The following is a 49413-nucleotide window of genomic DNA, read 5'->3' on the forward strand; positions in this document are numbered from 1 at the left end:
TAAGCAATCTGCCTAACTGGTTATGACTAAATTTTCAGTTGTATCTTTCTCTACCAACACTAAATGTCGAAGAGCCAGAAAACATCGGTTTAGAATTTTAAGAAACGGCGCATTGATAAGACAGAACCAAGTGAACCGATCACGATCCCAATCAGTGCCATCACACCGCAAACTTGTAATAGAAACATATTTGGTGCAATTAAACTGTAATTTGAACGCAGTAAGGATGGATTGACCATTGCATAAACTTGGTGGTAGCCGAAGTACATTAATGCAATCGGAACGATCGAACCTAAGAGTCCGATCCAGCCGCCTTCAAGGAAGAATGGCCAACGAATGTAGCCGTTTTTCGCCCCCACCAGACGCATGATCTGAATTTCTCTTTGACGAGACAAAATCGTGATCCGAATCGTATTAGAGATCAGGAACATTGCCACAAAAATCAATAAGACAGCAGCAGCTAAGCCCCAAGTCCGCACAGCAGCAGACAATTCAAAGATTCGGTCAGAAGAATCTCCGCCGTAATCGGCTTTGAAAACATTTGGCAATTCGCCAGCTTGCTCAGCGATCTCTGTCGTATACTCTGGATCTGTTGCACTGACGACAAACACGTTATACAGCGGATTGCTGTCGCCTTCGAACAAGTTCCATGAATCCCCCATTGCATCTTGGATCTTCTGCAATTCTTCGTCTCGGCTAGAAAATTTCACTTCTGAAACGTTCGGCAGATCATTTAAGGACTGTTCCAAAGCATCCATGTCTTCTTGTTCCGTACCAATATCAACGAAAACCGAAACGTCCACATTCTCGCGAATGTCTTCGGCTAGTTTTGTTGCATTTAAGATTACACCTAGAAAAATACCGACTAATGTCAGTGTGATCGTTACCGCACTCAATGACGCAATAGTCATCCAGCCGTTACGCTTTAAACTTTTGATACTCTCCAGGAGATGACGGAAAAATGTTCTAATCATCGTAACCATATTCTCCTTCCGCTTGGTCGCGAATAATGCGGCCATTTTCAATCGCGATCACGCGATGACGAATCGTATTTACGATCGTACTATTATGGGTCGCCATAACGACCGTTGTTCCTTGGGCATTGATCCGATCCAGCAGCTTCATGATTTCCCATGAGTTTTCAGGATCTAGATTCCCCGTTGGTTCATCCGCAATCAATACTTTCGGCGTATTTACGATGGCACGAGCGATCGACACCCGCTGTTGTTCCCCACCGGAAAGCTCACTTGGAAATACCCGCACCTTATGTTTCAGGCCGACCAAGTCTAACACTTCCATCACCCGTTTTTTGATATCACGAGGTTTGCGGCCGATAACTTGCATTGCATAAGCAACATTTTCAAAGACCGTTTTCCGTGGTAAAAGTTTATAATCCTGAAAGACCACGCCGATTTCTCGACGCATCAATGGGATCTCGCGGTTTTTCATGCCGACCAAATCATATCCTGCGACATTCAAAACGCCTTTGGTTGCTTTTTCTTCCCGATACATCAATTTGATAAAGGTTGATTTACCGGCACCCGATGGGCCCACGACATAAACAAACTCTCCTTGATCAATTGAAATCGAAAGGTTACGGATAGCAGTCGTACCATTAGAGTACTTTTTCATTATATCTTTCATTTCTATCATACAGCTATCTCTCCATCTCAAATTTTCATTCTGGCTTATTATAGCATGAATATATTTCACCTTGCTTGCAACAGATTACAATTATGTTTCAATCTGTTTAAGTCACACAAGGTTATTTTTGATTCAGTTTCAGCTTCAAATACGCGTCGATAAAGCCATCCAAATCGCCATCCATGACTGCCTGTACATTCCCAGTTTCGAAATTCGTTCGGTGATCTTTGACCATCGAATAGGGATGGAAGACATAAGAACGGATTTGCGAGCCCCAACCAATTTCTAACTGCTCGCCTCGCAAGGCTGCTGCCTCTTGCTCTTTCTTTTCCACTTCTAATTGATACAGCTTGGCTTTCAACATCCCCATCGCTTGCTCACGGTTTTTCAATTGTGAGCGCTGGGCTTGGCTAGCAACGACCGTTCCTGTCGGAATATGGGTGATCCGCACAGCAGATTCGGTTTTGTTGATGTGCTGTCCACCCGCACCACTTGCGCGGTACGTATCGATTTTCAAATCATCTGAGTTGATTTCCACATCGATCGCCCCATCTAATTCTGGCATCACATCCACCGAGCAAAATGACGTGTGCCGTCTCTTGGCTGAATCAAAAGGTGAGATCCGAACTAAACGATGAACGCCTTTTTCCGATTTCAAATACCCATAGGCGTTGTGGCCTTTTACAAGTAAAGTGACACTTTTGATCCCCGCTTCATCACCAGCTTGATAGTCGAGGGTCTCTACTTGATACCCGTGTTGTTCGCAAAAACGAGTATACATCCGTAACAGCATGCTGCCCCAGTCTTGTGATTCGGTACCGCCTGCACCAGGATGAAGCTCGATGATGGCGTTATTTCGATCATAGGGTTCATCTAACAGCATCGACAATTCATAAGACGCCATTTTCTCGTTTAGCTTCGTGATCCGTGCTTCAAGTTCTGCTTCCATTTCTAGGTCTGCTTCTTCTTGAATCATTTCCAACATCACTTCCAGCTCTTCCAATTCTTCTGCTAACTGATTGAACTGATCGTAGGTCTCTTTGTTGGCATTGTTTGCGTTAATGACTTGTTGAGCTTTTTCTGAGTCATCCCAAAAGGTGGGATCTGCCATTTGGTGTTCCGCTTCCGCAATGTCCTCTTCTAACTGATCTAAGTCAAAGAGACCCCCTAAAACTGATTATTTTTTCATTCATCTGGGTCAATTGATTCCGAATATCTGCGATTTCCATTAAAATTCCTTCTTTCTTTTTTTCTTACAAACGAAAGTAGACTGGACAAAAACGTCTGCCAGCCTACTCTCAACTTTTTCAAAACGTGTTACATATTTTTCCCGTGGCAATTCTTGAATTTTTTCCCGCTGCCGCATGGACAAGGATCGTTACGACCAACGTTTTTGAAACTTGGTGCTTGGGCAGCAGGTGCTTCTTCTACCCCTTGTGCTTCCCCTTGAGCAACTTGTTCCCGTTGAACGTTTTGACGAATCTCTGCCTTCATAAAGAGACGAGTTACTTCATATTCGATCGCTCCAACCATGTTCTCAAACATATTGAATCCTTCTGTTTGGTACTCAACTAATGGATTGTTTTGTCCATAAGCCCGTAACCCAACCGATTGACGCAGCTGATCCATAGCATCGATGTGGTCGGTCCACTTCGTATCGACAACTCGTAGGATGACGACTTTTTCAAATTCCAGTAATTGTTCTGGACTATTAAGTTGTGCTTTCTTTTGTTCAAAGACTTCTTCTGCCCGTTGGTTTAGGTAGTCTTTGATCTCTTGAGCTGATTTGCCCTTGATGTCCTCGATACTGATAGTATCTTCATGAACAAGTGCATTCGCCGCAAAATCAACGATTCCTTCGTAGTTCCAATTGCTTTCTTCTAATTGCGTATGACTGTCGACGACTCGGCTGATGGAACGTTTCACCATATTCATTAATTGTGGTGAAAGATCCGTTTCTTCCATGATCACTTCTTGACGTTGTCCGTAAATAACTTCCCGCTGTTCTCGCATCACGTCATCGTATTGCAAGACATTTTTCCGAGTGTCGTAGTTATTGCCTTCCACTCGTCGTTGGGCAGATTCTACTTGTTTTGAAAGCATCTTGCTTTGGATCACGGCGTCGCCTTCATCGATCTTCATCCGATCCAAGAACACTTTGATTCGTTCAGAACCAAAACGCTTCATTAAATCATCTTCTAACGACAAGTAAAATTGCGACATCCCTGGATCTCCTTGACGTCCCGCACGTCCCCGCAACTGATTATCGATCCGTCGGGATTCATGACGCTCAGTACCGATAACTGCCAAGCCGCCTAGTTCTGCAACACCAAGACCTAACTTGATATCCGTTCCCCGACCAGCCATATTGGTCGCGATCGTTACAGCACCTTTTTGTCCCGCATTCAAAATGATTTCTGCTTCTTTAAAGTGATTCTTGGCATTCAATACTTCATGAGGAACTTTCTCACGATCAAGCATCGATGACAGTAATTCAGAAGTCTCAACAGCGACCGTCCCTACAAGCACGGGTTGTCCTTTGCGGTGACGCTCTTTGATGTCTTGAACGACTGCTTGGAATTTGCTCGTAAGCGTTGGATAAAGCAAGTCCGCACGATCATCCCGTAAGATTGGTTTGTTTGTAGGAATCTGAATGACTTGCATGTTATAGATTTCTCGAAACTCTTCTTCTTCCGTTTTCGCTGTACCAGTCATCCCAGACAGTTTTTTGTACATCCGAAAGTAGTTCTGGAATGTGATCGTCGCCATCGTTTTGGTTTCATCTTCGATTTCGACACTTTCTTTCGCTTCGATCGCTTGATGGAGCCCATCAGAATATCGGCGACCATCCATGATCCGACCTGTAAATTGGTCAACGATCATTACTTTTCCATCTTGCACGACATAATCGATATCGCGAATCATAATGTAATTCGCTCGTAGTGCTTGATCCAAGTGATGGGTCAATGCCGTGTTTTCAATATCATACAAGTTTTCTAAGCCGAAGGTCTCTTCCGCTTTTTCGATCCCACGTTCTGTCAAACCGATCGTTTTTGATTGGATATCGATTTTGTAGTCTTCTTCTTCCGTCAAGCGTTTGACAAAATTGTCGACCCGATTGTATAGCGCAGTTGATTTTTCTGCTTGTCCTGAAATGATCAACGGTGTTCTCGCTTCATCGATCAAGATCGAATCGACCTCATCGACGATGGCATAGTTTAATGGACGCTGTACCATTTGATGACGGTAAACCACCATGTTGTCCCGCAAATAGTCAAACCCTAATTCATTGTTTGTACTATAAGTGATGTCACAAGCATATGCCGCACGTTTTTCTTCTGCTGATTTTGAGTTAATGTTCAAGCCGACCGTCAACCCTAAAAAGTTGTACAGCTCCCCCATCTCAGTCGAGTCACGAGTTGCCAAGTATTCATTGACAGTTACGACGTGGACACCTTGACCGCTCAAAGCATTCAAATAAACAGGTAATGTCGCCGTCAAGGTTTTCCCTTCACCCGTACGCATCTCTGGGATATTCCCATCATGCAAGACGATCCCACCCATTAATTGGACGTGGTAAGGATAAAGGCCCAAAACGCGTTTTGCAGCTTCACGTACTACTGCAAAGGCTTCAGGTAATAATTTATCCAAAGTCTCTCCCTCTTGGAAACGACGACGAAATTCATCGGTTTTCCCGCGTAATTGTTCATCAGATAAAGCGGCCATTTCATCCGCATGTGATTCAACTTGATTCGCAATATGGTCAAGACGTTTTAATTCTTTTTTGTCGTTTTCGATTAATTTTCTAAAAAAATTGGCCATACCTTAATAATTCTCCTTTTACTTCTGCATTATCCTAGCTGGAAACTCTCCTAACTATTTTAGCACTAGTTCACCATAAATGAAATATTTTTCGATAGAACTATCGCATCAATCTTGCGTGATAAACGGATTCTTAACCTTTTTTCACAGATTTTAAAGAAACGCGGAAAAAAAAACACGCAACAAGCCATTGATCGGCGCTGAAAGTCCAGCACACGCCCAAACGTCTTGTTGCGAAGGTTTGCAAATTATGCCGTTTTAAAACGGGTTTTTAAGAAAGCTAAGAAGAGCATCAGTAGCATGCCTAAAGACTGAATCCCGATCATCAAGACGATATCAGCGCCAATAAATCCTGCCAACATCGCAACGAGAGAGCCTGCCCCCAGTGCATTTAAAATCACGTTCGTACTTTCTTTGAAGCTGCCGATTGTCGATAGTCGTGATTTTTTCGTCAACCAGAGGAAAAACGCTGCGCCTATGACTAGAATACTATTCATTGCCACCAATAAAAATGCCACTGTGATCGTCTGACTGAAGAAAATCGCCGTCTCGTTGTTGCGATAGAAGCCGTCTTCGATTGCTTTTTGAAACGAAGCCGCATCATCTACTTGATCAGGTGCCATTTCCGCCGTGTAACGCATTTCATAGTGATAAGTTTGTCCATCGATTTCTTCTTTGATGGTCCAGTCTGTTTCCCGAAAATTGATGGCGTATTTCGCTTTTTCAAGAGCCGCTTCTGAAAGCGCAACGCCTATGATCCCCGCTTCTGTTTGGGAAAAGACTTGTGACTCATCCGCTAAAAGTTTGCCATCTTCCAGCTGCAGCTCACTGTATTTTGCTGCCGTTTCTGCCGTCACGAGTGTTTTTGCATGGGGAAAAAATGCCGCAAAGGCTTGATCCGTTTGCTTGCTGATCATTAAGGTCAAGGGGATCATCAGCAAGGACATCAAGAAAACATAGACGAACACTTGCTGCCAGCGATTTAATTTTTTACGCCATGCATAGACTTTTGTTGGAGAAAAAATGGCCCCAAAGTACGTTAAGGGAAATCGTTGTTCAGACATCCTATCATTCCTATCCTTTTGTTCCGCCAGAGGTCAAACCTGAAACAAAGTATTTTTGTAAGAAGAAAAACAGTGCAGCGATCGGTACGGCGATCAAAATCGCCCCTGCCGCAAAGAGTGCGACCCGTTGGTTACGGGCATCATTGATAAAGGTTTGCAGCCCGACTGCGACGGTCAAACGCTCTTGTGAGCGAAGCAAGAATCGCGCCAGCAAGAATTCGCCGAATGGTCCCATAAAGGCCCACAATGCTTGGACGGCAACCATTGGTTTTACGAGGGGCAAAACGATTTGCCAAAAGATACGAAAATGCCCTGCACCATCAAGTTTTGCTGATTCATCCAAGTCGATGGGTACCGTATCAAAGTACCCCTTCATCAGCCAAGTATTCATCGGAATCCCACCACCGATATAAATCAGTGTCAAGAACCAGAAGCTATCTAGACCGTTTGCTAATAAGCCCATAACATAAAAAGCGGTCAACGCCGACATTGTCGGTACCATTTGAACGATCAAGAACACCATCAGACTACTTTTACGACCAGCAAAACGGTAACGACTGTAAGTATACCCTGCTAACGTTACGATCATTACTTGAATGATCATCGTCGAAACGGCCACGATCAAGGTGTTTTTATACCATGTCAAATACGGGGTTTCATTGAATAAACGTCGAAAGTTGTTCAATGTCCAATCCGCATCAAAATCTAAGCGAAAAGCGATCATGTTCCCTGCCTTGAAGGCTGAGGTTGCGGTAATCAACAAGGGATAGATGATAATGATCGATAACGCGATCATAAACAAGTAGGTAAATAATTTGCTGAAAGAAAACTTCTTCTTTTTCATCCTCAATCCTCCATATTAAATGCATTCGTCTTTTTAAACACCAGTAATGAAATGGAGATCACCACAAAGGAAATGATCAAGGTCAATGCAGAAGCAATCGAATATTGTGGTGAGCCGCCGGTCGTCAGTTTGTAGATCCATGAAATCAAAATATCTGTCGATCCAGCATTTCCGCCTAAACTCCCTGGTCCACCTTCGTTAAATAGATAGATCATCGAGAAGTTATTAAAGTTCCCTGTATATTGCGTAACGAAGGTTGGGGCTGCTACCAAAAAGATTGCCGGCAGCGTAATGTTCCGAAAACGCTGCAACGCATTGGCTCCATCCATTTTTGCTGCTTCATACAAATCTTCGGAAATGGATTGTAAAATCCCCGAAACCATTACATAGATGTAAGGAAACCCTAACCAACCCTGAATCAAAATAATCGCCGTTTTCGTCCAAAACGGATCAGTCTTCCAAGCAATGTTCCCAATATCCACAAAAGGCAGATTGTTCAATAGCGGGATCACCTGCGTATTGATCGCTCCTGCGGTATCATTAAACATATTTGAAAAACTCATGATTGTGATAAACGCTGGCACCGCCCAAGGAAGCAAGAAAATCACCCCAAAGACGCGACGAAACTTCACAAATTTTTGGTTGGCAACAACTGCTGTCAGTATGCCGAGTGTAATTTGCAAGGTGGTTGCTAAAACGGTCCAAATCACCGTCCAACTGAATACTTTTACAAAGGTGTCGCGGTAAGAACTTAAGGTGAAGATATTCGTGAAATTCGAAAAACCGATCCAGTCGATTAAGTTTGCTGGCGGAATGTGTCGAAAATCATAGTTGGTAAATGCCATAAAGAGCGTCACCATTACTGGAAAAATAATTGCTACGATCATTACCAAGTAGGCAGGGATCGTCAGTAAGTACGCGAACCCATCTTCGTATAATTTTTTGAAAAATTCTTTTCTCGTAACAGCTACCGGGAAGCCCTTTTCAATGCTTTGCCGAACCTGATAAGCATCTTTGATATTTAAAACCCAAAAGATAACGAAAATAACGGTAACGATGACCTGCAGTGTTCCTTCAATCAACAAGAACAAAGAGTTGTCTTCCATCGGTACTGATCCGAGTGTGACAAAGTTATAAAGTGCTTGTCCACCAAACAAAAGCATTTCGACCAGAAAAATCAGAAAGGCTGCAAAAAAGAGACCCGCTTTGAATTTCTGACCATTTTTGAATTGTCCCCCACCAGGGATGATTGAAAGAAGCGCTGTCTGCATGGCTTGTGAATTCGTCCTCATATGTATCCTCCTTAAAATCGAAAGTCTGCCAAGCGGCCGACGATCGATAGAAAACAATCTCGTCAAGCAATTTCTTGCGTGCTACGTTGCAAGGAATCCTTTTGACAAACATCCTCTATAGAATCGTCGACATGAATGACAGACCGTAATCGGCTAATTATTAGTATTTCTGCTCAATCGCTTCTTCGATTGTTTTGGCAGCATTATCCGCTGCTTCTTGAGGAGTCATATTGCCTGAACCTGCATCAAACAGCATGTTTTCAGCCCCTACCCAAACCTCAGACATTTCAGGGATATTTGGCATTGGTTGTGAAACACTGTATTGCTCAATCACTGCTTTTGCTACTGGATCATCAGAAGCAGCGACTGTTTCTTGAGCCATAATGTTCGCTGGAATATCATGACGCATGTCATACAATTTCTCTTGATTGGCTTCGTTGGTCAAATACTCGACAAATTGTTGAGAAACGTCTTTGTTTTGTGAGTAGTTAGATACCACCCACGCTTTTCCGCCGCCAAATGTTTCATAGTCGTTGCCGTTGTTTAGCGTTGGGATTTTCGCTACTCCATAGTTGATGCCTGCTTCTTCAAAGCCGTTCACGCCCCATGGTCCATAAATGATAGCTGCTGTTTTGCCTTGATTGAAGTAATCCAACATCAAGTTTTCGTTGGCTGATACATCAAGCATTCCTTGCGGCCAAACATTTTGGAACCAATCAGTTGCATACGTGATTGCTTCAACAGAACCTTCATTGTTCAGCCCTAGATCAGATGGATCTGTTCCTTCATCACCAAAGACATACCCGCCATGCCCCGCTAATAGACCATACGTATAATAAAAGTCCGTCCAACGAGCTAAGAAACCAACATTGTCATCGCCTTCTGCAAAACGATCATCTTTTGCTAGTTCTTCTAAATCAGAAAAAGTTGCTGGTGCTTCATCGATCAAGTCTTTGTTGTAGAACATGACAACCGCTTCGATCATTGCTGGTGCGCCATAGATCTTATCATCGATGGTCACTTGTTGCTTGTCTGTATCGCTGTACCGTCCATCATCTGGCAAAGTCATTTCTGCCAAATGCCCTTGGGAGCCTACTTGACCCACACGGTCATAAGGAGACATCGTAACATCTGGGCCTTTCCCAGCAGGACCGTCTAGTTGAAGCGCATCCATTTGATCGAACATGTCCATTTCCACAACGTTGATGGTGACATCATTTTCAGATTCAAAGTCAGATTTCACTTCATTGATATAATCAATATAGTCTGCGCCTACAGAGACCGTGATCGTTTTTTCATCGCTACCTGAACCTGCATCTGCATTACTACCATCGGTACTACCGCCGTTGCCGCCACATGCTGCAAGCGCTAACAACGCACTTCCTGAAACTAATCCTAGAGCTGCCTTTTTCCAATTCACTTTCATCCTGTTTACCTCCTGCAATTTGTAACTCTATTATGCAACCGGTTTCTTAAAATGGCAAACATTTTCTAAATGTTAGCGATAACAAAAATTGAAAAAGCCTTTAAATTAAGATATTTAGGAATTGAGAAGAAATTGCGCAACCATTTGCTTAATTTTTCACCTTGTGGATTCACGAACCACGAGTTGCGGTAAAAAGCGCTGTTGTCGCAGGCTCGTATCGTTCTGTTCAATTTTTTGAATCAGTAATTCACCACAAGCTTCGCCCATCTCAACGATGGCTTGCTTCATAGTCGTCAACTTGGGTGAGCTGACCTGATCCAGGAATACCCCATCGTAGCCGACAATCCCAAAATCCTTTGGTATCTGCGCGCCAATCGACTGCAAGCCTTGATTGATGCCTAGTGCCAAACGATCCGTCGCACAAATAAAACAAGTATTTTCCGCAAATTGCTCCTTCTGTGCTGTGATAAAGGTGCGGGCTGCGGAAGAACGGTTCTCAAAACGATGGATTTTTGGTGCTTGTCCTGTTTTTGTGACTGTATCTATGTACCCTTTTTCTCGGCTTTTCGTAAATGCTTCTTCCAACTCTAAACCAATATAGACCAAGTGTTGATAGCCAGTATCGAGGGCGTGTTTACAAGCAGAAACGATCCCTTGGTAGTTGTCACTATCAACAAAGCTGAATCCAGCTTCATTTTCACCAAATAGAACGACGGGTTTCTTTAAATTTTTTATCCAGTCCATATCCTTTTGGCGAAATCCCGTAATGATACAACCATCTGCTGGGCCACGATCCACCCCATCCGTCGTAACCAGCTGCAACGAATAATGCGCTTTGCCGATGGAACGAGCGATCCCCACTAATAAATTCATATAGTATGGCTCCGTCGTGTCCATCTCCTCTAAGATATACACTTTGATGATATGGGAACGCTTGGAAACTAATGATTTGGCAGCAATATTCGGTTGATAATCCAGTTCTAGCATTGCTTGATGAACGAGCTGCTTTAGCTCTTCGGTCACTTTATCTGGATGGTTGATCACTCGAGAAACGGTCATTGCGGAAACATTTGCTTTTTTGGCGACATCTGCTAACGTAGTCATGATTCACTCTCCCTGTATTATTTCATCTATAGTATAACACAATAAAACAAAAGAGAAACAAAGCCAACTTTTATATAGAAAGATTTCTTGCTTCATTCCAAAAGATAAAAAAACAGAGCAGCTTCTCAGCTACTCTGTCAAAAAAGACTTTTTTTGGGGTGTCGCCAAAAGGATCCCACACGTGTTAATCCGTTTCGATCAACCCGTATTTACCATCTTTCCGACGATACACAATGCTCGTTCCATTCGTTTCCGCATCTTCAAAGATAAAGAAGTTGTGTCCAAGCATGTTCATTTGTAAAACAGCTTCTTCACTATCCATTGGTTTTAAAGACAAACGTTTTGTACGTACGATGTCTAAATCAGAACCATTGGTTTCTTCATCGTTTGCTTCAGTTGTGAACAAATCACCATCTGTTGGCGGAACCAACGCTGTCTCACGAGATTTGCGATTGATTTTTGTTTTGAATTTGCGGATTTGGCGTTCCAATTTGTCAACAACCAAATCGATACTAGCATATAGATCAGGTGAAGTTTCTTCCGCACGTAGAACTAGGAATGGTAAAGGAATCGTTACTTCTACTTTTGCAGTTTTTTCTGTATAAACTTTCAAATTAACGTGTGCTGTTGCTTCTGGCACATCATTAAAATAACGTTCTAATTTACCTACTTTTTTCTCGACGTAATCACGGATCGCTTCTGTTACCTCGATATTTTCGCCACGCACATTATATCTAAACATAAAAATTACCCCTTTCGTCTACCAGTAAAGAAGGAAAAGGACCACTCTTTTCTTCTTCTTAACTCTATTATATCGAACTCTTGGTCATTTGCCTAGTAAATCGAACAATTTTCTTTAAGCGTTTTCAAAACAACGTTTCAACGAGCAATAGAAAAAGAACGAATCGACTGGGGGCCAAAGGACTGCAATGCTTCAGCTGCATGATATAACGTTCTACCGGTAGTATACACATCATCGATCAACAATAATTTTTTCCCTTTGATTTCACACGCTACATCTGGCTTCACTGCAAAGGGTTGCGCCTCTACTAATCGTTGCCTGCGAGAACGTTGTGCCTGTGGTGCGGTATCAACAACTTTCTCCAGTAACTCTTGAAATCTGACTCCGGCGGCTTCCAGCACAGCGGTGACTTGATTAAACCCTCGCTGTTGGTAACGCTCTGCCGATAGTGGGATGGGAATCAAACACTCATAGTCAAACCTGTTGAGTTTCTGTTTGATCACAGGCGCAAACGTCCCCCGCAACTGATAGTTTCCCATCAATTTGTATTCGTGAAGCCAATCCTTCATTCCTTGATCGTAAGCAAATAGCGCTCGGTGCTGCAATTGTATCATGGGACACGTTTCTTCCCAATAGAGACAATCGCTGCAAAACTCAGTTTCTTTTTTTCCACACGAAGGGCAGCAGGTTCGCCAATCGATCACTGAAAACTGTTGGGCACATTGCGGGCACAATTCATTTTCTGGGATACGCCAAGGAGCCAACACCTCAATGATCGTTCGTTCTCTAGGAAAAGTCCTTTTACACCAACTACACACCATCGGTCAGCCAGCTTTTTGCCAATTGGTTCATTTCCTTGATTTCGTTGAGTGCTTTTCGGATCGCTTCCGTCATTTGGTCGTAGAAAAAAATGACCTCCCCTTCCGTATAGGCCCCTTTACGATCGACACGACCAGCAATTTGCACGAGCGCCGATTTTGTAAAGACTGGATGATTAGCACCCAATACGATGACTGAGACGTTTTCAAACGTCACCCCACGCTCTAAAATCATCGTTGTAAACAACACCTTGTAAATCTGTCGACGAGCAGACGCTACTTTTTCGCTCCGTTTTTGATCTTGCGACGAAACGCTAGTCAAAGACCATGACGTGCCTTGTCGGCGGACAGCCGCTTCTACTTCCTTCATCAGCGCAATGCTTGGACAAAACACCAAGACAAAGTTTTTTTGAAGCAGCCGCTGCAACTGCTGCAGCAATGGTCGCAGCCAACGTTTTCTGCGATAAGCCTGCGCCCAGTGACTATAATGAACAGGTTTTGGAACGATCAATGGACGCTGATGAAACCGCAGCGGCATTCTCAAGACAGCGAATTTTCCACGAATTTCTTGCAGCAGTCGTTCTGAAGGCGTCGCACTTAAATAGATCAGACACCCGTTTTTGGCTAAGGCATTGTATAATCCGTAACGCAGCTGCGCATCGCCCTCGTAGGGAAATGCATCTACCTCATCCACCACGATCAGTTGAAAGCTCCGATAAAAATGCAGTAGCTGATGGGTGGTGGCAATAAGGATGTTTGTGTAGCGATAAGGCTCTTCTGATTTTCCATAAAGGAGCAAGCTTTCCTCTTGTGGAAATGCTTGCTGAATCCGCGGAAACAATTCACGACAAACATCGATCCGAGGTGAGACGATCGCCACTCGACCACCTTCTTGCCGAACGTAGCGGATCGTTTCAAAGATCATTTCGGTCTTCCCTGAACCCGTGACCGACCAAACAAGCGAGGATCGCTTTTGTCGACAATTAGACACCAATTGCTGGGAAATTTTTTGCTGAAACTGCGTCAATGCTCCTGGCCAGACGATGTGGTGATCAATGGCTGGACTATCCGTAGGTTGAATCACCAGTCGCCCATTTGATGTGATCCGACCATAGCGAATACAGGTTGGACAGTAATAGCTGCCTATCGGTAATTGCACCGACGGCTTGCGGTGGGAAGAACCGCATCGCTGACAAACGATTCTCTGCCCCTGCTCGAGCATTGCCGGTCGAGAATCAAAGGGTTTTCCTACATTCATTGTTTCATCTAAAACAAAAAATTGTCTTCCATTTTGATTGGTCATAACATACACCTCAGTTTTAAGTACGCAAAAAAATCGGTTCAAGTACTTTTTGAAAAGTACTTGAACCGATTACAGATTTCTTGTTTGCTTCAACAGCAGGTCTTGCTTATTCGCCGATCAATGTCAAAGCTTGATCTAAGACTTTTTCGCCGTTCATCATGCCGTAATCTGCCATGTTGATTACTTCTAAAGGAATTCCTTTTGGCGCTAGACGTTTCTCAAAATCGCCTTTCATGAAACGAACTTGTGGTCCTAATAATAAAACATTTACGTCTTTGCTTTCTAAATGTTGATCTGCTTCTGAAGCGGAAACTGCAAAAATATCTGCTTCTAATCCTTTTGCTTCAGCTGCTTTTTGCATTTTTGTTACTAATAAGCTTGTACTCATTCCTGCAGAACAAACTAACATAATTGTTTTTTTCGCCATATCGAACACTCCTTGAATTTTAAGAATAAGATAACATTTCCTATCTCTAGTATAGAACAAGTTTGAAATTTGTCAACGCTTTCTATCCAGCAGCCAGTTTGATTTTACTAAACGGTTAAAAACGACATACTCTTTTTTTAAATTGACGAGGACTACCTCATAGCCGGCATTCAGCCACGCATAGGCCCCGTTTTCAGGATGTCGGTAATCATTTGCCCACCAATCCGTACTCGTGCGGGCACTTTTGGGCAAGCCAGATGCTGGGAAAAGAAATTCATCAAACTGGGTAAAGGTTAACGTAATTTGTGAACCGCCGTTGTTTTTTAAATAGTGAGTGATCGTATCGTACTTTTTGCGTCTACCCAAAGCAACTGCCTCCTCTTTTTCAGGTCTGTGTTGGTGCCTTTTTCTTTCTTCTATTTGTAACTTTCCTTCCGATTGCCTATACTAGAAACATAAAGGAGGCGATCGTACGCGTGACTTATCGAACGATCCGACAAGATGGAGAAACGGAAATAGAAATCAAAAAATCGCGTTTCATCTGTTCGTTAAAACGAATCCAATCAGAAGATGAAGCCAAAGCGTTTATACAAGCCCTCAAAAAAGAACATTGGAAGGCGAATCATCATTGCAGCGCCTATGTATTGGGTGAAAACCATGAGATCCAACGCAGCAGTGATGATGGTGAACCTAGCGGCACCGCTGGAGTACCGATTTTAGAAGTATTGAAGAAAAATGACTTGATCAATATGGTCGCTGTCGTTACCCGCTACTTCGGTGGAACGAAACTTGGCGCTGGCGGATTGATCCGCGCTTATTCCAGTTCAGCTTCCGCTGGCATCAAGGCGGTGGGAATCGTCGAAGGCGTTTTGCATCAAGAGCTTGCATTGACCATTGATTATCCCCTTTTAGGTAAGCTGCAAAACTATTTAGAACTGCAGAACATCTACGTAAAAGACATTGCTTATACCGAGAAAATCGTTGTTACCTTAATGATTCCTGAAGCAACGCTTGCCGACCAAGAAGCCGCTCTGATTGATTTGCTGCAAGGGCAAGTGCAGCTAAACAAAGGCAAGACCGAATATGTAGAGCGCCTCATCGAGGAGCCAACCGAGTAACTATGCAGGACAAGCACCTGTCAGGTTTGCTCTTTTCCTCAAAGCACGGACTCTAATGCCGCTTGCTGCAGCGAATGCAGAAACGCCCAATCGTTGAAAAACCGAATTGACCGATGCGGAGCAACAGCACGTATGCTCGCAGTGTCCTTTCGGCTTTTTCGCGTCTTTTTTGTTTCCAGCCGTCCCAGGCAGCTTATTTTTCCATATAAAATTCGAAACGATTGCCGACATATTGGGTGCGCACATATTCAAATGGTTGTCCATCTTCAAATGAAGTGATTTGCCGCATACGTAAAATCGCATCGCCGCGTTTGATTTGTAAGTAATCAGCAATTTGCTCGGAAGCGACCATAGCTGAGATCGTTTGCGAAGCGCCGCCAATTTTCCGCTGTCCTTTTTCTTCCAACACTTTATAGAGGGAAGAGATGATCTCCTCCTTGCTAAAGTCATGAATAAACTTTTCAGGGATACTCGCTACTTCAAAACAGATCGGCACATCATCCGCATACCGAATCCGCTCCATCCGTAAAATCGTTTCGTGTCCTTCTAATTGCAGCTTTTCCATCTCACTGGAGCTAGGTGCCGTCAAGAAATAAGCGACCGCTTTGCTGGAAGGCTTACGACCAAGAGAATTCATAATTTCGGTAAAACTCGTCGTGCCCGTCATTTTCTCTTGTACTTTTTGGCGAGCCACATAAGTGCCAGAACCGATTTTGCGCTCAAGAATTCCCTCATCCGCTAAGGTTTGGATCGCTTGCCGCAACGTCATGCGACTCACGCCGAATTGTTTTGACAACTCCCGTTCTGAAGGCAGACGATCCCCGATTTTGTATGTATTGTTTTCGATATTGGCTTTGATTTGATCATGAATCTGGATATAAACAGGTAATTTTTCCACCACTACACATTCCTCCGTTCCCCTCCTATTATAACTGGTATATACCTAAATAGCTAATAAAAAAAGCAAAAACTGCTCAGTTTTTCTCAATTTGTGCGAACTCTTTCCCCATTTTATAGGCAGAAAAAGAAGTTATCACAAATTGTCCAAACAAGAGCAGTCTCTTTGCTTTTAAATTGGTTCGGTCGCTGGCTTGAGAATTTATTCAGCCAACGCTTTATTGGCAGTGGCCATCAGCAAGCGAATGCGATTCAATTGATTGACGATCGAAACACCTGGATCGTAATCAATCGCTGCAATGTTCGCCTGTGGGTACTGGCGACGCAGCTCTTTCATGACGCCTTTTCCTACTACATGGTTAGGCAGACAGCCAAATGGTTGCAGACAAATGATATTGTTGACATTATTTTCCAACAGATCGATCATCTCACCGGTCAAGAACCAGCCTTCTCCCGTATGGTTGCCAATGGAAACAATCTCGCTCGCTTGCTCGGCAAGCTGATGGATCGAATGAATGCCCTCAAAGCGCGTTGACGCCCTCAACGCTTTATCCATTGGTTTTTGGAGCCGTTCAATCGCCATGATCGCAAAATCAGCGATCATTTTGCTTTTCTTCGCCATCCCCAAATGCTCGTAGCGCCAAATCTGATTGTAGAGGGAATAATTCATGAAGCCGACAATATCTGGTACGACCGCTTCCGCTCCTTCTGCTTCTAACAGGCGAACGACATCATTATTGGCAGTCGGTGAATACTTCACTAAAATCTCTCCCACGACACCGACACGCGGCTTCTTGATATCTCTTATCGGCACTTGATCAAAGTCTTGAATGATTTTCTTCATATTGCGATTAAAGAGGCTGAAGGAGCCATTGCGGACATTTTTGGCAATTTTTTCCAGCCATTCTTGGTGGAGCCGATCGACAGCCCCTGCTTCTTTCTCATATGGACGGGTGCGATAAACGACCCGTTCAAAGAGATCTCCGTATAAAAATGCCACCGCCAAGCGTTTCATCATCGGCAAGGTAAAGCGAAAGCCAGGATTTGATTCAACACCAGTATTCCCCATCGAAATAGATACCACCGGTACTTGCGGAAATCCTGCATCGTTCAATGCTTTACGTAACAAGGGAATATAGTTCGTTGCGCGACACCCACCGCCCGTCTGGGTCATCAGTACGCTGGTGTTTTCGACGTCATATTCCCCGCTTTGTAACGCTTCTACCAGCTGCCCAATGGAAATGATGGCCGGGTAGCAGGCATCGTTATTGACAAAGCGCAAACCGACATTGACTGCTTCTCGATCTTCACTGGGCAGACAGACCACTTGATACCCGGAAGCCTGCAAAGCGACATCTACTAATCCGCTTTGGTGGATGGGACTCAACATCGGCAATAAGAGCGTGTGCTGCTTTCGCATTTCTTTGGTAAAAATAATCTTTGCTGGTTCCTCGTATTGCTTTTTAGGAACAAAGTGCTGTTTATCCCGTTCGTTGACTGCTGCTTTCAAGGAACGCAACCGAATCCGAATCGCCCCAAGGTTTGCACCCTCATCGATTTTCAACACCGTATACAGCTTGCCATATTGCGCCATGATCTCTTCGACTTGATCGGTGGTCACTGCATCGATCCCGCAGCCGAAGGAGTTTAATTGAACCAATTCCAACTGCTTGTTTTTCGCCACCACTCGTGCAGCCGCATACAACCGTGAATGATAGACCCATTGATCCACGACCCGCAGATCGCCGACATTTGCTAAATGAGCAATACTGTCCTCGGTCAGTACATGAAAGCCTTCTTGGGTAATGACTTCCGCTATCCCATGGTTGATTTCAGGGTCCAAATGATACGGTCTTCCAGATAAAACGATCCCTTTTTGGTTGGTCGTCATCAGCATTCGCAGCGTTTCTTCTCCCCGTTGCGCAATATCTGCTTTGAACTGATCTAGTTCCTCGAAGCCGCTGCGCAGCGCTTGGGCAATTTCGTCTTCAGAAAAACCAAAATCTTGAAACGTCCCCATTAAGGTTTTGACCATTGAGGCTTCATCTGCCAGATTTAAAAATGGACAGCGGTAGTCAACCGCCCCTTCACGAATCGCATCGACGTTGTTACGAATCACTTCTGGATAGCTTTGTACGATTGGACAGTTAAAATGATTTTCAGCGGCAGTGTTCTCTACTCGCTCAAAAATGACTCCTGGATAAAAGATCAACGGTATGTTTTGATCGATCAGTGCTTGGATGTGTCCATGGGCTAGTTTGGCTGGGTAACAAACGGTATCGCTAGGAATCGTTTCGATCCCTTGCTCATATAGTTCTTTATTAGAACGCGGCGACAAGGTTACTCGAAACCCTAACTGGGTGAAAAAGGTATGCCATAGCGGATAATTTTCATAAAGATTCAACACTCTTGGTAAGCCGATTTCCCCATGGAGGGCATCTTTTTTACGCAAAGAACGGTACTTGAACAAGCGGCGGTATTTTTCATCCACGAGATTGACTTTGCGGTCTTCTTTTTTGATTTTGATCCGCGCACCACGTTCGCAGCGATTCCCCGTAATGAATTTTCGACCATCCGAAAAGAGGGTCACGGTTAATAAACAATTGTTTTCGCAAAGACCGCAATTTGTAAATTCTTTTTCTGCTTGAAAATCGGCCATTTCTGCAGGAGACAACAACGTACTGACATCGTCGATCGCCGCTTCTTCTAACGCGATCAACGCCGCCCCATAAGCGCCCATCAAGCCAGCGATCGATGGTCGTACGACTTCACGGCCGCTGATCAATTCAAAGGCGCGCAGAACCGCTTCATTATAGAAAGTCCCTCCTTGGCAGACGATTTTCTCGCCAAGATCTTCGGGGCGCCGAACCTTGATCACTTTATAGATAGCATTCTTTATGACCGAGTAAGACAAGCCAGCCGAAATGTCGCCAACAGACGCTCCTTCTTTTTGGACCTGTTTGACTTTTGAGTTCATAAAGACGGTACAACGCGAACCCAGGTCAACCGGCGCTTGGGCTTTTGTCGCTGCCAGCGCAAATTCTTTGACATCCTGATTCATAGATTTGGCAAAGGTCTCAATGAACGAGCCGCATCCTGACGAACAGGCTTCATTTAGCTGAATCGAAGAAAGTGCACCGTCTTTGACTGTCATCGCCTTCATGTCTTGCCCACCAATGTCCAAGATAAAATCAACCCCTGGCTGGAAATGTTCAGCAGCTTTGTAATGGGCCATCGTTTCGACTTCACCGATATCGACCTTCAGTGCATGTTTGATCAGATGCTCACCGTACCCTGTGATCGTTGACTTTGCGATGTAAACGTCAGAAGGCATCTGACGATAAAGCTCTTGTAAAACCGCCATCGTTGTCGCTAACGGCTCGCCTTCATTGTTGCCATAAAAAGAAAACAACAAATCCCCTGCAGCATTGATCAAGACGACTTTCGTTGTCGTTGATCCAGCATCGATACCCAAATAAGCAGCACCTTTATGCTCCGACAAAGGTTTTTCTGCAGCAACTGCTTGGGCATGGCGGGCACGAAAAGCAGCCAGTTCTGCTTCGTCTTTGAATAAAGGATCTAGCGTATCTGTTGGCGCAAGTGTGCCGCCTTCTTCATTGGCTAAGCGGTCGCATAGTACAGAAAGCTGCTGCGCTTCTTCTGCATACAGTGCAGCCCCCATCGCCACAAACAGTTCTGGATTCTCGGGAAAAATGATATCTGCTTCTTGCAGGTTCAACGTATCGATAAATCGTTGACGCAATTCCGACATAAACGTCAGTGGACCGCCTAAGAAGGCTACCTTGCCTTTGATTTTACGACCAGCAGCTAAACCAGCAATCGTTTGATTGACTACCGCTTGAAAAATACTCGCAGCAATGTCCGCTTTTGCCGCTCCTTCATTGATCAGCGGCTGCACATCAGTTTTAGCAAAGACCCCGCAGCGTGAGGCAATCGGATAAAGGGTTTGGTATCCCTTGGCTAGCTCATTGACCCCATTGGCATCCGTTTTCAATAAAACCGCCATCTGATCAATAAACGCACCGGTCCCACCGGCACAACTGCCATTCATCCGCTGCTCCAACGCACCTTCAAAAAAGGTGATCTTCGCATCTTCACCGCCTAATTCGATCGCCACATCCGTTTCTGGGATCACTGTCTCGACTGTTTTGGTACAAGCGATGACCTCTTGGACAAAAGGGATCCGCAAAACTTCTGCCAGCCCCATTCCACCTGATCCGGTAATCGCCAGCGCAACTGGCTGATCTTGGATTACTGCTTGCGCTTCTTTAATAATTTTTTCCGCTGCCTTTTGGATGTCTGCATAGTGTCGTTCATACCTTGAAAAACACGTTTGATTGCGTTCATCTAACAGAACCATCTTGACCGTTGTTGAACCGACATCGATGCCCGCCTTATATTTTTTCATTTGTTGCCTCCATCTAAACAACACTTTGTTGATTATCTAACAAGCCGTTTGTTATAATACTTATGTTCATTGTAATTCTTTTAATTGATAATTCAACAAACAATTCCAACGAAGGTGTGGGATAAACAACAATTAGACGTTTTTTGTCGTTTATTTTGAAAGGAAATTCACAATATGAAAAAATTGGATTTACGTGTCAAACGAACCAATAAGTACATTATTGAAGCCTTTATTCGCTTAGTTGAAGAAAAAGGCTTCGAGCAAGTGACTGTCCAAAATATCGCAGACGAAGCCATGATCAACCGCGCGACCTTCTATGCCCATTACAAAGACAAGCAAGACTTGTATGAAAAAATATTTGACTTGGCCGTCGAATCTTTTACCTCGATCCTTGACTTTGAAGATTTCGTCCAAGGCAATCGAATCAAGATCCGTAAAATCGAAGCGGCCATGACCGAACTTTTTTTACACATTCAAAAGAATCGCTCTTTTTATTTGACGATCATGGATGCCTCTGCCATTGAGATCATTCGTAAAAAACTGGGGCTGATTTTAACGGAACGGTATCAAGAGATCTTTTCAACCTTGAAGATTACAGAAGGCGATCTTGAAGTGCCCTTAGACTTCATCATTGATTATATGACCTCAATATTTGTTGGCACGCTGCATTGGTGGCTAACGGCAGAAACAACGATGCACGCCGACCATTTAGCAAAACTCGTCATCAAACTAGTGGCAAACGGTCATCTAACTGTCTTGGGGATTGAAATTGAGGAATAAAAAAAGAAACTGCCTATATGCAGTTTCTCTCATACCAATTGCCCTTTAATCAATGATTTTTTGCGCGCCATTTGATCGTGTCTTTTGTCTTACGCTGTTTAGTTACTTTGATTCCTTTTGGAGCCACACGAATCGCATAGTCTTCCTTCTTGACGACGTCATAGACATGCTCTGCAACTTCCGTTACTTTTTCTTTTAGATTCAGTTTAAATTTCATGTGTTTTCATCTCCCGAATGCTTTACTACTAGCGTATCGCAAATAAAAAAAATCTTCAACTTATAGCCCTTCCTCAAACCAAAAAAATAATGGTTAAATAACGAAAAAAACAGCAAGACTACTTGCTGTTTTTTTTTGCGTATTCATCTGACTGGGGTAGCTGGATTCGAACCAACGCATGACGGAGTCAAAGTCCGTTGCCTTACCGCTTGGCTATACCCCAATAATGGTGGAGGAGAGTGGATTCGAACCACTGAACCCTAAGGAACGGATTTACAGTCCGTCGCGTTTAGCCACTTCGCTACTCCTCCAAAAGGTTTTTCTCAAACCTGACAATAGTTATAATACCGAAAAAGATAACAAATTGCAAGAGCAAAAAGTAAATTTTTCTAGAAATTATTCATGTAAATTCCATTGGCGAATAATCATCTCGATCGCAGCTTCTAAACTTCTGCTTGAACCTAGATCTTCATCCCCTAAAAAGCTTTGAAATTCTTTCGGTCCAGTCGTTAAAATCTCACCGATACGTTTTTTACCAATAAATAATTCGTTGACGGTATAGTCTTTGCCATGAATGGCTTTCGTTGTTTCTTCAATACGGACTTCGATATCTTTATTTTTCTTAGACATGATTGCACCTCTTTCTTTACAGCACCTTCCTATTTTAACAGAAAACCAGCAAAAGAAAAAGAAAATCTCATCTGGAACGAAAAAAAGTAGTCAATCGTTACGATCGACTACTTTTGCTGCTTTGTCTCATTTCTGGTTCGTCAAGACAGCACTGGTTACGGTATACCCCGCATCGCTTAAGATTTTCTCAATCGCTGCGACTTGGCGCGACTCTACTTGGATCTCAACAATCGTTTTTAGCGCCATCCGATTGACTACGATGGTCAAAATACTCATCTGATGATCGGCAAGCAGTTTGGTCACGTCTGCTAACACGCCTACATGGTCATCCGTGATCTCGATGGACACTCGGGTTCCGCCATCATGGTAGCCAGTGATTTTCAAAAAGGCATCGAAAATATCATTATTGGTAATGATTCCCACTAGGGTATCATCATCCATGACTGGTAAAACCCCCACGTTTTCACTACGCATGACGGAAATGGCTTCCTCTAATAGTGCATCTGGTTCAATCGTGGTCACTTTTTTCAACATGATATCAGCAACCGTCGTTTTATTTAAGAGATAGTTCATTTCATAAACGCTTAAGCTTGTCGCTTTTGAGGGAGTTGCTTCAGCGATCGTTCCTTCTGTGATCAACCCTACTAATTTATCATCGTCAACGACGGGCAGACGGTGGATATCGTGCTGCTTCATTAAATCTACTGCATCAAAGATCGGTGTCTGCGAATCGACGGTGACGACCGTCTTCGTCATAAAATCACTTACGCTCATTGTTTAGCCTCCTAGATACGCTTTTCTTACTTCATCACTTGCTAGTAATTCTTCTCCAGTACCTTCTAAAACGATTTTCCCCGTTTCTAATACATAGCCGCGATCGGCAATCGATAAAGCCATTTTTGCATTTTGTTCAATCAGTAGCACAGTCGTTCCTTGCTGCTTGATTTCTTGAATGATTGAAAAAATTTCTTTGATAAAAATCGGTGCCAAGCCCATCGAAGGCTCATCCAGCAAAAGCAAGCGCGGTTTTGACATCAATGCCCGCCCCATTGCCAACATCTGCTGCTCACCGCCAGATAATGTCGACGCATCTTGCGAGAGGCGTTCTTTCAATACAGGAAACTTGCGGTAAACTTGTTCATAGTCTTCTTTGACACCACTGTCTTTACGCAAGAAGGCGCCCATCTCTAAGTTTTCTTGAACCGTCAATCCTGAAAAGACGTGCCGCCCTTCTGGCACTTGCGACAAGCCGTTTGCGACGATTTTTTGCGGTGCTTCTTTCTCAATTCGTTTTCCTTCAAAAGTGACTGAGCCATTTGAGGGGCGGATCAATCCAGAAATCGTCCGTAAAATCGTGGTTTTCCCTGCACCATTGGCACCAATCAGTGAAACGATCTCCCCTTGATTGACGTGGAAGGAAACATCATGGACCGCTTGGATCATGCCGTAGTGTACACTTAAATTTTGAATTTCCAGCATCAGATTTCCCCTCCTAGATAAGCTTCGATCACCCGCGGATTGTTTTTGATCTCTTCTGGTTCACCGTGGGCGATGACTTGGCCGTATTCCAGCACATAGATCCGTTCGCACACTTCCATGACCAAACTCATATCATGCTCAATCAAGAGGATCGTCAATTGAAAATCTTTTTGGATCTTATAGATCAACTTTGTCAGTTCTGTTGTTTCTTGAGGATTCATCCCCGCAGCCGGCTCGTCAAGAAACAGAATTTTTGGTTCTGTAGCCAATGCGCGTACGATCTCTAACCGACGCTGCTCGCCATAAGGCAAATTTTTCGCTAACGTTTGACTTTTGCCATCCATATCAAAGATCCGTAACAGCTCTAAGGCTTTTTTCTTCATGGACGCTTCGTTTTTGTAGTACTTTGGCAAACGCAGGATGCTGGTCAGCAGTCCTTCTTTATGCTTACTGTTCATAGCGATCAAGACGTTGTCCATCACAGTCAAATTTTTAAACAAGCGAATGTTTTGGAAGGTTCTTGAAAGACCTAAATCTGCAATTTTATAGGGCTTCACGCCATTTAAACGTTTTGGCTTACCTTGGGTCTCAAAAAGCACTTCCCCTTCACTAGGTTCATACACACCTGTCAGGAGATTAAAGAGCGTTGTCTTGCCAGCACCGTTTGGTCCAATCAATCCGACCAGCTCATTGGTATCTAAATGGAGGTCTACATGAGAAACAGCAGCTAAACCGCCAAAGTTTTTCGTTAAGCTTTTAACTTCTAATAGAGGCATCGTTGTCATCCCCCTTTTTTCTAAATTTATCCAGCAGTCCTTTTACGGAGAATTCCCATGTCCCTAAAAGTCCGCTTGGTTTAAAGATCATGATGATGATCAAAGCCAATGCATAAATGATCATGCGCAAATCAGAGAAGCCTTGCAAGTACATATTTAAGATTCCTAGCACTACTGCCGAAACAACTGCTCCTGTGGTACTCCCAAGCCCTCCAAAAACGACGATGATCAATACATCGATCGATTTCATAAAACCGTAATCTCGTGGGAAAACCGACTGCTGATAGCTGGCATAAAGGGTACCAGCAATGCTTGCCATTACTGCCCCCATTACAAACGCAATTACCTTGTATTTCGTTGTGTTGACCCCCATTGATTCTGCAGCGATCTCATCTTCCCGAATCGCTAAAGTCGCCCGACCTGGTCCGCTATGGATAAAGTTTGACACGACAAGAATCGATAAAACGGCAAAGAGAAAGACGATTTGCCAATTACTGAATTGGGGCAATCCGAAAATTCCTGCAGGACCATTGGTCAAGCCTCGTAGGTTCACCAACAAGATCCGAATGATCTCTGCCACACCTAGGGTAGCGATCGCTAGATAGTCGCCTTTTAAACGGAGGGTCGGAATCCCAACCACTAATGCGACTGCACCAGAAACCAGCATCCCCACCAGTAAACCAGTTAAAAAGCCACCAAAGGTTGGATTGCTTGCCGACAGGATCGCGCCAGCATAAGCACCGATTGCCATAAATCCAGCATGTCCTAAGGAAAATTGCCCTGAAAAGCCGATGATCAGATTCAAACTGACTGCCAAGATGATATTGATTCCGATATTGACGATGATGGCATCAGAGAACAAATTGATCATTCCGCCATTGTAGGCTGCAAATAATCCAAAATAAAGAATAGCTGCCAGAGCGAGCCAGATTAAGTTGTAACGTAAATTCTTTTTCATTTCTGCCACCTACACTTTCTCTTTGATATTTTTGCCGAGGATCCCAGCTGGACGAACCAACAATATAATTATTAAAATGACATACACTAAAGCATCCTTATAATCAGAAAAACCAAGCGCTGTCGCTGCTGTTTCCACCAAACCGATCACAAAGCCACCTAAGGCTGCTCCAGGAATGATCCCGATCCCGCCGAGAACCGCTGCAACAAAAGATTTCAGACCAGGAACGACGCCCATTGATGGATCAATGGAATTATAATACAAACCGATCAGCATCCCGCCAGCTGCAGCCAAAGCCGAGCCTAAGGCAAAGGTAAAGGAAATCGTTCGATTGACATTGATCCCCATCAAACGCGCTGCATCTGCATCAACACTTACTGCCCGCATCGCTTTTCCCATACGGGTCTTTTTCACGATCAATTGCAAGAGAATCATTAAGGTAACCGAAACAGCCAAGATCAATAACTGGACATTACTTACTTGAACAAACCCGATGGAATAAGTTTGTCGTTCAATCGCTTGCGGAAAGGGGCGCACATTGGCTGAAAAGAAAAAGATCATGACATTTTGCAAAAAATAAGAAACCCCGATTGCCGTGATCAGTGCCGAAATTCGCGTGGAATTGCGTAAGGGACGATACGCTAAAAATTCGATCGTTACCCCAAGAGCTGCACTGGCGATCATTGAAATGAACAACGCGGGGAAAAACCCTAATTGCCATTGATTGATCAAAAAGTAACCGATAAAACTACCGATCATGTAAACTTCTCCGTGGGCGAAGTTGATCAACTTGATGATGCCATACACCATCGTATAACCCAACGCTAACAAGGCATAGATACTGCCTAGAAACAAGCCGTTGATCAATTGTTGGATCATCATTTCCATATACTCACTTCCAATATCATTTATTATGGTCATTCTTTTAGAGAAAAGAAACTGAGACAAACACATCAGGTCTGTCCCAGTTTTCACTGCCAAACAACTGCGGGTTTTTTAAGGTTCCACAGTGTCTGCTGAGGTTTCTTTCCCGTCAGTCAATCCTAAAACAACTGCTGATTTTTCAGGGTTATGATTTTCATCCATCGTGATTTCACCGGTCACACCGACAAAGTCTTTCAGTTCAGACAAACCAGCTGCGATCGCCAATGAATCTGCTGAGTTTTGATCTTCGATCGCTTGTTTGATCATATAAACGGCATCATAGGCTAATGCATTAAAAGCAGAAGGCTCTTTGCCATATTTTTCATTGAAAGCTGCCACAAACGGCTCAACTTTGTCGTTTGCTGGTGCTTTGGTAGAGAAGTGACCTGTATAGTAAACATTGCTGACATTTTCTGCACCAGCTGTTTGAACCATTTTTTCATCACCGAATCCATCCGCACCAATGATTGCTTGATCAATCCCTAATTCTCGCGCTTGCTTGATGATCAAACCAGCTTCTGTGTAGTAGCCTGGAATGAACAAGACATCGAAGTCGACATCTTTGATTCTTGTAAGAACTGCTTGGAAATCTTTGTCGCCTTCGGTAAAGTTATCCTCTAAGACGATTTCGCCTGGGTAGCTTTCTTTAAATGCTTCCGTCAAACCAATTGCGTAGTCACTTGAGTTATCACCCAAGATTACGGCTTTTGAAGCATCCAAATTTTCTGCTGCATATTTTGCCAAGATTGTTCCTTGGAAGCTATCTTGGAAACAAGAACGGAATGCAAATTCTTGGACTTTTCCACTGGTGTAAGTAATCGCATCATCGGTACCTGAAGGAGTGACCATCGGTACTTGGGCTCTCGTCACATTCGGTAAAGCCGCCTTCGTGGCACCTGAAGTTGCTGGTCCAATAATGGCAACGACTTTATCGTTGGTTGCTAAGTTGGCTGCTACTGTCGCCGCTTCATTGTTATCTGATTTGTTATCTTTCGAAATGATTTCAATTTGTTTTCCAAGAACGCCGCCGGCAGCATTGATTTCTTCGACTGCCAAGTCGATCCCCTCTTTTTCAGCCGTCCCATAAGCAGCAACTGCTCCAGACAACTCTAAGTTGGCACCAATCTTAATGGTATCTCCCTCTTGTTTATTGCCACCTTCAGCAGCACCACTGCTATCCGTTGGTCCACCTGTTGGTCCTGCACTACAAGCTGTCAATAAAAACAAACTCGCAAACAAAAATGCAAATTTCTTTTTCATAATTTTCCTCTCCTTTACTTCCCCTGAATATGTTATCCAATATACTGAAAAATCTAGGAAATGTCAACGAATTATCAGAATATTTCACCTATTCAGAATTTATTTTTTTCGCCGATAAAAAATGGTGCTTTTAAAACATTGATCCAGCAACAATGGAATCGCTTTTCTAATTTTCGGATAAAAAGAAAAGCAAGCAAAGGTTTTTCCCCTTTGCTTGCTGCCGATACGCTTTGATTTGATACTTTTTTTTTCAAACGGACGTTTGAAAACATTACATCCTCATGTTAGCGGCTATTTCGTGGATACAATGCTTGAAAATTTGCCGCCGCCCCAACTAAATTGGCATCATTGCGATAGTCACATAGCTTGATCAGTGGGACGAAATCATTTAATGCTTGATCCGCCAACATTTTTTTCAAGCGCTGGTCAACTTCTTCTAACAAGCCTTTTTTGGCACTGACACCACCGCCGATAATGATCACTTCAGGATCAAAAGCAAACTGAATACTGAACAGTCCTTGTGCTAAATAGTTGTAAAATTTATTGACTTCCTCGATCGCAATGGCATCGCCATCTTCTGCACGTTGAAAGACCTCTTCACCGGTAATCGTCGTTCGATCCACTCCGATCCGATCACAATACCGCCAGGCCATCTGAACCGCTGTCCCTAGTTGCGAAAATGTTTTGCCTTGATCTAGGATCATCAACCCAAATTCGCCACCGTATAAATGTGCCCCACGGACTAGCTCACCATTTTGAAACAGGGTACCGCCAACGCCTGTTCCGATCACAACGAAGGCTGCTTGCTGATACTCTTTGCCCGCTCCTTGATAAAATTCAGCCATCCCAGCGCAATTGGCATCATTTTCGATGGTTACGGGTACCCCAAACGCTGCTTCGAGTTCTGAGTAAATATCAAACCCATGGATATAAGGGATCGCACTAATACCGTCGATCCGCCGTTCTTGGGCATTGACCGCACCTGGCGCACTGATTCCAACGCCTTCAATCTCTTCATCTACGCTTGCCCTCACTTGCTGCAGCTGTGCTTTCATTTCCTCCCAAGTATTTGGAGTAGTGAACTTCCCTTTACTCACCAAAGAATCTTGTGCCCAGACGCCATATTTTACTGCTGAACCACCCATATCAAAGACTAAAATCGCCATTTTTTTCCCTCAATCCTTTATTATTCTGATACTGTCTATTTTACCGCAAGTCGGCGCTTGAAGAAAGCGATTTCCGAGGACAAGAAAAAAACAGTCTCATTCACTTAGACTGTCTCTTCATCCATTAGAGTTGTTTTTCTAAAATCACTTGATCGAACAGCTGCTGCCCATTCTCAAAAATCGGTTCGACATAGTGGGTGGTGAAATAATTCTTCACCCGCTCTTTTTCAACATAGCCTTGCTTTTGGTACAAAGTCAAGGCTGCAGAGGGCAGACTACCAGTTTTGATCACTACGATCGGCCGTTTTGCCCCGAGGTGCTGACTAAGGATCGCTTCTTCGGCAGCTTGCAGCAATTGACGACCGATGCCCATTCCTTGCTTTTCTGGCGAAACGGCCACATTCATGATCTCCCAGTTCTTGCCTTGATTTTGATAAACTAGCACACCAATCATTTCTCCAGCTTCTTCATAAACAAGTGTTTGGCTATTATATAGATAGCTTTCTACGACTGCTTTTTCAGGATCTGCATCCAGCAGCAACGCCCAAGGATACGCTTCATTAGGGGCGATTGGACGAATCATGGCTTTTTGGCTCCTTTTTTATATTTCTGTTGATTCCTTTTAACTTTTCCGATAACGGTACGTTGGTTTGACTTTGTCTTTCGTATTTCGTTTTAAAGTAAACGTCTGGGGTACGTAATCTATTCCGCCTTTTACAAAGGGATGGCAGCGTAAGATACGAGCTACCCCCATCAAGCCTCCTTTGGCTGCTCCATGGACTTGGATGGCTTGGATCATGTATCCTGAGCAAGTCGGATAATAACGACAGCTAGGAGGAAATAATGGGGAAATAAAACGTTGATAGAAACGAACAAAGCCGATCAAAAGTTTACTCATTTCTTGCCAGCCTTTCTTTTTAGCGTACGATTCAGTAAAGATAGATAGAAAAAACTAGGACTCAGCACGTGGCGTAAGTCCTAGTTATGGTTTATTTCATAAACTCAAAGATATGATTCCAAAGACTTGGAGAGAATACTTTAAAAGGACTGCCGTCACCGATCACTCCATAACCAATCATCGTTCCTGCTAGGAACAATAAAATAGCTAATAAAATGACGATTAGAATTTTTATCAAGCTAGTTAAAATATAACGGTTCAACTTCACTTTTTTTCTCTCCTACTCCTATTAGGCGTTAACTGGTACGACTTCTTCTACTGCGTCAGAAACTCGTTCAACAGATGCCCCTAATTGTTGCAATTTTTCGTGGAATTTGTAGTAGCCGCGATCCAAATATTTTAGATTGCGAACACGCGTCCGTCCCGTTGAACGCAGACCTAATAAAATCAACGCTGCTGCGGCACGTAAATCTGTCGCATAGACCAGGGCACCTTGTAATTCATGACCGCCTTCGATCACTGCAACGTTGCCGTCAATTTTTACATGGGCATTCATGCGACGCATTTCTTCTAAATGTTGGAAACGATTCTCAAATACCGTTTCATTCACAACACTCGTTCCTTGCGCTAATAATTGAATAGCAGACATTTGCGCTTGCATGTCCGTAGGAAAACCTGGATGTGGCATCGTTTTTACATCAGTCGCTTTCAAGCGTTCTGGTCCGACCACACGAATCCCTTCAGCGACTTCAGTCACTTCTGCACCCATTTCGATCAATTTTGAAATCAATGGACGATTGTGCTCTGAGATCGCATCTTTAATAATAACGTCTCCTTGAGTCATCGCTGCTGCAACCATAAAGGTTCCTGCTTCGATACGGTCTTGCACGATCGAATGATCTACTGCATGCAGGTGTTCGACACCTTCAATACGCATCGTTTCGGTTCCTGCACCAAAGACCTTGGCACCCATTTTATTCAAAATGTTTGCTAAATCAACGATTTCTGGCTCACGAGCGACGTTTTCAATGATGGTGATGCCTTTAGCTTTTACGGCAGCCATCATGATATTTTGCGTTGCGCCGACACTTGGGAAATCCAAGTAAATGCTATTGCCTTTTAACTCATCGGCGATCGCTTCTATGTATCCATCTTTTTGGATGATTTGCGCGCCTAGTGCTTGAAATCCCTTCAAATGTAAATCAATTGGTCGTTTGCCGATTGCACAGCCGCCAGGCATTGCCACTTTGGCATGTCCATTACGGGCTAACAAAGGCCCCATGACTACGATTGAAGCGCGCATTTGGCTCACATACTCATACGGTGCTTCGATTGCTAATTCTTGTGACGCATCGATCGTCATTGTGTTGTTTTCTTCTTCAAAATCGATTGCGACATTTAAATGCCGAATCACTTCTTTCATTGTTAATACATCGGAAAGGATCGGTACATTTGTTAATGTCGTTGTTCCTTCTTCCGCTAATAAGCTTGCCGCTAAGATAGGTAGAACAGCATTTTTTGCCCCTTCGATCTTCACTGTTCCAGTTAATCGATTACCACCTTGAACGATCATCTCTTCCATTTATGTTCCCTCCAAATAATGCAGTGACTCACACAAATCTTGCCAATTATAGCATAATATTCGGTGTTTTTGCATATATTAATGAAATTCTTAAAAACCTGTTAAAAATAAATTACGACATAGCGCAATCAACTCAAGGAAAAAAGTACTGGCGGTGTAGCCTAATGCAATCGCAAGAAACACCATGACCATTCGTATCTGAGTCGTTCGTAAGGCTTTAAAAAAAGCATCGATCCGCACAGATTGCAATGCCCAAAATGCTAAATAGATGAACGCTAAATGACTCACGATTCGAATGATTGCATCAATTCCATACACTTGCATACTTCCTGCTCCTTTTTTCATAATTGAACATTCCTATCATACCACAAAGATGTCAAGATAAAAAATAATCTTTCTTGAAACCTTCATGAAAAGACTTTAAAAAGTTTTTAAAACGTTTTCTTGAAGAAACAAAAAAACAAAGGCAAGATGCCCTTGTTTTTTAGGAATGTTTTGACACGTTGATTCGATTGATGGCGCGGTGCAAAGCAACCGTTGCGCGCCGAAGCTGGTCGATATCCTCGACTTGTTTGGCTTCTTCGATTTGGCGTTCTGCACGCTGTTTTGCTCTTTCTGCACGTGAAACGTCGATGTCACGATCACGTTCCGCACTATCGGCTACGATCGAGACAACATTGTCTCGCACTTCTAATATACCGCCGTTGACAGCGACCCAGTCGACATGGGTATCTGAATCAATCCGTTTGACCCGGACTTCATCAATCGTCAATGGAACGATGATTGGGGCATGGTGCGGCAAAATACCGATCTCACCATCTGTCGTACGTGCAACCACGATTTTCGCGTGATGATCGTAAACCAAACCAGCAGGTGTCACCACATTGACTGTTAAAAATTGATCCATGAGGTTCCCCTCTTTCTTCAAGGCTGGTTAATTAATAGCCAATTTTTTTCGCTTTTTCAATGACATCTTCAATTCGTCCAACACTGCGGAAGGCTTCTTCTGGAAGATCATCATATTTTCCTTCAAGAATCTCTGCAAATCCTTTGATGGTTTCTTCAACTGGCACATAAGAACCAGGTTGTCCCGTAAACTGTTCCGCTACGTGGAAGTTTTGAGACAAGAAGAATTGAATGCGGCGTGCGCGGGCAACTAAGGTTTTTTCATCATCAGACAGTTCATCCATCCCTAAGATGGCGATGATGTCTTGTAATTCCCGATAACGTTGCAACGCATGCTGTACTTCAGTCGCTACTTCATAATGTTTTTCACCAACGATTTCAGGTGCTAACGCACTAGAAGAAGACGCCAGTGGATCAACGGCAGGATAGATCCCTTGTTCGGTCAATTTACGTTCCAAGTTGGTTGTTGCATCCAAATGGGCAAAAGCAGTCGCAGGTGCTGGGTCTGTATAGTCATCGGCAGGGACATAGATGGCTTGAATAGACGTAACGGAACCTTTTTTCGTCGATGTAATCCGTTCTTGTAATTGCCCCATCTCAGTTGCTAATGTTGGTTGATACCCAACGGCCGACGGCATCCGACCTAGTAAGGCAGATACTTCAGAACCTGCTTGAGTGAAGCGGAAGATATTATCGATAAACAAGAGCACGTCTTGTCCTTCCACATCACGGAAGTACTCGGCTAATGTCAAACCAGTCAAAGCTACCCGCATCCGGGCACCTGGTGGTTCATTCATTTGTCCAAACACCATGGCTGTTTTTTCGATAACGCCAGATTCTTTCATTTCATTATAAAGGTCATTTCCTTCACGTGTCCGTTCACCAACACCTGTGAAGACAGAGATCCCACCATGCTCTTGGGCGATGTTGTGGATCAATTCTTGGATCAAGACGGTTTTACCAACACCGGCACCACCGAAAAGTCCAACTTTCCCCCCTTTTAAATAAGGAGCTAACAAATCAATGACTTTGATCCCAGTTTCAAGGATCTCCGTACTTGTTGACAATTCATCAAAGTCAGGTGCTTTTTTGTGAATCCCACTGCGGGGTGCCTCTTCAGGAAATGGTGCTTCTAAATCGATGGTATCGCCTAGGACATTAAATACCCGTCCTAATGTTTCTGTCCCAACTGGAACAGAGATGGAGGCGCCTGTATCGATTACTTCCATTCCTCGTTGTAAGCCATCTGTTGATTCCATGGCAATCGTACGGATAACGCCGTCGCCAAGTTCTAGGGCAGCTTCTAACACAACTTTTGTTTTCTGCTCATCTTTTTTGTAAACAATCAACGCATTGTTGATATCTGGTAATGATTGGTCTAGAGAGAATTCCACGTCAACAACGGGACCAATGACTTGAACAATCTTGCCTGAACTCATTCGTATTCCTCCATTCGTTCTTGAAACTATTCTAACGCGGATGCCCCCGCCACAATTTCAGTAATTTCTTGGGTGATCGCTCCTTGGCGCGCTCGGTTGTATGAGATCGTCAAGTCCCCAATAATATTTTTGGCATTATCTGTTGCTGTTTTCATCGCTGTCATTCCAGCAGCATGCTCGGCTGTTTTTGCGTCAACAATCGCACCATAAATCAAGCTTTCAGCGTATTGAGGCAGTAATTGATTCAAAATCGCTTCTCTGGAAGGTTCAAACAAGTATTCTTGTTCATAACTTTCGGCTTCTTCAGGATCTAAATCGGATATCGGCAACATTTTCTCCACACGAAATTGGCTAGTCAATGAATTGATGTGATGGTTATAACACACATATAATTCATCGAAGACCTCGTTTTGGTACATCGTGGTTGCCAATGTTACGATTTTACGTACCTCATCAAAGCTTGGTTGATCCGAAAGGTTTCTTAACTCGTACGCCAAATTGATGCCCCGTGCTTTGAAAAAGTCAGCGCCAGTTGCACCAATGGCAATCATGACATACTCTTCTTCTTTTGCATGGTCTTCATCCAGCATGGTCATCATTTGTTTTAAGATGGAACTATTATAGCCGCCCACTAGACCGCCATCAGAAGTGATGACGATATAGCCTGTGCGTTTGACCGGACGACTAACCAACATACTGTTATAGTTCACACCATCTTTAGGACCAGAACCTGCAAGATCGGAAAGCTGCTGCGCAGTCAAATGCGTAACGATTTCACGTACTTTGTTGGCATACACTTGAAACTGTTTCGAATGAGCTTCAGATTTTGTTAATTTTGCAGCTGAAACCATTTGCATGGCCTTTGTGATTTGGCTGGTTTTCTTTGTTGAGGCAATTCGTTGCTTGATTTCATTTAATGAAGCAGCCATTTTCTCTCACCTCTTTTATGCGTTTTGCATTGTCGATATTTTATCTTGCGGTGTCACCCGAGAACTGTTGGATGCCATGAAAATATCTTTGAATGCTTTAATGGTGTCATCTAACAAGCTTTCTTCTGGCAAGTCTTTCGTTGTCCGAATGGTTTCAAAAATCGTTGCTGCGTTTGCTTCGATATACTCAAATAATTCTGCTTCAAAGTCCAATAGTTTATTGACAGGTACACTATCAATGAATCCATGCGTCAACGCATAAAGAATCACGACTTGTTTTTCGACTGCCAATGGTTCATGTAGTTTTTGCTTTAAGATTTCAACGGTGCGACGACCGCGGTTTAATTTGGCTTGTGTCGCAGCATCTAGATCAGACCCAAATTGTGTGAAGGCTTCTAGTTCGCGGTAACTTGCCAAGTCTAAACGCAAGGTTCCAGCAACTTTCTTCATCGCTTTGATCTGTGCAGAACCACCAACCCGTGAAACGGACAATCCAGCCGCTACGGCAGGACGCACACCTGAATAGAACAGGTCATTTTCTAAGAAAATTTGTCCATCTGTGATAGAAATCACGTTGGTTGGGATATAGGCTGAGATATCCCCCGCTTGCGTTTCAACGAACGGCAGTGCCGTCATTGATCCGCCACCTAGTTCATCACTTAATTTCGCTGCACGTTCCAATAAACGAGAGTGCAAGTAGAAGACATCCCCTGGGTATGCTTCACGACCTGGCGGACGGCGTAGAAGTAGAGAAAGTTCACGGTAAGCGACTGCTTGTTTTGATAAGTCATCAAAGACGATCAAAACATGTTTGCCGTTATACATGAATTCTTCTCCCATTGCTGCCCCGGCATAAGGTGCGATGTAAAGCAATGGTGCTGGTTGTGAAGCACCTGCTGAAACAACGATCGTGTAATCAAGTGCACCGTAACGGCGTAATGTTTCTACTTGTGCACGAACCGTTGAGTCTTTTTGGCCAATAGCGACATAGATACAGATCATGTCTTGCCCTTTTTGGTTGATGATCGCATCGATCGCAATCGTTGTTTTCCCGGTTTTCCGGTCACCGATGACTAATTCCCGTTGGCCACGTCCGATTGGCACTAAAGCATCAATAGCTTTCAACCCTGTTTGCATTGGTTCCGATACGGATTTCCGTTGCATTACACCTGGTGCGGCTGCTTCAACTGGGCGTGATTTGTCTGTTTCGATCGGACCTAAGCCATCGATCGGTTGCCCTAATGGATTCACTACCCGGCCAATTAATGCATCGCCGACAGGAACTTCCATGATTTTACCGGTTCGTTTTACTTTGTCTCCTTCACGAATGGTTTCAAAATCACCTAGGATGATGATCCCGACGTCGTTTGATTCTAAGTTTTGTGCCATCCCATAAGAACCGTTTGAAAACTCAAGCAGTTCTCCACTCATGGCATTTTCTAAACCGTGGGCGCGGGCGATCCCGTCCCCAACATATGTGACAGTACCGATTTCTTCTACAGAAAGTTCGTTCTGATAATTTTTAATTTGCTCTTTGATCAAGGCACTAATTTCTTCTGCTTTGATGGCCATCCGATTCACCTCTTATCTCTTGTTTATCTGCCGATTTTTTGTCGCAGATAATCCAGTTGGCTCTTAATACTACCGTCGATCACTTGATGATTTGCTTCAACGATGACTCCGCCTAAAATCGTTGGATCGACCGTTTCTTTCAATTGTGCCTGCTTGTACCCAAGCTTATCGGCGATTTGCTTTTCGATTTTGCTTTTTTGTTCTGCTGACAAAGCAACAGCCGTTGTGATCGTTCCGAGAACAAGACCTTGATATTCATCGTAACGACGTTCGTATTCATCAATGATCAGCAATAGATCATCCATGCGATCATATTCATAAACGATCTCTAAGAAATTTCTGACCAAGCCTTCAAAGCCCTTCAGCAATTGATCGACTAATTGTCTTTTTTCATGGAGATCCAAGCGGTTATCCGTCACGATCTGACCGAATGTTGGAATCTCCTGATAAATCTGACGCAAGGTCATTAATTCTTGGTAAACTTCTGTCAAGCGCTGTTCTTCCATCGCCAATTCGAACAAGGCTTTTCCATAGCGTTTTCCCACTGTGAATTTATCGAGTTTCATTAACTGAACCCAATCCTTCGATATATTGATTGATTAGGGATTCATGATTTTCGGGAGTCAATTCGCGGCCTAAGATTTTTTCTGCGATTTGAAGCGAAAGTTCTGCAACATCATCTTTCACTTCTTTTAACGCAGTTTCTTTTTCAAGGGTGATATCTGAGTTTGCTTTTTCTTTCAAACGAGCCACTTCTTCTTTGGTCTCGCTCAAAATATTTTGTCGACTCAATTCCCCGCTATCTTTGGCGCTCTTGATGATCTCCGCAGCTTCAGAATGAGAACGTGCCAATTTTTCTTGGCGTTCTTTTTCTAATTTTGCTGCATTCAAGCGTGATTGTTCCGCTGAATCCAAATCATTGGCGATTTTATCTTCCCGTTTTTGCATCATGCTGCTGATGGCATCCCATGCAAAATGTTTCAATAAGAATAGCAAAAGAAGAATTGATCCGCTGACAACGATAATATTGCCAAGCATTGGATTTTGAACTTCCGCCATAACCAACTGATTTAGCATAACGATTCTTCCTTTCTGAAAGTCATTGTTTCATTAGAAAAAAGCAAAAACGAGTGCAATTGTTCGTTTCTGCCTTTTCGTGCTTGTCTTATCGGAAGACTAATAACAGCGCGATAACTACCCCTAGAATCGGTACAGCTTCGACTAACGCGACCCCGATAAACATTGTTGAACGTAGTTGACCTGACATTTCAGGTTGGCGTGCCATTGATTCGATCGTTTTTGCGATTACTTGTCCGTTACCATACCCTGCACCAATTGCTGCTCCGATAATTGCTAATCCTGCTCCAATAAAGTTCATTCTTTTTTCCTCCTAATTGTATGTCGATTCGATTAATGTTCTGCCACGATTTTGTGGCTCATAAATACCATGGTCAATGTAACAAATACATAAGCTTGGATCGCTCCAATAAAGAGTGAGAAGCCAATCCAGATCATTTCTAGTGGCATCACGATCGGTAATGACCACCAACCAAGACTAATAAACATGTTGGCAATCAATCCTAATAACACTTCACCTGCGAATATATTTCCATATAAACGCAAGCCTAACGTGATGACATTCGTAAATTCTTCGATGATTTTTAGCGGTAATAAGAACCCCACCGGTTTCAAGTACGAATTGATCAAGTAATTTTTGAAGCCCAACGACTTGATCCCAAAGAAATGTGTCAAGGAAATAACCATAAGTGCGAGTGTCAGTGTAACAAACGGGTCTGCTGTCGGACTTTTCCATAAGGTAATGTCATCTGTCGTCACGATTTTTGTGACTAACCCGATCTCATTTGCCACAAACACAAAAAGAAACATTGTTACACCGAGCAAATGAAAGTTGTTCACTTGAGATCCTGGTAGATTGTCCGCTACGATACCGCGAACAAAGTCAATGACCCATTCAATGAAGTTCTGCTTCCCTTTCGGTTTCATTTGCAGATTACGTGTACAAATAAAGACCACCAAAAAAACAATAATACAAGAAATGATTGTCATCATAGCTACAGTTCCATCAAACCATATAGGACCGATATGAAACATAAGCGATTTATCTTCCAATCTTTCTCACCTCTTTTCCTGTCATCTCCAGAAAAAAATCTGGTGTTACAATGCGTTTCCTCTCATAACAATCGGTATCATACCACCACGAATGGAAAATTTCAAAGCATTTTCAAGAAAATTAGACAAAAAACTCACAATGCCAAAAATCCTAAATTAAATGAAAAATTCCCGTGTCGCTATGTGGAAGAAAAAGCCTGTTATATCAACAGCTTTCCCTTAAATGCTACCAAATTTAGCGCGATTTTCAAAGCAATAACCTCTATCGGATTCTAAAAGAAGTTCTTAGAAAATTAGAAATTTCTAAGAACTCGGTCAATTTGTCTTTCTTGATCTTTGCGTTTCAAGGATTCCCGCTTGTCATATTCGCGTTTTCCTTTCGCTAAACCAATCAAAACTTTGGCATAACCATCCTTGATATACACCTTTAACGGAACGATCGTCATGCCTGTATTTTTTGTTTCGCCAATCAGACGAGCAATCTGCTTTTTATGCATTAACAGTTTTCTTGTCCGTAGTGGATCATGATTAAAAATGTTTCCTTGCTCGTATGGGCTGATATGCACATTGACTAAGAATGCCTCACCATTGCGAATGCGTACAAAGCCGTCTTTCAAATTGATCCGACTGTTACGGATCGCTTTGATCTCTGTTCCCTGTAAGACGATCCCCGCTTCGATCGTATCGAGGATCGTGTAATCATGGCGGGCCTTTTTGTTTTGGGCGATTAATTTCCCTTCTCCTTTAGGCACGGGCCATCCCTCCAATTATTTTTTCTTGATTCCTTTATAAAAAGGTTTTTTCTTTTTCACTTTGCCAGCTTTCTTTGACTTGCCTTTACCGGTTTGTTCAAAGCGTTTCCCTTGTTTTTTCTCAGGGTTGTGTTGTTTTTTCCCGCGACGGTTCGCTTCATTTTTTTGATGGTTGTTTCGTTTGTTGGCTTTTGGTGCTTGCAGTTTTTCGACTTCTTCTGCTGCTACCAATTCGAAATCGATCTCTCTTGTTTCAGGATCAGCTTTCACGACTTTGATACGAACTTTTTGACCAATTTTAAAGGTCAAGCCTGTCCGTTCACCTACAAGTGCCAGATGGTTTTCCAAATAATGGAAGTAATCTTGCTTCAGATTATTGATATGGATCAGCCCTTCAATCGTGTTAGGCAATTCAATAAACAAGCCAAACTTAACGACGGAACTGATGATACCGTCAAACTCTTCTCCTACTTTATCGGCCATATACTCAGCTTTTTTTAGCGCATCGACTTCTCTTTCTGCATCGACTGCTCGTCGTTCCATTTGGGAGCTGTGCATTGCGATGTCAGGCAAGATTTCAGCCCATTTGTTTTGGTTGGCTTCAGAGACATCTTCACTGTAAGAACGAATCAAGCGATGCACGATCAAGTCGGGGTACCGACGGATCGGTGACGTGAAGTGAGTATAATCTTCCGCTGCCAAACCATAGTGGCCGACGTTTTCTTCTGAATACTTCGCTTGCTGCATACTTCTGAGCAGCATCGTATTGACAACCATTGCCTCTGGCTTATCTGCGACATCTTCAACCACTTTTTGCAGTTGTTTTGGTGAGATCGAGCCGTTGGTTTGTTTGACTACAATCCCTAAAGCAGAAGCAAAATCAAAGAAGCGACGCATTTTCTCTTCTTTTGGTTCCTCATGGATCCGATAAATAAATGGTAAATGCTTCCGATTGAAATGGCGCGCCACGGTTTCATTGGCTGCCAACATGAAGGACTCGATCAATCGTTCGCCGACGCCACGTTCTCGCAGAACGATTTCTTGCGGGTGTCCTTCTCCATCGACCAAGACTTTCGCTTCGCGGTCTTCAAAAGAAACCGCCCCACGCTTGATCCGCATCGTTTCTAACACGTGGTGCAAGGCGGCCATATCATGGAACATCGGTACTAGTTCCCCATATTCTTTGCTGGTTTCTGGATCATTGTCTTCAATAATTTGATTGACTGCCTGATAAGTCATGCGGGCACTTGTTTGAATAATACTTTGGAAAATATTGTAATCCGTGACGATCCCCTCTTGGTTGATCCACATTTCACAGCTCATGGTCAACCTTGGAACATTCGGATTCAACGAACAGATCCCGTTTGATAAACGTTGTGGGATCATCGGGATCACTCGATCCGTTAGATAGACACTCGTTCCCCGCTCAAAAGCTTCTTTGTCCAACGCACTGTTTTCTGTCACATAATAAGAAACATCTGCGATATGCACGCCCAAATAAAAGCTGCCGTCAGGCAATGCTTTTACCGTCACCGCATCATCCAAATCTTTGGCATCCGCACCATCGATCGTTACGATCTGTTGATCTCGCAAATCCCGTCGTTCTGGAAAGTCAGCAGGATCGATCGTATCGGGTACTGCATCTGCCGCTGCCAAGGTTTCTTCCTCAAATTTTGTGGGAATCCCATTCGCCACGACGATCGATAAAATATCCATTCCAGGATCGTTTTTATGCCCCACAACTTTTGTGATCAACCCCTCTAAGCTTTTCGAATAGCCTTTTTCTGGATAATGGCTGATCTCAACGATCACGATGCTGCCGTCTACTGGACGAATTCCTTGGGCGCCGATAAACACCTTTAAATCGCTTAGTTTTTTATCTTTAGGTTGAACAACGCCATATAGATCCGATTCTTCGATCTCTTTTTCGTCAAATAATGTAAACTCGCCGACCAACTGACTGATGGCGCGTTGCTTGATTTCTACGACCTTTCCCTCTGCGCCGCGATCTGAAAAAGGATCGGCAACATGCACGATGTCTACAGCAACGGTATCGCCGTCCATGGCATAGCCTGTTGCTTCTTTAGGGATATAAATATCGTCTTCTTCTTCATCCAACGTGACAAAGCCGAAGCCCCGCTCGTTGGCACGGAAGGTTCCTTCCACAAACACTCGTTTCATTGGTAATTTCACTTTGCCTTTTTTGTTAAAAATCACACTGCCTTCTCGTTCCATCGCCGCTACTGTCTGGACAAGATTCTTAAAGTCTGTACTTTTTTGAAGTCCTAGACCTTCAGCAATTTCTTCCATTGAAAAACTTTTTTTACGGCTTTCTTCGAGAAACTGAACAATTTTTGTTTTAATCGTTTCTGTCATAACTCACTCTTTCCAAGCAAGTGTTTCTAAGAAAGCAAACACATCCTGCTCTAATTTTTTCCGTTCTGGTCCAACTGTCACCACATGACCACTTTGAGGATACCATTGAAGCGTGTAGGGAACATGGGACAATGCCGCTGCGGTTTTGAAAACCGTCTGTGGATCGATCATTTGGTCCCTTCCTGCTTGCGCCAGGAAGATTGGGCGCTCGATTTTTCCTAAATGCTCGGCTGTGGTTTGTCCGACTGTTTCGATTCCTTGCAGTTGTTCTCTGACCTTGCGAGGGACTTCTGCCAATATTTCTTTTTGGGTCGCCTCATCTAAATCAGCGTAGGGTATGACCATTTCAGCATACTTTTCAAAATTGACTGGTACTTCGTTCTTGGTTTCAAATAACGGTGAGCAAAAAAGACCGCCGCCCATCAATGTTGGGTCTTGCGTCAAACGATCCATCGCTAAAATTCCACCCATCGAAAGTCCAAGAACGGCAACTTCCTCATAGCCTTTTTCTTTCACATAAGCAACTGCATCCGCAGCATCCTGCTGCCAAACAGTCATTCCTTGATTTAAGATATCATCTGGATTCGGTGTACCATGTCCAGTAAACATCGGTGTATAAACCGTGTAGTCTTTTTGTTCTAACGAACGACAAAGCATGCGCACATCGTTAGGACTGCCTGAATAGGCATGGAACAAAATGACCGCTCGTTTGCCGTGTTCAGCAAAAACCGGTTTTGGTTGATTAAATGTTTTCATGTTTCCTTTCACCTCACGTCCAATTCTACCATAGTTAGCAAGAATACTTCGACAAATGCGATCAAAATCTTCCCGTTAAAAAGAAAAAAACCTCTCTTTACGAGAGGTTCGCTAACAAAGTGATTAGTTTGATGAAAGAAAAGCCAAAATAAAGAGCAAGACCATCCAAACAAAACCTAAAATGGCCGTTGAACGCTGCATCACCGCTTCAAATCCACGGGCTTTTTGCTTACCAAACAATTGATCTGCACCGCCAGTAAAGGCACTAGCTGCACTATTTTGCTTGCTAGGCTGCATCATGATCGTAATGACCATTAAAATCGAAATAACGATCACAGCAGTTAATAAGATGTTATACACGTTAGCTCCTCCTTGCTTGATAAAGTCGTCCTTTCCATTTTAGCATTTTCCGCTGGAAATTACTACTCTCTTTTTGTCATTGACCGTTGCAGGACGGTTAAAAAAAAGACTGTCCTTTCTGACAGCCTTTTTCTCATAGATCACTTTCGTTCAAATCAGCGAACGAGTACGTCATCGTATTCTGGTTTTTCTTTGAACTCTTTGACCGCAAAGGAGCAGACAGGCATAATTTTTTTCTCTTCCCGTCTTGCTTTTTCAACAACCGCTTTGAGTAATTTTTGCGCCAATTGCTGGCCGCGATAATCAGGATTGACGAAGGTGTGGTCTACTTCTAGAACATCATCTGGCGTTTCTTGCCATGTGATTTCTCCCACCTCTTTTTCTCCATCATACAAAGCAAAACGTTTATTTTCTTCTTTGATTTCCATTGCTTTCTTCCTTTCTATCAGACGATGTCTGTATTTTGTTTGATATTCTCAATGAATTGCAAAACGGTTGGCCAATATTCTGGTGCATCTTTCACTGCCTGTAAATGTCCCATATTCGCAAAGAGGACTTTTTGTTTCGGTCCAGCCGTTGCTTCCATTAAGGTATTGATCTCTTTTTCCGAAAGAAACGAATCTTTTTCTCCTTGTAAAAACAGCACAGGTAAATGGTTGCTGCCGACTTGTCGGGTCACCGAGATCTGCAAGAAGGGATAACCGACTAATTGTTTGCTATAGCGATTCGCTAAGCGCAAAAAGCGTTTGATCGGTAACCGAGAAAATTGCGGCAAACTTGATCGGATCGCACTGTAAACGGACGTATAGCTGCTGTCTGAGATCAACCCAGCCACTTGCACCGGCATGACTTCTCCACTAGCCAGCAGCAAGGTCGCAGCCCCCATTCCTAAACCATAGAGGAAGATTTGTGTTTGTGGGTCTTTTTCCAAAATCTTATCGATCCACAAAAGTAGATCCATCCGATCTAGCCACCCTAAACCGATCTCTTTGCCTTCACTGCGGCCATGTCCACGTAAATCAGGAACTAAAACATTGTAACCAGCAGACCAGAATTTCTCGGCTGCCTCTTGACAGTCTGCTTGCCCATCACTGCGATACCCATGCAAGCAGATCACCCACGTTTTTGCACACTGATCAAAGACTTCCGCTGTTAGGATCAGATCATCGGCGGTCGTTACCGTACATTCCGAACCTTGTGCCCAAAAAGCCGAACTCTTTGTTGCGATCCGCTCTTTGTATGGAATCCCCAGTTTCTTTCTGCCTTCTTTTTCATACCATTCATTGTTTCGCATAATGATCGCCGAAACAAAATAGCGTACGCCCTTTTTCAAAACAGACGTGCGATATACATAGTACACCAAAAAACCAAAAATAAGCAGTAGTAGCAATAGCCAAACCATAGGATCCCCCCTTAATTTTAGTTTACCATTTACAATGGATTTCAGCCAAAGTTTTGTCGCACGTCTTAAATAAGTCCTATACTTTAAAAAAACTTTGCCCTGACTTCTAGCAGAGAAGCAGGACAAAGTTTTAATTGGTTAACTATGTTTTCGTCGACAAAGTATGCCAACGCTTGTAACGAGTAAAATACTTCCAAGGATACTCCACTCATAAGAAGAGCGCTCGTTTGTCTTAGGCAATCGTTTTTCAGTAGTCGCATGGTTTACGTCATTCTTGTTGTCATCTTCCGATTGTTTAGAAGTATCTGGCTTTTTAGGTGACAACGGGACCTGCGGCTTTTTAGGATCACTTGGTGTTTTTGGTGTCTCTGGCCCTGTATAAGTGTTGACTAAGTTATAGCCATTTATTTTGGTGGTGTATCCTGGAACATTTTCTTCTTGGATCGTGTAGGTATAGGGTTTTCCTTCGGCATCGTATTTTGGCAGCTTATCAAAGCGATAGGACCAGTTGCCTTTTTTATCTGCTTTTACGATTTTTTCTGCGTATTTTTCGCCGTTTCGCATCAGATTGACAGTGATGCTTTCAGGACGGGTATTGAACTTGTTGTCGTTGTCATTCCAAGTTTTTCTGCCTGAAACTGTGGTTGTTTCCGTATTGACTAGGTCATAGCCGTTTACTTCACTGATATATCCAGAAACGGTTGCTTCTTGAATCGTGTAGACATAGGCTTTTCCCTTGGAATCATACTTAGGCAGATTCTCGAAGTGATAAGTCCAGTTCCCTTCTTTATCGGCTTTTACGATTTGATTGTCGATCTTTTTACCATTTTGCATCAAACCGACAGTGATACTTTCTGGTCGGATGTTGAGCTGATTGTTGTTATCATTCCATGTTTTCGTACCTGAAACTGTTGTTGTTTCCGTATTGCGGTACGTGTTGACTAGGTCATAACCATTGATTTCACTGGTGTATCCTGGAACATTTTCTTCTTGGATCGTGTAAGTGTACACTTTTCCTTCGGTATCATACTTAGGCAAATTGTCAAAGCGATAGGTCCAGTCGCCTTCTTTATCTGATTTTACGACTTGCTTGTCGATTTCCTTATCATTTTGAATCAGTTTGACAGTGATGCTTTCAGGGCGGGTATTGAACTTGTTGTCGTTGTCATTCCATGTCTTTGTTCCTGATACTTCTGTCGTTTCAGTATTGCGGTAGGTGTTGACTAGGTCATAGCCATTTACTTTGGTGGTATATCCTTCAACGGGTGTTTCTTGAATTGCGTAGTCATAGGTCTGACCAGATTCGTCGGTTGTTGGTAGATCGGTAAATTCATAATGCCATTCCCCCTCTTTATTCGGGGTAACCGTTTTTGTTTGGAACACTTCACCATTTTGCAGTAATTGAACCGTAATGCTTGTCGGACGGGTATTAAATTTGTTGTCATAATCGTCCCACGTTTTGGTTCCGCTGACTATCGTTGTATCAAGAGACAGCAGGTGATTCATTGCAGCTAATTTGATTATCGGTACAATCGTTTCATTGGCTTGAAGATCCCAGCGGTGGGTTTCCGCATTGACCAATACCGTATCAGCAACGATACTGCCGTCAACATTCTGGTGGACATCAACTGTATCACCAACAGCCAAAATCGTTCCTTGGAAGGGACTATTAATCGAAATCATTTGATTTTTTGACTGATTAATAAAATTCCACAGGATAACGGCATCATCAAAATCTTCTGTTTCATGACTATTGCGCGTCGTGCCATCTGTATATTCTAGTTTGATTTGCGACTTGATATTAACGGTACTTGCTCCTTCAGTATCCACATTGATGAGTACAGGAGACGTGCCTTTTGTTAGCCCTTTGATGGTAATTGGTGTATCTTTTTCTAATTCTGTTTTTGAAAGAGTAACGACTACCTTTTGATCTTCTTCATCAATAGTGTCTGCCGAAAAGGAAATTGGTTTTTTGTCAATTAGATAACCGTCTGGCGCTTCTGTTTCAACAAAGGAATAATCCCCTTCTGGAAGATCCGTTTCGATTACTTGTCCATCATCATTTGTGACCTCTTCATCAACCTCTTTATGTGTCTTTTTATTTTGAAGTTCGTAGACACCGTCATCAAGCGGGTTACCTTGTTCATCCGTTAAGGTCAACACCACCTCTTGCGTATCATTTTCAGCACGGGCGGTATTGATGACCCGCTGATTATTATCAGTAAAATCTTTGGTTACACCGGGTGTTTGCGGGTAGGTTCCTAGCCTTTCTGACGTCGCCTGTAACGTTGAAAATACCTTTTTAAAATCTATATACGGTTCACTTGCAGATTGATCTTGGAAAACTTCGGAAGTTTTCAAGTGATCCATTCTCTGTCCATTTACAAAAACGGCAGGTTGTTGATTTTGATCTGCTAAATCTACTGTGACTGATGGGCCAAAGACAACTTTGTTTTTTCTGCTATCAGTTCCTGACACAAAAGAAGAATTTGCGATCGCATTGACCTTTTGAATATAATTGATTTCTGTTGCCAACGAACCATCCTGAATACTGGTTCCAAAATTGACATTGCCATTTAGTTCCCCCACTGCTAAGTTTCCGTTCGTATGGGTATTTAGCGTCACATGGTTAGCAAAAATATGAAAATACTGGGCTTCTCCTAGAAGTACGTCATCAACTTCTGGCACATCATTTTTAAAGCTGCCGCCACTTGATAGTTGTGAAGCTGCTGGCGCACTTGCTTGTGTATCAAGTGGTGATTCGATTGCTGTTGATGAGGTATTTGATTCTGCTTGTGGTTGTGACTCGCTGCTTTTTGTTGCAGGCTGTTTTTCGGAAGCCCCTGTTTGTTCCTGACTGTCAGCAAGCACCGCTTCGGCACTCGTTGCTTCTGTGGATTGATTGTCAGGTAGAGCAACTGCTACATCTGCTGTGTTGATAATGTCTTCTTTCACTTGTCCATTTTCTTCCTCTGTTTGAAGAAATGCGGATTTGATTGTCAAAGTTTTAAGAGCTTTTGTTTGAAACGTTAGCGTCATTTGGCTAAAGGAGCTGCTAGTAGTTTCTTCCATCAGCTGCTGTCTTTGCGGATCATATGTAAATGGCATGCCGTTGCTTTGGATTGATTCTGGCAAAACCATTTGTTCTCCTTCACTCAAGCTGAATGCCAGTTGATTAGCAGCAGACTGCTGATTCTTTTCTACCTCGATCGTCCAAGTGATTTTTCCTGTCGTAGGATCTGGTAATGAGGTCACTTGCGCTGTTCCTTTTTCATTTTGAAATAGAATTATTTTGGTGTTTCCCTCGGTGTCCGCATGAGCTGTAACGACTGGTAACAATGGCGTCACATAGGACATTACAAGCAAAGACAACATAACAATCGGGTAAGATATTTTTTTCACATAAGTACGCATTTCTCTTCCTCCAAACAACAAATTTTACTCAGGTGATTATCCTAATCGGAAAAAAGACAAAATGCAAAATACCTCAAAGTTTGTTTATGTGAAAAAAATGAAAGCAAGAACCATAAAATGATTCTTGCTCTCAGGAGAACTTGTGAAAATGAAATATAATTTCTTTAGTTTCAAAAAACAACAGAACAATTTATTCATGATAAATACTCAAAATCCAGAAAGAATCTTTTGTTTGTGATAAAAGTTCTTTCATTCAAAACTCTTGAGCAACAGCAGTGATGGGCAACTCGTTAAAATTTCACTAGTCAAAAAAATAATAAATGTAAACTGGAAATGAAAATTTTCATAAACAATCACATTATTTTCATTTTCGATTACAAAAATTTTAGCTGATTCTTTAAAATCTTACTGTTATTTTCCCTCTATTTATAAGTTCTCTTAATTTTTCAACTTACTTTCTATAGAAAAAAACTGTTCCTTGTTCATCTACTAGAAACAGATTTTTTCTATATAGCTTTCATTCACTTTTAATTACTAAAAGTTTGAGCAATCTCCTCTTGATCAAAGTCACAAGCCACATCCAAGGACAAAGAATCTGCAGTAGCCAATGCACCCCATGATACACAAAATCTTAAATCAGTTGGACTTTGATTCCCCTCAATAAAATAAGCTGGAAATCCCGAGTCAGACCTGTCAAGTTGATATACACCCCCGGATTTTTTCAGGAAACACTCATCGTCATAATATTGAGTTACAGCAAAATTAAGGTTATTGACAGATTTTTTTAACAAATATTGCGCGCCATAGTATCTTTGCCCACTAACGATTTCAAAATCACGGAAAGAGTGTCGAGGAAGATCCGTTTTTATCTCAAGTTTTCCCTTCCCTTTGATCATTTTTAAATTAGGCAATAAGATAAAGCGACCGATTATTTCGTTGACCCAATCTGGATGACTTTCACCGTAGTCACTCGAAAAATTGCTATGACCATCGATTACTTTAAAAGAAATCGGCTCCCCGTTAAAGGTTAACCACCAGTTGCCAACAGTTGTGGGTAGCAACTGTTGACTATAAAGATCGCCAAACAATCTGTCTGGTCTTTCATCACATGAATCAGACACAGCTATATCCTTACAATGCTTTTCTATATATACCAATAGATCTGTATCGTCTGTAACGACAGAATACGAGCTACCATCATCAATGATTAATTCTAAACTGCCTAATGGATGCTGAATGTACGGAAGATCTACATCACGATTCCAGCCTTCCCACTCAGGATAAGAATCAAAGATCAAAAGATCATCCAAAGAAATGCTGGGTAAAAAACCAGTTAGCACCCCTTCATAAAGATAAGTATCTTTGATTGCATCCAATAAATTATGGCCGCTCAGCCAAATAAGCGACTTTCCATTTTTCTTCTTTTCAATCGAATGCAAAATACTCATGTCACCTGAATAATCGGTAATCAGCCAATTATACTGGAGGATCAAATCTTTTGGAAATAGGTCAATAATTCCTGCAGCCGAAACAATATGTTCTACTTCCTTTGATACTACATTATTTATGTACAATTTTTTCATCAGCATTCTCTCCTAAAATACTAAGTTTTCCTATAGTCTATCATACAATTAGCATACCGATAAAACTCGTAAAAAAGTCCCCCCATGTCAATTACACATGGGGGGACTCTACCATAATTGGTTCTACAATATTTAGTGTTGGTGGAAAATCTACGGATTTTCTACTGACACTTTTTTTATAAAAAAAGATAGCA

47 protein-coding genes, 2 tRNA genes and 2 pseudogenes are annotated in these 49413 nt (G+C 42.9%); 2 read left to right on the plus strand and 49 right to left on the minus strand.

Translation table 11 applies throughout. The features are described 5' to 3' along the window. Nucleotides 1-89 precede the first annotated feature (89 nt). The 15 genes and pseudogenes from ftsX to ACI3E5_RS14410 all read right to left on the minus strand — a co-directional run bounded on the left by ftsX (nt 90) and on the right by ACI3E5_RS14410 (nt 14852). Nucleotides 90-974 carry a permease-like cell division protein FtsX gene (gene ftsX / locus ACI3E5_RS14340; protein WP_010749773.1) on the minus strand — a complete coding sequence of 295 codons (885 nt, stop codon included), beginning with the start codon at nt 972-974 and terminating at the stop codon, nt 90-92. Further along, a complete protein-coding gene (gene ftsE / locus ACI3E5_RS14345; RefSeq protein ID WP_005228783.1) occupies nt 967-1653 on the minus strand; it encodes a cell division ATP-binding protein FtsE in 687 nt (228 codons plus the stop codon). Before ftsE ends, ftsX begins: the two co-directional genes overlap by 8 nt. A 112-nt stretch (nt 1654-1765) precedes the next feature. After that, nucleotides 1766-2873, minus strand: a protein-coding gene (gene prfB / locus ACI3E5_RS14350; protein ID WP_221693227.1) for a peptide chain release factor 2 whose coding sequence is annotated in 2 segments (ribosomal slippage) — nt 1766-2800 and nt 2802-2873 — 1107 coding nt in all. Because the reading frame shifts where the segments join, the coding sequence is not laid out codon by codon here. 88 nt (nt 2874-2961) lie between these two features. Continuing rightward, a pseudogene (locus ACI3E5_RS14355) lies at nt 2962-3036 on the minus strand (SEC-C metal-binding domain-containing protein); the annotation flags it as partial. 45 nt (nt 3037-3081) lie between these two features. After that, nucleotides 3082-5466 (minus strand): annotated as a pseudogene (secA, locus tag ACI3E5_RS14360) (preprotein translocase subunit SecA); the annotation flags it as partial. 248 nt (nt 5467-5714) lie between these two features. Next, nucleotides 5715-6530: a DUF1189 family protein gene (locus ACI3E5_RS14365; RefSeq protein ID WP_074933465.1), complete on the minus strand. Its 816-nt coding sequence runs from the start codon at nt 6528-6530 to the stop codon at nt 5715-5717. 10 nt (nt 6531-6540) lie between these two features. Continuing rightward, the gene (locus ACI3E5_RS14370; protein WP_016608756.1) at nt 6541-7374 is read right to left on the minus strand and encodes a sugar ABC transporter permease; all 834 of its coding nucleotides are present in this window, start codon (nt 7372-7374) and stop codon (nt 6541-6543) included. 2 nt (nt 7375-7376) lie between these two features. Continuing rightward, complete coding sequence (locus tag ACI3E5_RS14375; protein ID WP_221693228.1) at nt 7377-8666, minus strand: carbohydrate ABC transporter permease; 1290 nt, start codon at nt 8664-8666, stop codon at nt 7377-7379. A 160-nt stretch (nt 8667-8826) separates the two neighbouring features. Continuing rightward, nucleotides 8827-10092 (minus strand): extracellular solute-binding protein, encoded by a 1266-nt coding sequence (locus ACI3E5_RS14380; protein ID WP_015510171.1) that lies wholly within the window; start codon nt 10090-10092, stop codon nt 8827-8829. A 156-nt stretch (nt 10093-10248) separates the two neighbouring features. Then, complete coding sequence (locus ACI3E5_RS14385) at nt 10249-11196, minus strand: LacI family DNA-binding transcriptional regulator (protein WP_005228774.1); 948 nt, start codon at nt 11194-11196, stop codon at nt 10249-10251. 184 nt (nt 11197-11380) lie between these two features. After that, nucleotides 11381-11938, minus strand: coding sequence for a ribosome hibernation-promoting factor, HPF/YfiA family (gene hpf / locus ACI3E5_RS14390; protein ID WP_005231866.1), 558 nt, complete (start codon nt 11936-11938; stop codon nt 11381-11383). A gap of 137 nt (nt 11939-12075) precedes the next feature. Further along, nucleotides 12076-12759 carry a ComF family protein gene (locus ACI3E5_RS14395; RefSeq protein WP_010749781.1) on the minus strand — a complete coding sequence of 228 codons (684 nt, stop codon included), beginning with the start codon at nt 12757-12759 and terminating at the stop codon, nt 12076-12078. Continuing rightward, a complete protein-coding gene (locus ACI3E5_RS14400; RefSeq protein WP_325815956.1) occupies nt 12749-14059 on the minus strand; it encodes a DEAD/DEAH box helicase in 1311 nt (436 codons plus the stop codon). The genes ACI3E5_RS14395 and ACI3E5_RS14400 overlap by 11 nt, the downstream gene beginning before the upstream one ends. Before the next feature lie 106 nt (nt 14060-14165). Then, nucleotides 14166-14486, minus strand: coding sequence for a PTS sugar transporter subunit IIB (locus ACI3E5_RS14405; protein WP_005228768.1), 321 nt, complete (start codon nt 14484-14486; stop codon nt 14166-14168). Nucleotides 14487-14558: 72 nt separating this feature from the next. Continuing rightward, entirely contained in the window at nt 14559-14852 is a 294-nt protein-coding gene (locus tag ACI3E5_RS14410; protein WP_005228767.1) for a DUF7662 domain-containing protein, read from the minus strand. A gap of 110 nt (nt 14853-14962) precedes the next feature. Here ACI3E5_RS14410 and ACI3E5_RS14415 point away from each other — a divergent pair, with 110 nt between their 5' ends. Further along, the gene (locus ACI3E5_RS14415; RefSeq protein ID WP_086337984.1) at nt 14963-15604 is read left to right on the plus strand and encodes a YigZ family protein; all 642 of its coding nucleotides are present in this window, start codon (nt 14963-14965) and stop codon (nt 15602-15604) included. A gap of 193 nt (nt 15605-15797) precedes the next feature. Here ACI3E5_RS14415 and ACI3E5_RS14420 read toward each other — a convergent pair whose 3' ends face one another. Together ACI3E5_RS14420 and ACI3E5_RS14425 are read right to left on the minus strand one after the other, a co-directional pair. Then, nucleotides 15798-16505 (minus strand): GntR family transcriptional regulator, encoded by a 708-nt coding sequence (locus tag ACI3E5_RS14420; protein WP_005228765.1) that lies wholly within the window; start codon nt 16503-16505, stop codon nt 15798-15800. Between the two features lie 198 nt (nt 16506-16703). Next, on the minus strand, nt 16704-20930 hold the full coding sequence (locus ACI3E5_RS14425; protein ID WP_221693230.1) for a 2-hydroxyacyl-CoA dehydratase: 4227 nt from the start codon (nt 20928-20930) through the stop codon (nt 16704-16706). A 174-nt stretch (nt 20931-21104) separates the two neighbouring features. Between ACI3E5_RS14425 and ACI3E5_RS14430 the strand changes: the two genes are divergently transcribed. After that, the gene (locus ACI3E5_RS14430) at nt 21105-21710 is read left to right on the plus strand and encodes a TetR/AcrR family transcriptional regulator (RefSeq protein ID WP_005228762.1); all 606 of its coding nucleotides are present in this window, start codon (nt 21105-21107) and stop codon (nt 21708-21710) included. Between the two features lie 49 nt (nt 21711-21759). Here the strand turns inward: ACI3E5_RS14430 and ACI3E5_RS14435 are convergent, their stop codons facing one another. From ACI3E5_RS14435 to ACI3E5_RS14590, 32 genes are all read right to left on the minus strand, one after another. Then, nucleotides 21760-21927 (minus strand): hypothetical protein, encoded by a 168-nt coding sequence (locus tag ACI3E5_RS14435; RefSeq protein ID WP_005228760.1) that lies wholly within the window; start codon nt 21925-21927, stop codon nt 21760-21762. A 151-nt stretch (nt 21928-22078) separates the two neighbouring features. After that, nucleotides 22079-22150 (minus strand) — tRNA-Gln (locus ACI3E5_RS14440). 4 nt (nt 22151-22154) lie between these two features. Next, nucleotides 22155-22238: transfer RNA gene (locus tag ACI3E5_RS14445), tRNA-Tyr, on the minus strand. An 85-nt stretch (nt 22239-22323) separates the two neighbouring features. After that, nucleotides 22324-22557 carry a DUF2969 domain-containing protein gene (locus ACI3E5_RS14450; protein ID WP_005228752.1) on the minus strand — a complete coding sequence of 78 codons (234 nt, stop codon included), beginning with the start codon at nt 22555-22557 and terminating at the stop codon, nt 22324-22326. Between the two features lie 126 nt (nt 22558-22683). Continuing rightward, nucleotides 22684-23331: a CBS and ACT domain-containing protein gene (locus ACI3E5_RS14455; RefSeq protein WP_221693231.1), complete on the minus strand. Its 648-nt coding sequence runs from the start codon at nt 23329-23331 to the stop codon at nt 22684-22686. Nucleotides 23332-23334: 3 nt separating this feature from the next. Next, on the minus strand, nt 23335-24036 hold the full coding sequence (locus ACI3E5_RS14460; RefSeq protein WP_015510178.1) for an ABC transporter ATP-binding protein: 702 nt from the start codon (nt 24034-24036) through the stop codon (nt 23335-23337). Then, on the minus strand, nt 24036-24812 hold the full coding sequence (locus ACI3E5_RS14465; RefSeq protein ID WP_015510179.1) for an ABC transporter ATP-binding protein: 777 nt from the start codon (nt 24810-24812) through the stop codon (nt 24036-24038). The genes ACI3E5_RS14460 and ACI3E5_RS14465 overlap by 1 nt, the downstream gene beginning before the upstream one ends. Continuing rightward, on the minus strand, nt 24793-25770 hold the full coding sequence (locus tag ACI3E5_RS14470; RefSeq protein ID WP_005228744.1) for a branched-chain amino acid ABC transporter permease: 978 nt from the start codon (nt 25768-25770) through the stop codon (nt 24793-24795). The genes ACI3E5_RS14465 and ACI3E5_RS14470 overlap by 20 nt, the downstream gene beginning before the upstream one ends. Nucleotides 25771-25779: 9 nt before the next feature. Further along, nucleotides 25780-26658 (minus strand): branched-chain amino acid ABC transporter permease, encoded by an 879-nt coding sequence (locus ACI3E5_RS14475; RefSeq protein ID WP_005228742.1) that lies wholly within the window; start codon nt 26656-26658, stop codon nt 25780-25782. 108 nt (nt 26659-26766) lie between these two features. Continuing rightward, a complete protein-coding gene (locus ACI3E5_RS14480) occupies nt 26767-27954 on the minus strand; it encodes an ABC transporter substrate-binding protein (RefSeq protein WP_010749790.1) in 1188 nt (395 codons plus the stop codon). A 284-nt stretch (nt 27955-28238) separates the two neighbouring features. Beyond that, a complete protein-coding gene (locus ACI3E5_RS14485) occupies nt 28239-29120 on the minus strand; it encodes an ROK family protein (protein ID WP_005228730.1) in 882 nt (293 codons plus the stop codon). A gap of 124 nt (nt 29121-29244) precedes the next feature. Continuing rightward, nucleotides 29245-29703, minus strand: a complete 459-nt coding sequence (locus ACI3E5_RS14490) for a GNAT family N-acetyltransferase (RefSeq protein ID WP_221693233.1) — start codon at nt 29701-29703, stop codon at nt 29245-29247. A 39-nt stretch (nt 29704-29742) separates the two neighbouring features. Continuing rightward, nucleotides 29743-30018: a membrane protein insertion efficiency factor YidD gene (yidD, locus tag ACI3E5_RS14495; RefSeq protein ID WP_016608771.1), complete on the minus strand. Its 276-nt coding sequence runs from the start codon at nt 30016-30018 to the stop codon at nt 29743-29745. A gap of 91 nt (nt 30019-30109) precedes the next feature. Then, a complete protein-coding gene (locus tag ACI3E5_RS14500) occupies nt 30110-30286 on the minus strand; it encodes a DNA-directed RNA polymerase subunit beta (protein WP_005228723.1) in 177 nt (58 codons plus the stop codon). A gap of 21 nt (nt 30287-30307) precedes the next feature. Beyond that, nucleotides 30308-31600 carry a UDP-N-acetylglucosamine 1-carboxyvinyltransferase gene (gene murA / locus ACI3E5_RS14505; protein ID WP_016608772.1) on the minus strand — a complete coding sequence of 431 codons (1293 nt, stop codon included), beginning with the start codon at nt 31598-31600 and terminating at the stop codon, nt 30308-30310. A gap of 90 nt (nt 31601-31690) precedes the next feature. Next, the gene (locus tag ACI3E5_RS14510) at nt 31691-31924 is read right to left on the minus strand and encodes a DUF1146 family protein (RefSeq protein WP_008380880.1); all 234 of its coding nucleotides are present in this window, start codon (nt 31922-31924) and stop codon (nt 31691-31693) included. Between the two features lie 160 nt (nt 31925-32084). Beyond that, a complete protein-coding gene (locus ACI3E5_RS14515; protein ID WP_005228716.1) occupies nt 32085-32507 on the minus strand; it encodes a F0F1 ATP synthase subunit epsilon in 423 nt (140 codons plus the stop codon). Between the two features lie 31 nt (nt 32508-32538). Then, complete coding sequence (gene atpD, locus ACI3E5_RS14520) at nt 32539-33945, minus strand: F0F1 ATP synthase subunit beta (protein WP_005231864.1); 1407 nt, start codon at nt 33943-33945, stop codon at nt 32539-32541. Between the two features lie 26 nt (nt 33946-33971). Further along, nucleotides 33972-34874, minus strand: coding sequence for a F0F1 ATP synthase subunit gamma (locus ACI3E5_RS14525; RefSeq protein WP_005228710.1), 903 nt, complete (start codon nt 34872-34874; stop codon nt 33972-33974). A 15-nt stretch (nt 34875-34889) separates the two neighbouring features. After that, nucleotides 34890-36446 carry a F0F1 ATP synthase subunit alpha gene (gene atpA, locus ACI3E5_RS14530; protein WP_005228708.1) on the minus strand — a complete coding sequence of 519 codons (1557 nt, stop codon included), beginning with the start codon at nt 36444-36446 and terminating at the stop codon, nt 34890-34892. A 23-nt stretch (nt 36447-36469) separates the two neighbouring features. Next, nucleotides 36470-37012, minus strand: a complete 543-nt coding sequence (locus ACI3E5_RS14535; RefSeq protein WP_010749797.1) for a F0F1 ATP synthase subunit delta — start codon at nt 37010-37012, stop codon at nt 36470-36472. Further along, nucleotides 36999-37523: a F0F1 ATP synthase subunit B gene (gene atpF, locus ACI3E5_RS14540; protein WP_016612589.1), complete on the minus strand. Its 525-nt coding sequence runs from the start codon at nt 37521-37523 to the stop codon at nt 36999-37001. Before atpF ends, ACI3E5_RS14535 begins: the two co-directional genes overlap by 14 nt. Before the next feature lie 88 nt (nt 37524-37611). Further along, complete coding sequence (gene atpE, locus ACI3E5_RS14545) at nt 37612-37824, minus strand: ATP synthase F0 subunit C (protein WP_005228705.1); 213 nt, start codon at nt 37822-37824, stop codon at nt 37612-37614. Between the two features lie 32 nt (nt 37825-37856). Next, complete coding sequence (gene atpB / locus ACI3E5_RS14550) at nt 37857-38576, minus strand: F0F1 ATP synthase subunit A (RefSeq protein ID WP_008380872.1); 720 nt, start codon at nt 38574-38576, stop codon at nt 37857-37859. Nucleotides 38577-38869: 293 nt separating this feature from the next. After that, nucleotides 38870-39328, minus strand: a complete 459-nt coding sequence (gene smpB / locus ACI3E5_RS14555; protein ID WP_325815959.1) for an SsrA-binding protein SmpB — start codon at nt 39326-39328, stop codon at nt 38870-38872. A gap of 15 nt (nt 39329-39343) precedes the next feature. Beyond that, nucleotides 39344-41704, minus strand: coding sequence for a ribonuclease R (gene rnr / locus ACI3E5_RS14560; protein WP_128487840.1), 2361 nt, complete (start codon nt 41702-41704; stop codon nt 39344-39346). A gap of 3 nt (nt 41705-41707) precedes the next feature. Continuing rightward, on the minus strand, nt 41708-42460 hold the full coding sequence (locus tag ACI3E5_RS14565; RefSeq protein ID WP_074536100.1) for an alpha/beta hydrolase: 753 nt from the start codon (nt 42458-42460) through the stop codon (nt 41708-41710). Between the two features lie 123 nt (nt 42461-42583). Continuing rightward, nucleotides 42584-42820: a preprotein translocase subunit SecG gene (gene secG, locus ACI3E5_RS14570; RefSeq protein ID WP_005228700.1), complete on the minus strand. Its 237-nt coding sequence runs from the start codon at nt 42818-42820 to the stop codon at nt 42584-42586. 155 nt (nt 42821-42975) lie between these two features. Beyond that, nucleotides 42976-43248 carry a GNAT family N-acetyltransferase gene (locus ACI3E5_RS14575; RefSeq protein ID WP_015510184.1) on the minus strand — a complete coding sequence of 91 codons (273 nt, stop codon included), beginning with the start codon at nt 43246-43248 and terminating at the stop codon, nt 42976-42978. 17 nt (nt 43249-43265) lie between these two features. After that, complete coding sequence (locus ACI3E5_RS14580) at nt 43266-44222, minus strand: alpha/beta hydrolase (protein WP_086337979.1); 957 nt, start codon at nt 44220-44222, stop codon at nt 43266-43268. Between the two features lie 138 nt (nt 44223-44360). Further along, the gene (locus tag ACI3E5_RS14585; RefSeq protein WP_498821994.1) at nt 44361-47636 is read right to left on the minus strand and encodes a Cna B-type domain-containing protein; all 3276 of its coding nucleotides are present in this window, start codon (nt 47634-47636) and stop codon (nt 44361-44363) included. A 527-nt stretch (nt 47637-48163) separates the two neighbouring features. Continuing rightward, nucleotides 48164-49219, minus strand: coding sequence for a hypothetical protein (locus ACI3E5_RS14590; RefSeq protein WP_498821996.1), 1056 nt, complete (start codon nt 49217-49219; stop codon nt 48164-48166). Nucleotides 49220-49413: the final 194 nt, after the last annotated feature.

Origin of the sequence: Candidatus Enterococcus avicola (assembly GCF_047470845.1) — a bacterium.
GTDB lineage: Bacteria > Bacillota > Bacilli > Lactobacillales > Enterococcaceae > Enterococcus_D > Enterococcus_D casseliflavus.

What these genes read in the sequence shown, in the direction of transcription:
- ACI3E5_RS14465 (WP_015510179.1), bottom strand. Translation starts at nt 24,812, where the DNA reads ATGCCTCTATTAGAAGTTAAAAGCTTAACGAAAAACTTTGGCGGTTTA.
- ACI3E5_RS14585 (WP_498821994.1), bottom strand. Translation starts at nt 47,636, where the DNA reads ATGCGTACTTATGTGAAAAAAATATCTTACCCGATTGTTATGTTGTCT.
- ACI3E5_RS14535 (WP_010749797.1), bottom strand. Translation starts at nt 37,012, where the DNA reads ATGAAACTCGATAAATTCACAGTGGGAAAACGCTATGGAAAAGCCTTG.
- ftsX (WP_010749773.1), bottom strand. Translation starts at nt 974, where the DNA reads ATGATTAGAACATTTTTCCGTCATCTCCTGGAGAGTATCAAAAGTTTA.
- ACI3E5_RS14435 (WP_005228760.1), bottom strand. Translation starts at nt 21,927, where the DNA reads ATGAAATTTAAACTGAATCTAAAAGAAAAAGTAACGGAAGTTGCAGAG.
- ACI3E5_RS14395 (WP_010749781.1), bottom strand. Translation starts at nt 12,759, where the DNA reads ATGGTGTGTAGTTGGTGTAAAAGGACTTTTCCTAGAGAACGAACGATC.
- ACI3E5_RS14590 (WP_498821996.1), bottom strand. Translation starts at nt 49,219, where the DNA reads ATGAAAAAATTGTACATAAATAATGTAGTATCAAAGGAAGTAGAACAT.
- ACI3E5_RS14380 (WP_015510171.1), bottom strand. Translation starts at nt 10,092, where the DNA reads ATGAAAGTGAATTGGAAAAAGGCAGCTCTAGGATTAGTTTCAGGAAGT.
- atpF (WP_016612589.1), bottom strand. Translation starts at nt 37,523, where the DNA reads ATGCTAAATCAGTTGGTTATGGCGGAAGTTCAAAATCCAATGCTTGGC.
- yidD (WP_016608771.1), bottom strand. Translation starts at nt 30,018, where the DNA reads ATGAGTAAACTTTTGATCGGCTTTGTTCGTTTCTATCAACGTTTTATT.
- ACI3E5_RS14575 (WP_015510184.1), bottom strand. Translation starts at nt 43,248, where the DNA reads ATGGAAATCAAAGAAGAAAATAAACGTTTTGCTTTGTATGATGGAGAA.
- rnr (WP_128487840.1), bottom strand. Translation starts at nt 41,704, where the DNA reads ATGACAGAAACGATTAAAACAAAAATTGTTCAGTTTCTCGAAGAAAGC.
- ACI3E5_RS14400 (WP_325815956.1), bottom strand. Translation starts at nt 14,059, where the DNA reads ATGACCAATCAAAATGGAAGACAATTTTTTGTTTTAGATGAAACAATG.
- atpE (WP_005228705.1), bottom strand. Translation starts at nt 37,824, where the DNA reads ATGAACTTTATTGGAGCAGGATTAGCAATTATCGGAGCAGCAATTGGT.
- ACI3E5_RS14485 (WP_005228730.1), bottom strand. Translation starts at nt 29,120, where the DNA reads ATGGCGATTTTAGTCTTTGATATGGGTGGTTCAGCAGTAAAATATGGC.
- ACI3E5_RS14515 (WP_005228716.1), bottom strand. Translation starts at nt 32,507, where the DNA reads ATGGATCAATTTTTAACAGTCAATGTGGTGACACCTGCTGGTTTGGTT.
- ACI3E5_RS14370 (WP_016608756.1), bottom strand. Translation starts at nt 7,374, where the DNA reads ATGAAAAAGAAGAAGTTTTCTTTCAGCAAATTATTTACCTACTTGTTT.
- ftsE (WP_005228783.1), bottom strand. Translation starts at nt 1,653, where the DNA reads ATGATAGAAATGAAAGATATAATGAAAAAGTACTCTAATGGTACGACT.
- ACI3E5_RS14580 (WP_086337979.1), bottom strand. Translation starts at nt 44,222, where the DNA reads ATGGTTTGGCTATTGCTACTACTGCTTATTTTTGGTTTTTTGGTGTAC.
- ACI3E5_RS14510 (WP_008380880.1), bottom strand. Translation starts at nt 31,924, where the DNA reads ATGCAAGTGTATGGAATTGATGCAATCATTCGAATCGTGAGTCATTTA.
- ACI3E5_RS14450 (WP_005228752.1), bottom strand. Translation starts at nt 22,557, where the DNA reads ATGTCTAAGAAAAATAAAGATATCGAAGTCCGTATTGAAGAAACAACG.
- ACI3E5_RS14430 (WP_005228762.1), top strand. Translation starts at nt 21,105, where the DNA reads ATGAAAAAATTGGATTTACGTGTCAAACGAACCAATAAGTACATTATT.
- ACI3E5_RS14525 (WP_005228710.1), bottom strand. Translation starts at nt 34,874, where the DNA reads ATGGCTGCTTCATTAAATGAAATCAAGCAACGAATTGCCTCAACAAAG.
- hpf (WP_005231866.1), bottom strand. Translation starts at nt 11,938, where the DNA reads ATGTTTAGATATAATGTGCGTGGCGAAAATATCGAGGTAACAGAAGCG.
- ACI3E5_RS14475 (WP_005228742.1), bottom strand. Translation starts at nt 26,658, where the DNA reads ATGGAAATGATGATCCAACAATTGATCAACGGCTTGTTTCTAGGCAGT.
- murA (WP_016608772.1), bottom strand. Translation starts at nt 31,600, where the DNA reads ATGGAAGAGATGATCGTTCAAGGTGGTAATCGATTAACTGGAACAGTG.
- ACI3E5_RS14460 (WP_015510178.1), bottom strand. Translation starts at nt 24,036, where the DNA reads ATGCTGGAAATTCAAAATTTAAGTGTACACTACGGCATGATCCAAGCG.
- ACI3E5_RS14385 (WP_005228774.1), bottom strand. Translation starts at nt 11,196, where the DNA reads ATGACTACGTTAGCAGATGTCGCCAAAAAAGCAAATGTTTCCGCAATG.
- ACI3E5_RS14565 (WP_074536100.1), bottom strand. Translation starts at nt 42,460, where the DNA reads ATGAAAACATTTAATCAACCAAAACCGGTTTTTGCTGAACACGGCAAA.
- ACI3E5_RS14490 (WP_221693233.1), bottom strand. Translation starts at nt 29,703, where the DNA reads ATGATTCGTCCAATCGCCCCTAATGAAGCGTATCCTTGGGCGTTGCTG.
- ACI3E5_RS14365 (WP_074933465.1), bottom strand. Translation starts at nt 6,530, where the DNA reads ATGTCTGAACAACGATTTCCCTTAACGTACTTTGGGGCCATTTTTTCT.
- ACI3E5_RS14405 (WP_005228768.1), bottom strand. Translation starts at nt 14,486, where the DNA reads ATGGCGAAAAAAACAATTATGTTAGTTTGTTCTGCAGGAATGAGTACA.
- atpD (WP_005231864.1), bottom strand. Translation starts at nt 33,945, where the DNA reads ATGAGTTCAGGCAAGATTGTTCAAGTCATTGGTCCCGTTGTTGACGTG.
- atpA (WP_005228708.1), bottom strand. Translation starts at nt 36,446, where the DNA reads ATGGCCATCAAAGCAGAAGAAATTAGTGCCTTGATCAAAGAGCAAATT.
- ACI3E5_RS14425 (WP_221693230.1), bottom strand. Translation starts at nt 20,930, where the DNA reads ATGAAAAAATATAAGGCGGGCATCGATGTCGGTTCAACAACGGTCAAG.
- ACI3E5_RS14480 (WP_010749790.1), bottom strand. Translation starts at nt 27,954, where the DNA reads ATGAAAAAGAAATTTGCATTTTTGTTTGCGAGTTTGTTTTTATTGACA.
- ACI3E5_RS14375 (WP_221693228.1), bottom strand. Translation starts at nt 8,666, where the DNA reads ATGAGGACGAATTCACAAGCCATGCAGACAGCGCTTCTTTCAATCATC.
- ACI3E5_RS14470 (WP_005228744.1), bottom strand. Translation starts at nt 25,770, where the DNA reads ATGAAAAAGAATTTACGTTACAACTTAATCTGGCTCGCTCTGGCAGCT.
- ACI3E5_RS14455 (WP_221693231.1), bottom strand. Translation starts at nt 23,331, where the DNA reads ATGAGCGTAAGTGATTTTATGACGAAGACGGTCGTCACCGTCGATTCG.